We start from the raw sequence: 57,671 nt of genomic DNA, 5'->3' as shown, positions 1-57,671 counted from the left end.
GTTTTGCTCCAGGAATTGGCGAGATACACGCTCAATAGACAAACCATCTACGTCTACCAAGGCATTCAGGGTAGACATGGTTTCGTCGTTCATTAGCGCAGACAGCTTGTTCAGCTGATCAGCCAGCTCCGGGTTGGCATCCAATGCGTCGGTACGCACGACCGGCGTCAGGGCATAGTTCGGGAAGTGCTGGCGGTCATCTTTCAGTACGTAGAAATCAAACGCCTTAACACGGCCATCGGTAGCAAACACCATGGTGACGTCAACCACTTCCTGAGCCAAAGCCTGGTAAACCAGACCCGAGTTCATTTTACGCAGGTTACGGCGTGGCATTTCGAACTCATAAGCTTCAAGCAGCGACTTCAAGCCATCCGGGCGCGCCGAGAACTCAACGTTACTTGCCATCTGAGCATCTTTACCGTCTTCTGACTGCAACCAGTCCATCATATCGGTGATGGACTCGATGCCCTTCTCTTTGGCAAAGTCTTTACGCATCGCCAGCGCATAAGTGTTGTTTGCCTGCGATGGATCAAGCCAGATCAGGCCGACTTTTTCATCCAGTGCTTTTACGCGCTGGTAAGTCTGCTCTGGATTCAGCTTTTCAACGACCTTGTTGAAGGTCACCAAACCGGTACCTGTGTACTCCCAGTAAAGGTCGATCTGACCGTTTAGCTGAGCGGTACGCAGCACGGTTGAACCCATACCGTCACGCTGGTCGACATCATAGCCAAGACCAGCAAGGTACTGTGCCGTCATCGAAGACATGATCAGCTGCTCGGTGTAGCCTTTGCCGCCAACCACCAGCTTCCCCGAAGCCTGTGCCGATACCGATAACGTCATTACCGAGAACACAGTGGCTACGGCAGCCATTAAAGAGATTACGCGTTTCATCTTTGTTTCACTCCGTGCCATTACTTACGGTTAGGGTTTACACCCTTGCTCACGATCAGGAAAGTCACCATACCCAGTATCACATCCATGATCAGCGCCAAGACTGCCGTTGGGATCGCCCCCGCCAGCATCATCGGCGTATCATAAAGGTCGATACCCGCGAAGATCAGCTCACCCAAGCCGGTACCACCGATCTGGAACGCCAGCGGCACAGTACCAATGTTGATGGCGAATGCAGTGCGGATACCCGCCATGATGACGTACATCGCGTTTGGCAACTCAACCTTCACCAACTGCTGCGCCGGCGTCAGGCCAATGCCCGTAGCCGCCTCTTTCAGATGCGCAGGCACCGAAAGCAAGCCGGTATAGGTATTGCGCAATATCGGCAACACCGAGGCAAAGGCCAAGGCAAAGATTGCCGGTTTGTCACCGATACCCAAGAAGCTCATCGACAATGCCAGTACCGCCAGCGTCGGAACCGTAGTACCGATGTTGAAGATCTGCATCACCACATCAGCCGCTTTACGGCAAGACGGGCGGCTTAGGATAACCCCTACCGGCACACCAATTAAGATCGCAATCGAGCCCGAGATCAGGGTCAACTTAATATGGTGGCCTGACAGATAAACAATCTCATCCCAGTAATGGATGAACTGCTCGACAAAACCCGATGACTGGGCCCAGATCCCCAGCAGGAAAACGGTCACCAGCAGTAGCGTATTAAAATAAGGGCTTAAGTTAATCGACTTCATCCCTTACCCCTTTTTACGGAAACTGGCTCCCAGGTGGTGTGTAATACCACGCTGTGAAATTTCACCACACAATTGGCCTTGCTCGTCGACTACCGCCAACCAGCTAATGTCATGGGCAAACATCTTGGATACTACCGCACGCAAGTCCTGCTCCTGGTTCATCAGGATAGGCAAGCCATCGTAATGGTCGCTACACAGGCCGCGCTGGCTCATGGCAACCGACTTGGTGATCATCCCGATTGGTTGGTTCTGGTTGTTCACCATCACAATCATGCCGTGGCCGTAATCGTTCATGCGCTGCAGGGCAATTTCCAGCGAATCATTTGGTGATACGGTCGGTACCTGACGTTCCATCACTTCGCCAGCCGTTGATAGCTGCAGGCGCTTCAGGGTACGGTCAGTACCGACGAAATCTGCCACAAAGTCAGTCGCAGGGTGAGCCAGAAGCTGGTCAGGGCTTGAGTATTGCTCAAGCTGGCCATCACGGAAGATCGCCACTTTGTTAGCCATCTTCACCGCTTCATCAATATCGTGGGACACGAACATGATGGTTTTCTTCAGCTCTTTGTTCATCTTCAGGAACTCTTCCTGAATCACTTCACGGTTGATCGGGTCGATTGCACCAAAAGGTTCATCCATCAAAAGTACCGGTGCATCGGCCGCCAATGCGCGGATCACGCCAACACGCTGCTGCTGGCCGCCTGAAAGCTCATTCGGAAAGCGCTTCATGAAAGCGTTCGGATCCAGTGCCACCATATCCAGCAGGTCTTTGGCACGTTGGGTACAACGCTTGGCATCCCAGCCCATCAGTTTCGGGATCAGGCTGATGTTCTCTTCGATGGTCATGTTTGGGAACAGACCGATCTGCTGGATGACGTAACCGATGTTACGGCGCAAGGTGACCGTATCGATACCCGTGGTATCTTCACCGTTGATCAGAACACGGCCAGAGGTTGGTGTTACCAGGCGGTTGATCATTTTCAGCGTGGTCGTTTTACCACAGCCAGACGGGCCCAGCAGGACACAGATTTCGCCGGTCGGTACTTCCATGTTGATATGATCGGCTGCTGTCACCACACCCTGTGGTGTTTCAAAAACTTTTGTCAGGTTCTCAAGTTGGATCATGAAAACGCCCTCTTAAATTCGTAAAACTTAGCCGTGAACGACGACACCTTTCGGTGTGAATTTCTTTTGGATTTTCGCCAATACCGTATCGGCAAAGATTGCCAACAGGCTCACAGCTACAGCACCAACAATCAGCTGGCGCGGGTCAGACTGGCTGATCCCTCGTGCAATAAACGTCCCCAAGCCACCGGCACCGATGTAGGTGGCGATCGCCATAACGCCGATATTCATCACCACGGCGGTACGCACACCAGCCATGATCACCGGGATTGCCAGTGGAATTTCCACCAGGCGCAGGCGCTGCATGTTGGTCAGGCCGATACCCCTTGCCGCTTCGCGCAGGGCCGGGTCAACGTTGTTAATTGCGGTGTAGGTATTACGAATAATTGGCAACTGCGAATACAGCAAAACCGCAATCACTGCAGGCAGATAACCAATACCCTGGCCGATAATCGACAGAACAGGGATCATGATCCCGAACAAGGCAATAGAAGGGATCGTAATGATAATGGACGCAACGTATAACACCACATTGGCGACACGCTGATTCTGGGTAATTGCGATACCAATAGGTACCCCTGTCATCATGGCTAGGCCAACGGCCAGGCTCACCAACGACAGATGCTCTACAGTGCGAGAGACAATCACATCCCAGTTGTCCAGAACGAAATTGAAAATTTCCAATTTGCACTCCTGGATTTACGAGTTGAACACAGATTGTTTAATGAGTGCTTCCGCTTAGGCGCCGGAAACATTGATACAACCACAAGGTTGTCAAAACAGGGGCTCCGCCCTGATAGACATGGTTTACACCATTAGCATCGCTTGTCAGACCACTAGTCATACAAGCGAAAAAGGAAGGGGGATTCTAGAGAGTAAGCCTGACCAGCTCAAGTTTTTTCAGAAATTATTTTGATCTCACCACTTAGATGCGTTCAAAAAAAGCACATAAACTCGCTAACCGCATGATTAAAAACACATCAGCCAATAATAAAATTACAACGAACTCTTTCTATTTTGTTTTGATTTCTTTGCCTCACTTGTAACAGAAACAACTACAATTATACCCAAGTTACCTCAAGTTGCTTGGGTATATATCCAAGCCGCTTCAGTGTTCTCTGCCGCAAGAAACGTATTGCTATTGCGCTGGAGAGTTCAGGACGAAAATTTAGGGGAGTTACGATGCAGCAGGCAAACCCGAGGTTGGCAATACTGTGCCTTTTTTACTGTTTTGCCCTTTTCACCACATTCTCGACATGGAGCCAAGGAATCCCACTGGCATTAACCGGTAAAGACCGTTCAGGCAAGCAGCTCTCTATTACCCTTGAACGCAATCAACTTGAAGGGCTTCCCCAATCGTCAATTTCAACTCACCTCCCCTGGCTAGAGCAGAGCGCAACGTTTGAAGGCGTCCGCCTGCTGACACTGCTCGAGCATTTTGACTTATCGGTTGCCAAGCTGAAGCTGCTCGCCCTCAATGATTACTCCGTCGAGGTCAGCCATGACTACATCAAGCAATACAACCCATTGCTCGCCATCAAGCAAGATGGCCAATATTTGAAAGTGAGAGACTACGGCCCCTATTGGGTTATCATTTCCCTCAATGAACATCCCGAAGCTGCTGAAACCAAGCACCTTGCCAACATGGTCTGGCAGCTCACCGTTATCGAAGCCATGTAGTCGAGCTGCATATGGGAATTAGCCGCCGCATCACCTCCCTGCTCATTTATATCACGCCATTGCTGATTATCAGTATCCTGGTGGCAGTCACTGCCCTGAAGCGCAATTCAGATATCATTGCCAATAGCCAAAACGAGGCCGCGTGGTATGTTCTCCAGCTGCACAAGGAATATGCTGAGTTCCACCTCCAGCTTCACCGCTATGCAGTGGGTACCAGTGACCATAACGATATGATGCTGCAATACGAGATCCTATGGAGCCGGTTCAAAACTATTCTCAATAACACCCATATCAGCCACCTATATCACTTTGATGGTGCCTACCATCAAATCAGCAAGCAATTTGCCTATATCCGCTCCATAGAACCACAGCTCATCGCCTTCGAGCCGGGCGATTCCGAGGCAAGGCTGATCACGGACGTCAAAGACCGCTACGAGAATTTGGTGATTTTCCTCAGCCACAAATTCCGCCTCTCGAGTGGCGATCTCCTCAAGCGGGTTGAGGCCACCCAGACCATGAAAGTGCTGGTTTACTTCCTGCTTTGTGCCATTGTCTTGCTCGGTGGTATTTTATTGTGGGCGCTATGGCGCGAGTCATCCGCCATGCGCAAGCTGGCAATGAGCGATACCTTAACCGGGATCCACAGCCGCTTGTGGCTCAACCACTACCTCAGCGAGCTGGTCTCGACCGGACAACCTTTTCGCTTTTACCTCATTGATTTAGATGGGTTCAAGGAAATCAATGACACACTGGGGCACCATGCCGGCGACAAACTTTTAATCACCGTGGCCAGCCGCTTGGCAGCAATGAGCGGGGAACACTACCACGTTGCACGCATGGGCGGGGATGAGTTCGCCGTGATTGAGTCGCTGGCGTGGGAGCACGAAATCAATATCAGTCAAAAGCTGCTCAACAGTTTCAAGCACCCCGTCATCCTGAACGGCAAAAGCTACCCAGTTTCCGCCAGCATCGGCAGCAGCGAATACCCGGGCAACGCCTCCAGTGTCAGTGAAGTCCTACAACAGGCCGACTTTGCCATGTATGAAGTTAAGCAGCAGGGGAAAAACGGTGTTATGCATTACAAAAGGCCATCAGCACCGAATGAGGCTATACCGGAAGAGACTATACCAGAAGGGGCTGCAGCAAAAGAGACGGCACCATCTTCGGAGCGCTTCAGCAACAGCCTATAAATTCTTTGCGTTAAGCATGCTAGCAATCGAAAACAAAAAAGCGCCCACCTAATGGTGGGCGCAAACAATCAATCGTGCAGTGGTGTTGGCTCAGTTACATTGCCGCAGCAAAGATAGCTGAAATTTCTTCGTGGCTGGCTTGTTTCGGGTTAGTAAAGCCACACGCATCTTTCAGTGCGTTGTCAGCCAATACCGCGATATCTTCTGCCTTCGCGCCTAGCTCCTGAAGGCCAGCAGGAATACCCACATCCTGAGACAGTTCCTGAATGGCTTCCAGTGCTGCTTCCGCGCCCTGCTCTGCCGTCATGCCTTCAACATTCACGCCCATCGCTTTTGCGACATCTTTCAGGCGCTCAGGACAAACCTGTGCGTTGTAGCGCTGGACGTGCGGCAGCAATACCGCATTACATACACCGTGTGGCAGATCGTAGAAGCCACCTAGCTGGTGCGCCATGGCGTGAACATAGCCCAGAGAAGCATTGTTAAATGCCATACCTGCCATGAACTGCGCATAAGCCATTTGCTCACGGGCTTCGATGTTCTGGCCGTCTTTCACTGCCGTGCGCAGGTGCGCTTGGACAAGCTCAATCGCCTTGATAGCCACCGCATCGGTAATTGGCGTTGCAGCGATAGAAACATAAGCTTCAATCGCGTGAGTCAATGCATCCATACCTGTCGCAGCAGTCAGGGAGGCAGGCTTGGCCAGCATTAGCTCAGGATCGTTTACCGACATCAGCGGTGTGGTGTTCTTGTCAACGATAGCCATTTTGATATGGCGCGCTTCATCGGTAATGATACAGAAGCGCGTCATTTCGCTTGCAGTACCTGCAGTGGTATTAATCGACACCAATGGCAACTGAGGTTTTGCAGACTGATCGACACCTTCGTAATCAGCAATTTTACCGCCGTTAGAAGCAACCAGCGCAATCCCCTTGGCACAGTCGTGCGGTGAACCGCCACCCAGCGAAATGACAAAATCACATTCACCGTCTTTCAACAACGCCAAACCTGCTTCAACATTACCAATCGTTGGGTTTGGTTGTGTACCATCAAAAACAACAGAATCAATATCACGCTGTGCCAGCAGATCTGCAACCTGCTTAACCATACCGATTTGGCTTAGCACTTTATCAGTCACAATCAGGGCTTTTTTAAAGCCGTGGGCCTTCACTGCATCAGCAGCTTCTGCCAGGCAGCCGGCACCCATCAAGTTGACTGTTGGGATAAAAAATGCGCTACTCATGATAAATTCTCCATAATTATCAAAAACTAATTACCATAAACCGCTTCTGCTTCTGTCTCTCGCTTATGCGTAAACGGGCTATACGTAATCAGTCTTGCTCTCTGCAAATAAAACCTACCACCAGAAATGTGTGCAACAAATTGATCTGGAGCAAATTATAAATCCTCACAAAGCATTCATGTCATGTAGTTTGAGCCAGATCATCAAATCAACAAGTTACATATAAACATTGTCTACCCAGGGAAACACTGCTTTTCGATTTATCACTACGAGCGGGGCTATTTTGTGATCTGAAACGCATAAAAAAACGCTGGCTTGTGCCAGCGTTTTGACGCCATATTAAATGGCTACTTATTGCTTTGGTGGTTATTGCTTGATCCAGGCATCCTGCCACGCTGAACCAAATCCAGGTTCGTAATGGTGCGGTGAGTCAATGTTACACCAGCCACCTTCTGGGAATGGTCGGCACTGGTAGGTGTTACCGTCGCGGCCAAGCACGACTGTCTCACCCGGTACATAACTACCGATACCATCAGGATAGGCATAGTCGTAATCACCGCCACCTGAGCTATCCTTGATGGTAATCGGCTTGGTTTCAACAACCTTGTGTTCGCTGCTGTCTTGCTCAGCTGCGGTTACCACAACACTGAATGAGCCTGTTTCGGTCGTGAATACCGATAGGTCAATGTTACCGTTATCGACAATATCACTCGCCAGCGCTAACTGGTGACCTGTGCTATCCAGCAACTTCATGTTGATCAGGTACCGGCCTTCAGAGCTGACTGTTGCATCAATGTAGGTTTTACTATCGCTGCCCTGGGTGTATTCGCTTTTCAGGCCTTGAACTGTTACCGGAGCGGGTTCAATCACATCCCCATCACGCACATCCAGCGCGTAATTGTAATCAGGGTTGGTGACAAAGACTTGGTTGGTATACAGATCCGATGGCTGATAAACGATATCACCCGATGCTTCTTCCACACCCACCTGAGTAACGGTTGGGTATTTCTCGTTGATCAGTTGAGCAAGATCATAAGACCAAGTATTGATGTTCTCGTTAGCCGCTGTAATTGGCAGCTTCTCGAATACAATTTCAGAGCCTTGTTTGTTGAAAATACGGAACCAGACGCTATCGCCATCTTGCGCCTCGACACCCGGCTTGACGTACTGGCCCTTAGTCGTCCACTCAGGCGGTAACACTTCACCGTCAAAACGGATATCACTACAGTTGTAGAAACCTTCACCGGCCGGATCATTGCGCTGCCAGCGTGACACCAGCGTTGCCTCACCAGAACGGCCGCTTGGCAGGGTCACATCAATCAGGTAGTACTGGCCATTGCCTTCCTGCGTCACTGCGACATTGCCCGTAGTATCAATCAGCTCCAGATCATCCCAGCCAATACGGCTATGCGCAGCATTGTAACCCGGCTTGGTCAGGTAGAATTGCCAAAAACTCGGGTTATGCGGTGCCGTTGCACGGTAGCGCAAAGTGAAAGTTTCACCGGCTTTCATGTCGGTACGCTGCCAATGCCCCGAGGCAACACTCATGCCGCTCTTACGCGGATCACCACCGGAACAGATAGTACCGTCCGGCACTGCTGCCTTAACCGCATCCATGTTGTGATAATCCTTAACCAATGCGGCAAACTCATTTTTCTGCACTAGCGGATAGGTTCCCGACTCCATAAATGCGGCACGGCACGCTTCATTCGGGATCTGGGAACCATCTGATGGCCCCCAGTGACCACCGTCAGACTCACATATCACCTGGCGAGCAGCAGGGAAGTCGGCCCAACCATGGGCACTTGCGTGTAATGGAGAGAGGGCGGCCATGACTGACATAGCGCCCAAAGAAAAGTTAATCACCTTTTTCATGTTTAGCTTCCATTATGATTATTTTGGGAAGCCAGCTAATGGGAAGAAGCCACTGCGTTGATCTTATCGTTTGATCTTGCTTATTCCTATCAGGTAACCCCGCTACCCTAGAGGCTATTTTTTAAGAGGCAGTGTTTTAAGAGACAGTGCTTTAAAAAATATTTCTCCGTAGGCCGGAAGTTTTGCGCCCTACCCTTTCGGATAATTAGCCTTTAGCTGACGATATAAAAATAAGCCACTTCAAGGTTTAGACTGAAGGAGCTCGGTATATTTATAGTGTTTTTTTTAATATCAGCAAAAATCAGCCATTAGCAATGGAAGGATGATCTCATTTAATTTTAAGTTATTAAGATTAATAAATTAAATTGACAGAAATGAAATAATTAAAACCATGAAGCCATTTGCACCACCAATAACTCCAACATAGTAATTCACACCCGTAATATCAACTTACCATGACGGCAATTTGAGCAATCACAATAAAAAACAAGCAAAGTGATATAATTTTCCAAAATTGCACTGGATTCTTGCTTTTCAAAGACCGTTTGCCTGCCTGCCTCAGCACTTGTGAAGACGGATGGAACAGGTCATTCTTCAGCTCAGAAAGGGCTTCATAACGTTGGTTAGCCCGGGCAAAACACCCTTTACGAATAACTATATCCAGCCACGCAGGCAGGTCATCACGATAATTCTCTAGGGGTATATATTCCGGCCATTGGCTATTTGCCTGTGCCGGTTTAAATGTGTTGGGAAATGGGTAAGGGAAATGGCCTGTCAGCATCTCGTAAATAATGATAGATATTGAATACATGTCAGACCTCATGGAGACTTTACCGCCTAACAAACACTCCGGAGATAAATATTTAATATCACCAACGGGTACCGTTTCGGCAATAGGTGTTTGCACTTCATCAAAATGCTCAGAATAAACGGAACCAAAATCAATAATGACGATTTGGTCAAATTGGTCAACAATTAAATTTTCTGGCTTAATATCACGATGAATAAGCCGATGGCGCTGCATCACACGAATTGACTTAATTATCTCCTCAGCCATTACCCGTACTTTTTCAATATCCGGTTTAGGGTTATCGTCCATCCATTGTCGCAATGATTTTCCTTCTACCCATTGGCAAACATGATACAGAAAAGGAGAGTGACGAGAAAAAGGATGGATTTTCATTATTCTCTGGTGGGATACCTGCTCCCCGACCCAGCCTTCACGCACAAAGCCCTGCAGGTACTGGTAATCCTCGGCAAAGTTCAATGATGGCATCTTCAACACATAACGTTGATTATCAAATTCGCTCACTGCCAGGTAAATATGGCTACGTGGACCGCTATGCAACACGCGTAGTATTCGGTATTGGTCAATTCGGTTCCCTTCTTCCATCACCGGCGGGATCACCCGCTTTGTCAGCTCACCTATGTACTCATCCATGGTCAATACCGGCAAGGCATTCACATCAATCAGTAAGCTCGACACATTATCTTGGCTTCCTGCCGCTAGCGCTTCCTCAACCAACTGTTCGGACAGCGGCTCAACGGGGCTTGCTGAAGACAGCGCCTGCAGCAGCTTTGAGTCATCCACCCATTCGTGGACACCATCGGTTGCCAGCAGCAAGCGGTCTCCTTTTTCCAGCCGCAGTTGCTGGAAATCCACCTCGATATGGCTGTCCATCCCTAATGAACGGGTGAGGAAATATTGCTGGCCGTATTGATGGCGGCGGTGATCCTGGGTGAGCTGGATTAACGCCTGGTTGCGGTAGAGGTAGGCACGGGTATCACCGACATGCATGACATAGGCTGTATTGGATTTGATGATCACCGCACAGAACGTCGTCACCATACCATTGTGCTGAAGCTCACTCTGGCTGCCCTGATGGAAAAGCCATTGGTTCAGGGCATGCAATACCTTGCCAGCTGATTGTTTCACCCCCCCAAGTCTTCGGCGTTGCGTAGTATTCTTCGATAAATTGGGTGACACAAATTTGGCTCGCCAGCTGGGCTTGGGCACTGCAACTCACCCCGTCAGCCAGGCAAGCAACCACGCCTTTGTGCAGCAGTTCTTCACGCCGCACGGGCTGGTAAACCGCAAAAGCATCTTGGTTACTTGGTTTACATCCCGCCACCGAGTAGCCCCCGATATTCAGTTCGAGGGTATCCGTTTGCCTGAGGCATTTTCGGTTCGCTGGCATTTGGCTATGGGCTGTTCCAGGCTGCATTGTTTCGCTCATCCACGTTCCACCCTATTTTTCTGACAGTAATTATTCCTGAAAGTAATTGTTTCTGAGAGTAATTGCTGCAGTTACGATTATTTTCCCGGCCTGCTAGGCTAGCTGCCCGCGCTCGGTGACATAGGCCAGTTGGCTATCTTGCTGCTCGCTGTTGATAAAATGCCTAAAGCGCTGAAGTTTCTCAGGTGACTCGAGGGTTGTTTTCCACTCACATTGATATTGACCCAAGGTGCGTGCCATCTCCTGCTCTAACTCTTCACCAAGGCCTAAATGATCATCAATCACCACTTTCTTCAGGTACTCCAAACCGCCTTCGAGGTTCTCCATCCACACCGAAGTGCGCTGCAACCTGTCAGCCGTGCGGATATAGAACATCAGAAAACGGTCGACATAGCGGACTAATGTTTCTGCATCCAGATCGCTGGCCAGCAAATCTGCATGGCGCGGGCGCATGCCACCGTTACCACACACATAGAGGTTCCAGCCGTTTTCCGTTGCAATAACACCGATATCTTTGGACTGGGCCTCGGCACACTCACGGGTACAGCCCGAGACAGCAAACTTGAGTTTGTGCGGTGCCCGCAAGCCTTTGTAGCGGTGCTCGAGATCTATGGCAAAACCAACACTGTCATCGACCCCATACCGGCACCAGGTGCTCCCGACACAAGACTTCACCGTCCGCACCGACTTACCATAGGCATGGCCAGTTTCAAACCCGGCATCAACCAGGATTGAACTGACCCCCAATAGTTGGACAACCAATTATTGGGGGTCTTTTTATGTCCAAATACAGTCGCGATTTCAAGTGTGCTATTGCCAAGAAATGCTTAAGTAGCGAGTCATCTCACAGCCTAGCTAAACAACATTCCATCTCTTCGAGCCAAATTAGGTACTGGGCACAAGTCTTTTCTATACATGGCAATCGTTCATTTTTACGCGCAACTCAGGCGCCGACAAGCCAATCCAAGTTAGCAGCATTGAAACTAATGTGGACGAATAACTGGTCTATCGCGCACACTAGTGCTGTCTTAAATCTTTCGTCCCCTGGAATACTCTCTGTTTGGCTCAAGCGGTATAACCAGCAAGGTATTAAAGGGCTCGAATCGCACCCTAAAGGAAGGCCTCCTATGAAACAGCAACCTCAGCCTGCATCCAAGCCAGATAGTGAAATGACTCTTGAGGAATTAAGAGAAGAACTCGCCTACTTACGGGCTGAGAATGCTGTTCTAAAAAAGCTGGAAGAGTTGGAGCAGGAGAAGAACCGTCGAACAAAGAAAAAACGGTAATCGCTCTAACTCTCAAAAACAAGTACCCACTGAAGCACTTACTTCGTGCTCTCAATCTTGCAAGAAGCGTATTTTATTATCAGGTGAAAGCGAGTAAGTGTCCTGATAGCTATGAGAATGAAAGGCAACTGGTACAGTCAATTTATCACGAGCATAAGGGCAGATATGGTTATCGACGAATTTACCTAGAACTAAGGAAGCGTAATATCATGCTGAATCATAAGACAGTTCAAAAGCTTATGGCCCAGCTAAGCCTCAAGTCGACGGTAAGGCCCAAGAAGTATCGCTCATATCGTGGTGAGTGTGGAAATATTGCCCCTAATGTTCTTGAAAGAGATTTTAGTGCGACCAAGCCAGATGAAAAGTGGGTTACAGATGTGACAGAGTTTAAAGTCAAAGGACAGAAAGTGTATCTATCACCAGTGGTGGACTTGTTTACTCGAGAGGGTATTACCTATAAAGTCGCGAAAAATGCTAGCTTACCGTTGGTTACTGATATGCTTGCGGAAGCGATTTCAAAACTAAAACCAGAGTCAAAGCCAATCATACATAGTGATCAGGGGTGGCAGTATCGCCATCGAGCTTATCAGAAGCAAATGCGTGATAATGGGTTAGTACAAAGTATGTCGAGAAAGGGCAATTGCTTAGATAATGCTGTCGCTGAAAACTTCTTTGCCCTGCTTAAGACAGAGATGTATCACAATCGAAATTTTGAAGATGCGAATGACTTGATAGAGCAGATTAAAGAATACATCAAGTACTACAATACAAAGCGTATCAAAGCGAAACTAAAAGGCCTGACTCCGATAGAGTATCGAAATCAGGCCTTGAAAGCCGCTTAACAGAAATGTCCAACTTTACGGGGTCACTTCAATTTAAGCTGGCTTTTTTGAATGTGGCGGAGAGATAGGGATTTACTTCGCCCTACGGGCCGTTGCTTTACTACGCCTTCGGCTAGCAACGTTGTCTCGCTACGCTCGGCTGAACCCTGTCTAGGTTCTTCACCCTATCACTTTCTTTGCCAAGCTATAGATGTAAAAAAGCCAGCAGTTAAGCTGGCTTTTTTGAATGTGGCGGAGAGATAGGGATTTGAACCCTAGATACGCTACAAACGTATGCCGGTTTTCAAGACCGGTGCTTTCAACCACTCAGCCATCTCTCCGAATTGTATCACCGCAAAGGATGATGGCGGTGAGGGAGGGATTCGAACCCTCGATTCTATAGCCTCTAGCTCGTACATACTCGCTCGGTCTATAGGAGTCACTCTACCTTCATAAAACAATGATTTAGCTCTAGTCGCTTATCATGCTTAATGTAAGTTCTCACTTAAGAACGGGACGGATTGTACCTAGGTTTGTACCTCATTACTAGAGCTGTTTTCACTCATTTGAATCAACTGATTAGAAAGTAGTTATGATGCACTAAACTTACCCACATTTAGCAGAAGGGAGTTTAAAAGGTTTAGGAGTCCCGTTTCCTTTTGAGTAACTTCAATCTGCCTCACAGTGTATCTAGGGACTCCAAACAACTTCACTTCCTACTACATGAACTAGAGCTAAGAGTTTGCCTACTTGATTGTATCCAAGTTTTCTAAGTTCATCAGCTCATCAAAATCAGGGGCATGAAAGAACGTTCTAGAGTAAGACTGTTGCATTCCTTCAAGCATAGTCTTCACTTTATCTCTTAACTCATCTCCTGTTGAGATACCAGTAACAGTTGCCAATTTCTTAAAGTTCTTATGTTGTGCAGCCCTAACAAAGAACGGGAACTTTTCATAATGCACGGCGTAATGAAGAGTTGCTGGATACCATCTTACCTGCCTTACTAATGACATCATGAAGGTTAATGTCTCTGCTTGAGTAACATCTTTAAAAGTAATATCTGCTCTATCTGCTTGCATCTTTATCAACTCAGCAGCAGGAGAGTATAAGTTCTCATTAGGTCTCAATACCTCTTGTAGTGCTTCTGAGTGGCCATAGAAACAGCTAAAGCTCTCAAAATCAGTCCCTCGCTGCACTCTTTCAGGAGGAGCCATATAACTTGAAATGTAAAGTTCATTTAGGGTCTCGTAGCATCGAGCCTTGATTAAAGCTGCAACCACATAGAGGAATGTTTCGTATAAGAAAACGGATGGAGCTTCACTCCACCTATCACTCCACACGTTCATTTCTGTTGGTTTAGTCTTTAGCTCCCTTAACCTTTCAAGCAACCCAATTATCTCTTCAGATAACTCATTTTCAGGTAGAGTCCCTGCTTCTAACAGTACCCAGTCACATATCTGGTTCCTAACTACTTTTAGTTTCCCGCAGTCTTCTAGCACTTTCTGCCCAAAGTTATTCGTGTCAGGTCTTTCTTTGACTCTCATCTCATCAGCATAATCAACACATGCATTGAAAAAATCATCTCGATACATCCTAAGACCTTTCTTGTCTTGAAGGACTGCTTGCTTTAGAGATTCAAACTTAGCTCTTGCTTCATTAGCTGGAAGAGGAACATCACTAGTTATGTATGAAGGTACAGAGCCCTTCTTAGGCTTCACATGAAGAGGTTTACTATAGAGCAGTCTTATTAGCTGCTCCCAATTTTCATTGGCTGCTTCTGGAGTCGAGAAGTTGATACCTATTCGAGCATTCATAAAGACAGGAGCTACAGGCTCACCATCATCACCAAACTCACATAAGATTGGTATGAACTTACTTTGCTTAACTTTCGAGTAGACCTCACTTGAGATGATAGTTGACTCAGTACCAACACCTTTTGCTCTAGCATTAGCCTTCTCAGTGTACTTGGCATCACAGACAACAAGTACATGAGTTACTTCTTCATCAGTAACCATACTCTCCATGAAAGCATACTTATCATCACCTTCATTCAAGTCATAGATATCAAGTATTACATCTACACCATCCTGAATAAGCCTGTCAGCCCAATACTTCACCATCTCCTGATGATGAGTACTAGACCAACTGTATGATATGAAGACCTTTGGTTGTGCTAGTTCTTGAGTCATCACTTCAATTCCTAAATCAATTACATGTGACCCAACATCTTACAATGAATCTAATAGCATAAGTATGATGGTTGTCTACAAGAGTGAAATTTGACTCATAGCTCTTTCCTCAAAGTAGCTCCATCGTCACAGTTCAAGCAAAAATATTGATATAGATTATTAAGTTAACTCTAGTTTTGACTCGTATGCATAAGGAAAGGTAAATGCCAATAACTGAGGTTAGCCAGATAATTTCCAACATATCTAATGCAATAAACATCAGTAACGCTCTAGTACAAACAAAGAGTGACTATGACAATGCTCATCTTAAGCAAGAGCTACTAAAACTAACTGATGCATTACATGAAGCCAAGATACAGATACGTAACTTGGATGATGAATTATATGAGAAAGATAAACTCATTAAAGAGCTTCAAGATAAGTTAGGTGCTTCTGATGAAGTAGTAAGCTACTTGGGAGCTATATACAGGTTAGACGAGAATGGAAAGCCAGTAGGTACTCCCTTCTGCCCTACCTGTTGGGCTACAGACACTAAGCTAATCCCTCTTAGTGACTCCGGCTTAAGAAATATGCCTCTACATATATGTGGTAAATGTAAGTCAACTGTAGACAAGAGAAAGTCCCCTACACTGTAAAATGCATTAAGAAGGAACAGAGAGGCTGCACTGAAGAATAAGCGAGAGTTATCCTAGACCTCCACAAGTACAAGTAATTGATGTAACCATTCATAGGAGCCTATAGCCCAGGCTGTAAGCTCCTCCCTTCTACGGCTTTGCTATCAAAGGTTCATCATGTTTAGCTCCTACAGCAGAATAGAAGCCAGCTGCTGAATAGTCTCCTTTCTTTATCACCTTGTACACAGTGCTATAGATAGTAATGAATGAGTTGATAGGCATCTCTGTAATACTCTTGAATGACATAGTAGCAGGAGTCCTCTCACCCCTTCTTAGGGCTTGTAGTTCCTCCCCATCTCTAGGCAATGGAGTTACATTGATTGGCATTGGCTCACTCAAGCCTCCATCTACCCATAGGTTGTTATCATCATAATACCCATCTACTACATGCTGGATAGTAGCTTGTGTCGTTGTATGCCTTGTAAAGGCTCTTCTCATATTAATCATTGGTATGCCCTCAAAGACCAGTTCTTGCTACACCATCTTGTTGCAACATAACTTCAACTTCTGCATCAGAGCTTTTGTTAATAGTTACAGTTGCTGCGCTAGGTGTTGGCCACATCTGTTGTGCAGGGAAGTAACTCTTCATTTCACTAACAGTGTTCTTGTATCCGGTTGACTTGACTTGTTCAAGTGTTGTACGAGCTTGGTTCTTCTTACGTTCGTAGTCATCATGGTCACGGACTAAGTCCATGTATGATGCACCTTCTGGAAGCATCTCTACTTGAGAGGAAGGAATTTTAGATATAGAGCCATCGGCATTCCTACCTTTCTCTGTCCAGACCTTCTTGCCGCCTCCTGTCCTGCCTTTAGCAGTTCTTTCAACAGACAAGGCATTAGGCTTATCTTTAGACCATCCATAATTGATACCTAAGTAACCTTCTCTTTGGCTTATTAGACTAGAAGGGGTGTTTGACTCATCAGTGGAACTAGATGCACTAGATGCACTAGATGCTGGAATGACTTTAGATGAAGTTGAGCCTAGCGGTAATGTAGGTAAGCCAGCAGCCTCTAAGTCTTCATTGATAGGGATAATGAGGTTTTCTCGTAGCCAGATATTGCTTGATTCATAGTCTTTCTTTAATGAAGATAAAAACCCTTCTTCCTCTGACTCAGGATTAGGGGTTGGCTCAGGATTGGATTCAGGGTTTAGCTCTTTCAGCAAGTCCCTGACAGCTCCTTCAAACTTAGCTATCTCCTCCCCTAAATCATCAAGGTTCTTAGCAACAGTATCATTGCTCTTTATAGACTCATTGATAGGCTCTAGAAGCTCAGAGCTTCTAGCTGCTACGTCTAGCATTGCATCTTTAGCAATCCTTACAGCATCAGTGTTCTCTACAAATGCAGATGCTAAGCTACCTGCTCTTTCAGCTTCTTCATCCCTCCCTTCAGCTTGCTCAATCTTTTGCTGTATCTGTTCACGAGTTCCCTCTGTCCATCCCTCAGCCATTGAAGGAAGACTTTCAAAACCCATGAGTTGAGCCGAGCCTACAATTTGGTCTTCTGTGTATCCTTGAGACTTCATCCTCTCAACAGTGACAGATAGTAGCTCTGCTGGATTATCCCCATACTGCTCAATGTCACTGTAATCAATGGCACCTCTTGAACCACTAACCATCTGGGTAGCTAATGAGAAGTTACCTACAGACATTCCAGCTTTAGCTGACCTAATACTCTCAAAATCAGATTGAGCATCATTTGCTAATGCTCCAGCCTCCCTCATTGCTGATGTATTAGCTCTCATCTCATAGAAGTTTGAACCAAACTTCTCAGCATAGCCTTGCTCTTGAGCTAGCTCACTGTATCCCTCTCTTACAGCTAAAGATGCAGCTCCGGCAAATAAGCCTCCTTGAACACCACCTCTTACAAATCCAGCCATAGCAGCAGGTACAGCTGTTGATGCAACAGATAGCAATCTTGCTACACCTCCTGTAACCATATTACCTAGAACAGCCGTTCCATTCCCTCTCAGTAAGTTTCTAGTGAGAGCTTCAATGTTTGTATTAGGAGAGCCAGATGAAGGAGTCCCAGATGTGCTAGGAGAGCCTGTAGCTCCTTGGTCTTCTACAGAGCTAGCTACTTTCTCAAATCCCTCTTCAATGGCTTCTACAATAGATTCCTTGAGAGATGAGGATGAAGAAGAGCCTTCAAGTAATTCCTGAGCATGAGACTCACCTAAGCTCTCTCTTAAGCTGCTCTCTCTTTCATGTAGTAAAGATGCAGGCTCGTTAATGTTGCTTAGAGCTGGTGGAGCATCATTAGTTATGTCTGTAGTATTAAATGAAGTAGGTGATACGGGTGATACAGATGATGCATTTGATACAGATGCTACCTCTACATTCCTAGCTGTATTATCAGTTGAGTGATTATAACTGCTCAGGTTATTAGGGTTACTCAGGTTACTTGGGTTACTAGGATGGCTCAATACAGCATAAGCAGATGAATGATGTGAAGGGCTAGCTTCTTGTACATTGTCTGAGCTAATAGCTTCATTTACTGCATAAGCCAAAGGAGACTTAGTAAAGGGGAGAGGCTCTGTACTTCCTACATCAGCCTCATGAGTTACACCCTGAGCCTTGTAGAAAGCTTCTGGTAGGATTTTGGATACATCCTCTAGTCTCTCTGTACTGCTTAGAAGCTTAACTAATACTTCTTGTAACTTATCTTCAATATTACTTATATCCTCATCCCTAGATGGATTAGTAAGAGGACTAATATAAGATTGAAGGGCTACTTGAGAGCTGTATGTATATAGCTCTTTATTCAGCTCCTTAATATCCCTTCCCTTTACCTGATGAATAATATCTCTCAAGCCGTTATTCTCGTTTGTTTCTTCCATAGTCTTTCCTTTGCTTTATTTAGATGAGATTAATCCATAGATAACCTGTGAATTAAGCCTGAAATCAATTCTCAGGGCATAAAACAGAAAACTCACCCAATCATATTAATGGATAATAAAATGAGCTGAGATTGCCGGAGAATCGCCAGAATAGGCATTATTTGCCACGGTTAATCCTGACCTTAAATATACAGGCCAGAGGTCTTTATATGAATAAATAGATTGATATACATAAGCATTAAAAATGAATGCCATGCTTGTTATTACATTCTTGATAATAGGCTCTAATCTTACTCCTAGCTGAGTGTAGTCTTCGTTTACTAGCCTCTTTACTAATATGAGAGATAATATGTGGCTTATCTGACACATCTCTTTCCTCTAGCTCATCTAGTACAGAGAAGCTATCTAATGTACGGTCAAACTTATATCTTTCAGTTATTTCTTTAACGAGGCTCCATACATTATGTATCTCATATGTATTAGAGTATGAGTGAGATTTTTGTATTTTATTACATGCTTCTCTCAACAAGTTAGCCTCTAAGTATTCTAGCTGCTCCTTCTGCTTGTAGCTTAAAGCTCTATTGTTCCTGACAGCATGATGTAATGAGTTGTATGAGCCTTCTTTTAACTTTTCATCTAGAAGCTCTTTAGCTAATGCATATGAATAAGATTTGAAGAACTTAATGAGTGAGGAATGAAGCTTCTTATCTTCATTTAACCTAGACTCTCCTTTCAAATTAAAGAGAGATGATGAGATTGAGTGCTGCTTATTTTTAGTTAGATAAAAAATATAGAAGGAACATACTTGACTAGAGTTATCTGGATTACTATCTAGATTTAATAGTATATCTACAGCTGGCTGACTATTCTTACTTATCAGCTTCTTTGTTAATGCTGGTGGTAGAACATCTAGATTGATATGTTTTATCTTGTATCTGCTTTTATATTTAGTATTAGTTACGTTATTAGCTTGCTTCTTCATTCAGGTATTTCTCCAGAATAGTTACAATATGATAAGTGTTTGAGAGAGTGTTTGAGAGAGTGTTTGAGAGAGTGTTTGAGAGAGTGTTATGAGAGAGAGCCTATTAATAAGCAATAAGGCTCTCTACAGTGCTAGGGTTTACTAAGGGTTTACTAAGGGTTTAGGGTATGTGCTGGAATGAGTTATTCAGTGTGTTTGTAGTAGTAGGTGTAATTGTAGATTTATGAGGATGTACAAGGGATAAATAAAGAATAGGTACAGAATACATGATATTAAATAACCTCAAATAAATGCTATATTGGTATGGCGTTCTATTTAATGTGGATTTCTTACAACGCATAAATTATCCAATTAATTCATTACCTTGCAGTATTATTAGCTCCTTATTTTCTCCTCGCCCAATCCCCTATTCGCCTTCTATTCCCTCCCCCATTCTAAATAACAGTGAGCTTCTTCACTCCTAAAGCACATTTCAGAGTACACCTGTTAGCTTAACTATAGGCATACTCTTTCCACGTACATCTGTTAGCTGAATACAAAGGGAGCTTAAAGCTATGCAGCTAGGAAAGCATCTTTAAGGCTTGATGTCCCTACAAGGGTAGAAGCCTCTTCTTGTACCTTACGCTTCTTACTAGGCTTGATGAGCTTATGCTCTAGGAGGTAAGCATAAAACTCTTTCTTCCACTGTGTGGCTGTTTGAGCAGTAATACCATGCTTCTCATACAACTCACTCATAGGTACGCCTTTAGGCTTGTTAGCTTTATCAATGAAGAAAGCTACAGCCTTATCTAGCTTGTTGCTCTTACTGTTGTAATGAGATTCATTGTTAGCCACAAATGAGTGAGATACATCCACTTCAATGAGGTCAGCATCAAACTTACCTTCTAGATACTTCACATACTCCATATCAGGGACAATGAATGTAATAGGCTCTAGCTCATCTACTTCATCCTTGAGCCTTCTCTCAATAGAATGCTCCATCGTTTTAAGTTGCTCAATCTCCCCATTAACAACCTCAAACTTATGATTTTCTGTAGCTACAGGTACATCTACATACTCTTCATTCATCCTGATAGCAGTCCTAGCTAAGCACTGATAACAAGGCTCATACATCCTTTCTGAGTAAAGAGCTTTAACAATGGCATTAGGGTTTAGAGCTGTATCCTCTGCATAAAACTTAACTACTGTTTCCTCATGTCTTGTTGGCCTCAATGTAGCTACAAATGCAGCCTTTCTATACTCAGTGAATGAGTTAAGCCCATGTACAGCAGTAGATAGCAAATGAACATTCTTACCTCTCACATCAATGAAAGGACTACTCATATTCTCTTTGTTTACAAACATTAAGTAATCTTGTTGTAAGTGCTTCTCTACAAACTTATGAAGCAACTCATCCACTGTTAGATTCTGCATTGAGCTGATGCCATATGATGAAGGAGCACAAGATGAGGATAAGCAAGGATTAGCTTCTGCTTCTAGGCTTTTGTAGCTGGTGGTATTTGTCTTTAGCCCTTTAGTTACTAGAGACTTTCTCAATGTAGAAGATAGCTGCCCACCATTTAGGAATGGGATAACCTTGATAGGCTTCTTATGTACTTGAGGCAATACACCTGCAAGCCTTGTATCCTTGATAACCTCATACTCTGGATAGCTAGATAACAAGTAGCCTACAACACTGCTATGAAATGATGCTGTTAGGAGGTATAGCTTCTTACAGCTATCTAGGATGGAGAAGAACTTTCTGTAATCAAGAGCCTGAAACATATGAAGTAAGCCTACCTCTTCCCTATGTACAGTCTTATACATAACATCTGCATAAGGATGATGAACAAGGTAATTAAGCACATCTATCCCATCTTGTGACAGCATCCCTCCACCTGTCTTTTCATGAACAAGAAGCATATGCTCTACTTCATCTTTCTTATCATCCTTCAATCTTACTGATGAATAAGCAGAGCCAGCGATAGCCTCTACATGAAGATAGTCCATGAGTGAAATGAAACCTGCTTCTACAGCCACTTCTGGCAATGAGCAGTTAATGACCTTACCTAAGTCACTAGAAGGAAGTTCATCCATAATGATGGTAACTCCCTGTAGGAGCTTAGGGTCAATGCGTGATAAAGCTGAATGAGTACAGAAGATAACTCCCTTATACCTCGTGTTAGCTTCTTCTCTTGTATGAAGTAGATTACTTAAAGCCATAACAGGGCTTTCTTCAATGAGGTTATAGCTTCTAGCAATGCTGCTATCTGATGTAAGAAGCCTACAAGCTACAGAGTGCATCTTGTTATGAGATGATAAGTTCTTATGGAAGTTAACGTAGCTTTGCTCTGATAGCCTGTTAGTAAGAGATGCAAACACAATAGTAGGCATCTTAGCTGGTGGAGTATTGGTGAGTGTAGAAGCTAGCTTATCTAGAGTAGACTTTGTTTTGCCTCCTCCACATCTGCTACTTACTAGGTGAATAGGCTTACGTGTATTTTGATTGGGATTGATTACTGGTTTGATTGCTGTCATAGAGTTATTGCTCATAGATAAATGCTAAACAACTCCTATGCATCATGCTTATATGTAGATGATGAGCCATAGGAATATAAATTATTTACTAGAACAATGATTGAACTCTACTAGATGCGGCATAATACCTAGCAATGAATAATTAAGAACTAGATGTGAATAACCGAGTTACCCGTCATTGAGAAACCATTATATCTTAATATTGACGAAATCATAATATTTAGACGAAAAATTAGATTATTTTTCTGGATGTGAAAATTTTAAAGACGTCCTAAAAGACTATTAGTACCACTTTAATATTTTGAAATTCACCTCATTCACCCTCACTCATCCTCATCCACAGAATTAAGCCTAAAATCAATTCTCAGGGCTATTTCACATTATCCATATGATTAATCGAATTAGCCATAAAACCCTTTCAGAATGGCTATTTAGCCGCTAATTTTGGCCATCTCAGCCACAATTTACAGGCTTAAGCTGGTGGCTAAATTTGAGGAGAATGAGGCTTGAGTCTATCCATCTGTAGGAGAGAATAAGGCTGTAGGAGTTACAGCCTGGGCTCTTAAATGAAAGCGTCCAACGTCTAGCCATGACCTCTCAAAGAGAGGACAGCCGCTAGAGGGATGGATGCAGGAATAAGCAAGAATAAACACATAGAATAATTAATCTCACTCATTCCTTACAATGAATAACAAATGAATTGTTACGCATCACTCCTCTTTGGGATTAATAACCCTACTAAATACCAACCTGCAATAAAGAGTAATACAGGAGGAAAGTAGAAAGCTATAACAACAGCCAATATAGTTAGGATGAATGAAAGAGCAAAGAAGAACATCCCTTTAATATAATGAAGCGGCTTCTTTATTATTCCCATCACTCCCTCCATTGATACCTGTTAGAAGAAGTGTTGTATTCAAAAGTAATAACTTTATAGTGCTCTACCTCATATACATCCTTATGTATGTAGTCAGCTAAACATAACACCATATCTCCATACATAGGCTGCCAATGTCTTAAGCCTTTATACTGAACAGGGTAGTCCTGAGCAAAGTCCTTGGCTACATGCTCACATTGACCTTTCACAGCAGCTTGCTTCTTCTCTTGTTCAGCAGCCTTTCTTTCTTGCTCTTTAGCATGAGCTACACCCTCTGGAGACTTAAGCCACTCTTCATGCTCCTTAGCCTTTCTAGCCTTTTCCTGCTCAAGAAGCTCCTGCTCTCTGGCTCTTATCTTTGCCTCATAATCCCTATCAGCCCTAGCCTCCATCAGTGCAATGCAGCTCATTACCTTCTGATTGTTTTTACACTCAGGGTATCTTTCCAGCCTCGCTTTATCTTCATCTGACCAGAACATAGTAGAGCTAAACGATGCACCTTCAGTGGCCTCATGAACTACAGAGCACCCACTCATTACAGCAATACTCATCAAAGCCACAAGCGTAGCTTTAAGAGGGATAGCCTTATTACTTGCTTTATTGTTTGCCTTGCCGTTATTACTACTCTCACTGCCTTTCATTTACTCATCTACCTGTAATCTTGATAAGAGCTTCTTATATGATTGAAGCTTCTTGGTTTCTGTTAGCCTGTACAGACTCAAAGCTACTTCTCATAAGCTGAGCTACGTTAGCTTCATCCATATTCTTTAAAGCCCCATCTAATGATGTAAGCTCTTTCACATACATATGGTCTATGTACATAGCTAGGTCTTTAGCGAATGCTGGAGCTACTAACAGGTATAAGGTGTTAGCATCCTCTCCATATGGGTTCATTGGCTTAATGCTGCTCCAGTCTTCCCTCCCATCAATGGAAACAATTGGAGCTAGTTCAATGACAGATACATCCTTCCCATTAGAGTCATTAGCCTCATGTACACCTAACACTCGTAACTGAGCATCCTTAGCATTAGCTGTGATAGCTAGAAGGTCTGCTACCGCCTTACATAGAGCTTCTTTCATCAGAACATCTTTAAGACTTAGTGTGTTGCCCATTGCTTATTCCTCACATGTATTTATCCATTCATGCATCTAACCTATGTCGTGCTGGCACATTGAGGAGATGCTTTCCCCCTACAACTAAGGGCTCTACGTTCAAGGAAGTTAGCCTCATTAGAGGCTTGCTTCCCTGCATCTCCTCAGCCAGCACACATAGCATTCTCATGAACATGAAAGAGCCAAAGAGATAAGAACAAAGAGCTATGAACAAAGAGCTAGGGACGTTAAAGGTCTAGGAGTCCCGTTTCCTTTGCTCACCTCCTTTTCAGGCACACACTCCATCTATCGCATCTGTCGCATCTACTGTATCTGTTGATAATTTACTTACCGCCTCAAGCTTGTTCCGATAAGTAAAGCCACTCATATACACCTTCCCTGTTGTTAGCTTACCTATGCTATGCCCCATCAATGAGCCTATAAGCTCTTCACTAATTGCCTCATTGAATAGCTTTGTAATTGCATAATGTCTAAATGAGTGAAAGCTAACACCTTGAAGCTTGAGCTTCTCTCTACACAAGACACTAAACCACTTACTAGGCTTACTGTTGTATCCGTTGTCTTTGGAGTATGTTAATGAAGGAAAGAGCCTTTCATCTTTAGCTCTTTGATGGATAAGAGGCTCAAGCAAAACTTTAAGCTCATCAGAAACAGGTACAGTCCTTTTGCTTGAATCATTCTTAAGTGTTTTATCTTCACCATCATCATTAATATCAAGATGAGGCTGAGCAGATACAAGGTCTACATCACCCACCCTCATTTGAGCTAGCTCATTAAGACGACAGCCTGTAAGAATAGCCATTCTGGGCAAGTAATATCTCCAGCCATTACCTACATACCCATCAGCTTTAAACTCATCTGTACACTTCAATAGCTCTTTAAGCTCTCTCTCAGAGAAAGCCCTCTTAGCCTTTGTAGATGATGCTTTAGATGTAGCTCTAGCCTCATTCTTAGATAATTGAAACCATTCAGCCTCACAAGGAATTGAAGCCCTGTTAAAGCAGCCAGATAGCAGCCTTAGCTTCTTCTTGAGTGTTGTAGGGCTAACTGTCTTACCCTTACTCTTTGCAGAGATAGACTGGGAGAGCTTCCACTGCTCAATATGAGCAGCCTTAATCTCATGAGTACAAATGGATGGATATAGCTTTAAGAAGCTCTCCCAACAAGCCATATACTCCCTTCTGCTCTTGAAAGCTAGGTCTTCTAAGGCTTTATCAATATCTACAGATAAAAGGAAAACAGCCTCTTTCTTTGCAAAGACTGAGCTAACAAAGCTATTGAATGTAGCTTTAATCTGTTCAATGGATGGATTGTGGAATGAAGATATTTCTCTGTAGAGATACAGAGCATAGGAAGCAGCATGCAAACGCTGCCTTGTTCTGAGGCTAACTTTTAACTGTTTATACTTGTATGGTTTACTAGATGTAGTTAGAGGATTATACGATGGGTTATCAACACGCGTATTCCACCTAAAAGAATAGATACCACTCTTTGAGCGTACTAGGTATGTACTTACATTACACTCAGTATTAACACGAGATGACAAAGAAGCTAACTGAGTTAACTGAGACAGGGAAATTTCAGGTAGAGAATTTCCAGCAACAGCTCTTGCTGGTGGAACATCTGATGAAGATGTTGGACATGAAGGTTTTGAACCCTCAGATAGCAAAAAATTCAATGACACTGCTTGTACCTTTGTTTGTACCTTTAGGTAACAAACGACAAGAGTAAATCATTGAATTTGAAGATGGCGGTGAGGGAGGGATTCGAACCCTCGATACGTTGCCGTATACACACTTTCCAGGCGTGCTCCTTCAGCCACTCGGACACCTCACCACATTGTTGTTTTGACGCCTTGCGTCTCAACGGCGGCTAATGTAATCACTTAGCGTACCAGGGTCAAGTGTTTTACCGAATTCTTTTTTCGACTGGTTAGGATTGGTTCAAATTGTTCCAATGTCCAGCAAAACACTCATCGAGATATCTATCAAGTATGTTATACACTACAATTTAACACGTATTATCAGTCTATTATCTCTCTGGCCAATTTAACCCAACGAGCTCATTCAATCTTGGGTGCCGTGTATTTTGGAGTGTTATGATCTTCCGGCTATTTTCCGCTTTCACCTTTCTGGTGCATAGCCTTATCTCTATCTCAGGCTATGCCCTCGAAGGGCACTATGATGTCTGGAACCAGGCCCTCGATGAACAGATCGAGCAGCTCGGGGCGAAAGAAAATACGCCTGAAATCGTCAAGGAGCTTGATACCCTGCAAAATGCCAAGGGAATGATCGAAAAAGCGGTTGGGTTAGATGAAAAGACCCAAAGCTACCGCCAGCTGATCGAAGACTTCCCCGAGCTGACAGAAAAGCTCAGGCAGCAAGTCGCTAGCTTTTCCACCACCAAATTCCCTGACTTCAGCGATATGTCACAGCAAGAGCTGGCCGACACCATCAAACAGCAAGATGCAAAAATAAAACAGCTGGAGCAAAGCAGGAATAACAGCAAGGACGAACTGGGCAACATTGAAAAAGGGATTGATGAATTCTCGTACCGCTCGACCCAACTGCGTGACTCAATCAAACAAGAAGAACAAGCACTGCGGCAAATCGAGAACCAACCCGATGCCAAAAACCAGCAGCTCGTCCATCAGATTTCACACCAATACTACGTCAGCGAGCTATACATGCTCGAAGCTGAACAGCTCAGTGCCGGTAACCGCCGTACACTGGTCAAGCAACGTATCCAGCTGCAAAACCTGCAAATAGACGCAAGGCAGGCATACCGCAATAACTTGCAACGGGAATTAACACGACAGCAGCGCCTTGATACGGATTTATCCTCCGAGCAGAGTGACCAGTTCGATTTGGATCTTGATGGCCAACCTGACAGCCTCCGCCAACTAACCATCAACAACAAACGCTACATTGCTGCCCTGAAGGCCATTACTTCCCAGAGCGAGGAGGTACAACAGAGCCTGACGACAACTCGCAAGCAAATTCGCGAAGTCGACAGCGCTGCCGATGATTTGGAAACCATGGCCGAATGGCTCAAGCTCAGCCCGGCATTCAGTGAAAACCTCCGTACCCGCATCAGCCGCTTGCCAGCCAATCCGCCTATCGAGCAGCTAGACAAAGACATTGCCCAAAACCAAATCAAAAAGTATGAATACCAGCAACTGGCCGATTCACTGCGAGACAGGGCCTCAGCCCCCGGCACTGACGGCCTGAACGAAGATCAGCTGCTGCAAGAGACGGCGCTCATTGAAGCCAACCAGATCCTGCTTGAAAAGCTTATCGACCAAACCGATACCCTGATCTACCAGCAAGCGACACTCAAGGTGTCCTACGAGCAACTCAACAGCAACCTCACCGATTTGAAAACCTCGGCGAACAAGCAGCTGTTCTGGGCGCCGGATACCAACCCTGTGAGCTTGCGGTCGATTGCTGCCACCTGGGAAAAGCTCAAATGGTTCTTCTCGCCTTACCAATGGATAGGCTTTGTGAAATTCCCTGCGGTTGCCGATAAAGTCAAACTGGCATTCGCCCTGACCATCATTGCCGTGATCATCCTTGGCCTGAGCTGGTGCCGCAAATACTGGAAGCGCTTCCTTAGCGATACCAGTAAAAAAATCGGCAAGGTAACCCAAGATAAATTTCGCTATAGCTATAGCAATGTCTTCTTCTCGTTTTTACTGGCATGGCCTATCCCAATTATTGTCGGGTTAGTGGGGCTGATCTTCTCCAGTGGCTGGCAGTACCCGTTTGTCCACCACCTCGGACAAGCACTGACAGTGCCGATGGCGCTGGTCATGTTCTGCTTCATCCGTGAAATAGTCCGCCCTAACGGCTTGCTCGTCAGCCATTTCGAGTGGGAAGAGGGGCTCATCGGCCGGTGCTTTACCCACTATAAGCGTCTGCTATGGGTATACCTGCCAATGATGGTGATCCAGCAGTTTGCCCACCTCTACAGCGATATTGATGTCAATGCGACCTTGGGCCGCCTCGCCTTTATCATCAGCAATATCTCCATCAGTTATTTCTTGTGGCGGATGTGCCAAGAAAAGCTGCCGATGACTTATGGCGATCTCCCCGAGGGCAAAGCGCATATCGGCCACCACCTGTTCTGGTGGACACTGATATTGATCCCGCAAGGGCTCAACTATACGGCAATTAGCGGGTACCTCTCCTCTTCGCAAGATGTGATGCACAAGCTGGAATACTCTGCCGTACTGGGCGTAGTGACCATTTTGATCTATTACCTCGTCAAGCGCTTGATGCTAATCCAGAAACGCCGCTTGGCATTCGAGCGTGCCAAAGCCAAACGCCAGGAAATCATTGCCCAGCGTATCGCCGAGTTGGAAGATGACAAAGAGGAGCTGCACGGCAGCAATGAGATGCAGATTGAAATCGAAGAGCCGGAAGTCGATCTGGATAAAATCAGTGCCCAGTCGCTTCGCTTACTGCGCACCTTACTGCTGCTTATTTATCTGGCTTTCCTTTCGACAGTATGGGCAGATTTCTATCAGGCAATTTCCTACCTGGGCGATCTCACCTTGTGGGATGTCACCAGCACCATCGATGGCATCGACGAGCTCAGTTCAATCTCTGTAAGCAGTGTATTGCTCAGCATTTTGGCCTTCTGGCTGACAGGGATAGTGGCTCGCGATTTGCCCGGCGCGATGGAACTGTTGATCCTCCAGCACCTCGACCTGTCACCGGGGACAGGCTACGCCATTACTTCGCTGACCCGCTATGTGGCCATTACCATGGGGATCTTGATTGGCTCGAGCCTCGTTGGTTTCGACTGGTCGAAAATGCAATGGCTGGTTGCTGCCCTCGGTGTCGGTTTGGGTTTTGGCCTGCAGGAAATCTTTGCCAACTTTATCTCAGGCCTGATTATTTTGTTCGAGAAGCCGATAAGGATCGGGGATACGGTCACCATCCGCAACCTGACTGGGATTGTTGCCAAGATCAATACCCGTGCGACGACCATCGTCGACTTCGATCGCAAAGAGGTGATCGTACCAAACAAGGCGTTTGTCACCGAGCAGTTCGTCAACTGGTCACTCTCCGACCCTATCACCCGGGTTACCTTATCGATCAGCGTCAACTACTCGGCCAATACGGATCTGGTCACCAAGTTACTGTTCGAATCTGCTGACGAGTGCGAACTGGTTCTGGATAACCCGGCTCCTGAGGTCTTCTTCCTGACGCTGACCGCCGACAGCCAAAACTTCGAAGTCAGGGCCTATGCGGCAGAAACCGCCCACCGCCTGAGCCTGACCCACGACCTGCACAGCCGGATCAAGCAGAAGTTCAACCACCACGGTATCCAGATCGCCAACCCGCAGTTGGAAATCCAGATGAAGCGCCGAAGGCCAGCGAAAATTTAAGCCGAAGACATTTATGTAGAAACTGCGACCTAAAAAACAAAAAGCCCACGCTGGAGTATACAGTTCGAAACTCATATCGCTTTATACAATTTCAAAATCGCATAAATACATCCATGTCGCTCTGATCCGCAGTTAGTTATGTAAAAAAGCCCCTTTCGGGGCTTTTTTTAATTCTTTCTTGCTGCTCGCTCATTTTGCATTTGGATATAGCTTCCTAAATGCATCGAGGCAGGCTTGCCTCGGAGGATGTATGGCAGCTCAGTTGGCTGCATTGTTGCTTTGCTGGTTGGGCGCATTCTTACGTAAAGAACGCGGAACATGTTTTTGGCGACACCTTGGCAACAGCGGTCGACCCAAGAGAAGAAGCGACCGAAAAGACCAATTTTCACCCACAGGACAAACTGACTAACGCCTAACATTGCTGCTAGCGACCAATGTACCTCAATCATATTACTTCCCCATTAATTATGTTTTGCTTGCAGAACTGACTGAGGTAACTATGCCAATAAAATCATGAACAATATCCCTATGGCTGTAACTGAATTTAACCTGAACTTGCTATTCCCACCTGTAAAAAACCATTTTTGAAATCAAAGATCTCACCCCTGAAAACAAAACAATATATTAACATAGTATAATAATACAAATTTAAGAGGTTGATTTTGTGGAATAAAAAACAAGACCAACAAAAAACAAAGAAACAAAAACTTAACAAACCAAACGAGAGGCGATCGCTTCCTTGATGTAAATCAATTTTTCAACCTTTCACACTCATCACAATCAGAGATAGGTTTTTACAAATAGAAATAGCTTGTTCAAAGCTTATCCAAGCATTTTCGTGCATTTTGAAAGCAGATAAACGCAAATAAATACGTATACTTTGATTAGAGAAGCATTAGGAAAAGCCGCAGTCTGGCAAAAATGAAGCGCTACTGGGTATAAATAGAGAAAACCCCAAAGGTATAAACCTTCGGGGCTATAGAATTAGATATTAATTCGGCAGCTAGGCCTGGTGTCTTTACGCTTGCTGGTAGTATCCCGGCACTCGGAACATACGTCGGCACATTTCTAGGAACTGGCCATAAACCACACCCAATGCACCGGATACAAAGGCATTACTTGTTACAGCTGTAATGATCTGATCGAAGTCAGCCCCGACAACCAGCAAGATGCACGCATATACCGGCGACTGGAATAGCACGTAAGCTAGCATATCTGATACGCCTTTCATCCAACCGGTCGCTGACAACTTCATGCCTTGGCGGATCATCATGTCGCGGAACACGCCATACGGCCAGGCTATCGCAATATTAACCGGAATAGACAGTGTTCTTGATGCAAGTGACTGTTCAAATGTCATACCTGATATGAACACTTCTATCATCATGCCTGTAATAAAACTAAAAATTACCATTGCAAATGTATCAGCAGCAGCACTTCTTACGTTAAATGGCCCTTTAACAGACATAACCAAACCTCAAAATACAGTAAATAAGACCAAGGATTAAAATCAATGCAGTTAGATAAACTGGATAAAACCCAACAACCCAGTTGATGCGCGTATTAAAACAGAGAATTAGCAGAATTACTTACCAAAGATCGAGTTTGTTTGTAAGTTTACAACTAGTTTCAACTCAGTATTTGGCATGATCAGCTACACTGGCACCAGTCACGTGCCACAACAGCAAAACCACCAAACTCTAACCGCCAAAACCATCACTTTACTAAGCTAACAGACAGCCCGTGAGTTAAGTTTAATGTTGGTTTTAACAGCTATCATTGAGTTTCATTGATAAAATTATTCAGGTGCAATATTCGGCTTAACATAACCCAAGAAAATGAAGCGTGATAAATAAAAGATTAAACCACTGTTTTTAAACAAATTAAAATCAAACATCAGCGAATACCTGTAGCGCATCTTCTACACCTTGCAAAGGCATGAATTTAAGTCAGCACTGAAAGGCATAAATTTCAAAAAAGATAGAAGGTTATTCATCAAATGGTATGTAAACACTATAAAGCCGCAATAAAAACCATTTATTGCGCCCTTTTTAAGCTATGACGCAGAGATAAATATAGCTATGGCGCAGGGATAAGGATTCACATAAAAAAACCCCAGCAAGTGCCAGGGTTGATGACTGTAGATAGGACACGATGTTTTATGCGGATGTTTGTTGCAGATGCTTGTTGCGGGTGCTTGCTACAAATGCTTGCTTGCAGACGTTACTTACAGAGAAAGCGCCCCAGTTCATTAACGATGGGATAATCTGCAGGGCAAAGGGAATAGCTATCGATTTCACCTAACACCACCCACTTGGCATCTTGATGGCTGTGGAGCACTAGCTCACCCGAGAGCCAATGGGTCAGGTAGCCTTTTAGGTGGATAACCTTATCACCATAGTCAAACACACTGTCTGCCAGGAACTGCCCAGTCGTTGTTTCAATGGCCAACTCTTCTCGCAGCTCACGCTCCAAGGCTTGTGCATCGGTTTCACCAGGTTCTACCTTGCCGCCGGGAAATTCCCACAAGCCGCCTTGGCTGGCATGATCGAAACGCTGGGCAAGCAGGTACCGTCCCTGTTTTTCAATCACACCCGCAACCACCAGGATCACCGTTTTTTCTTTGTTGGGCTCAGTAGTTGTCACTTTACTGACCACAGCACTGCTTGAATTTCTTGCCGCTACCGCAAGGGCAAAGATCGTTTCGCCCTGTTTCCTTGAATGGGTTTACAGCCTGTGCCGCATTACCCTGCTGCAGATCATCAGCCGCCATTACCACTTCAGTTAGCATCAGTGACACCTGAGGGTATAGCTCGGCAGGAGCAGGCATACCGGTAACACCCGCCTCTTGCATCTGTGCCAGGGTATTTTCCTCGTCAAGCATCAGCATCAGGGTAGTAATCAATGCCGACAGCATACGCACCGTACCGTCTGTCAGTGGCTGCTCTGCCCAGTTAGGCTCAATATGCGGCCATACTGCCAAAAAGCCCTCAGCAAACTGCTGCATTGCCTCTGTTAGCTCACCAGCTTTCACGAAGCTCAGTTCTTCAGGTAGCTTGTACTCCCCGGCCTTGATATGGCGGTACTGCAACTCAAAGTGGTTCAACACCGCCATTTTGTCATCTTGCTCTAGCGCGACCGTCTCATCTTCATCGACACCACCGGTGAGCAGCACAGGTAGCCAGACTTCTGGTGCCAACGGCTTTGGGTTTGCATTAGCTGCCAGCAGTGCACCTTCAATAAAGGTGGCAGGCATACCATCCCAAGCCTGAGGTAACGTCATTAATTGTGTCATGGTCGGTTCTCAATATCTGTTTCGTCGGCTGATTATATACCCTACGAACAGCAAGTGGCAGGGTTGAGTGTTGGCAGTGCCAAAACCATTTTTGCGCCAGAGCATGAAAATGGTGACAAAAGGACAAACCTGTTGAACTTTGTAGAAAATGGTGGCAAAAAGATGGAGATATCATCAGGATGGTGGAAATTAATGACAGGTAGCAGTGCAATTATCGCCGGTGGAAGTGGATTGGTCGGGGACGAGCTCTTACATCTTCTGCTAAAACAACCAGAGATAAATACCGTCTATGCCCTCTCGCGCCGGGAGCTGCCGCTGCACGGCAACAAGTTGCAGCAGATCATCCACCCAGAGCTGCGTGTCACCGAATGGGAGGACACATCGCCTACACCTACCGTCGGATTTATCTGCCTAGGTACAACCAAGAAACAAGCCGGCGGAAAAAAAGCCCTAGAGGCGGTGGACTACCAATTGGTCAAAGACGTGGCCAAAACCATGAAAATGCTGGGTGTCAGGCACCTTGTTGTGATATCCAGCCTGTTTGCCAGCCCTTGGTCTCCCTCCCATTACCTGCGCTGTAAAGGGAAGATGGAACAAGCATTGGTGAAAATGGGCTTTGAGCACTGTATCTTTGTCCGTCCCGGGCCGCTCAAGGGCGAGCGTAGCAAACCCAGAAAAGACGAACTGATGGTTCAAGGGATCTTCGATGTCTTCCATCCGCTGGTCATCGGCCCGCTTGCCAACCTTGACCCTATCCCAGCCGAGCAGGTGGCCAAAAAGATGCTATCCCTTGCCCAAGAAGCGCAGCGGCATGAGCTTCCAAAGGTATTTACCCTCTCGGGCCGGATGCTATTAGACAAGCCCGCCATTACCCACTAAAATCTCGCACCCAAGTGGCATAGTGCAGATCAAGCTGATCTGCCCTCGCCTATACTTTTGCACATTGGCACAAAGAGAAATCACATGCGAGTAATTCTAGGCCCGATGGAAGGTGTCCTTGACCACCTGATGCGGGAAATGCTGACAGATATCAATGATTATGATCTGTGTGTCACGGAGTTTGTCCGTGTGGTTGACCAGCTCTTGCCAAGCAGTGTGTTCTACCGCCTTTGCCCGGAGCTTCGCCAAGGCGGCAAAACGACTTCCGGCACCCCTGTCCGCGTCCAGTTGCTAGGCCAAGACCCGGACTGGCTGGCGGAAAATGCCCACCGCGCTATTGCACTTGGCTCGCCGGGTATTGATATCAACTTCGGCTGCCCGGCCAAGTCGGTAAACAAAAGCCGTGGTGGTGCGGTATTGCTGCAAGACCCTGGCTTGATGTATAACATCGTCAAGGCAGTCCGCGGTGCGACCGATCCCCGTTTTCCAGTCACTGCCAAAGTCCGCCTTGGCTGGGATGAGCCAAGCCATTGCTACGAAATAGCCGATGCCGTTGCCCAAGCCGGTGCAGATGAAATCGTGGTGCATGCCCGTACTAAAGTCGACGGCTACAAGGCAGATACCATCAAGTGGGACTATATCCGCAAGCTCAAGGCAAAGGTCAAAACACCGATCATTGCCAACGGTGAGATCTGGAATTACCAAGATGGCCAGCGCTGTATGGAAGTCACCGGCAGCGACGCGCTGATGGTATGCCGCGGCGCCATCAACCTGCCAAACCTCGGCAATGTGGTTAAGCACAATGAAACGCACATGCCCTGGGAAGATGTATTGCAGCTTCTGCTGAAGTACTCGACCTATGAAATCAAAGGCGACAAGGGCCTGTATTACCCGAACCGCATCAAACAGTGGTTTGCCTACCTGCGCCATGAATACCCGCAGGCCAAAGAGCTGTTTGCCGATATCCGCAAACACAACAAAGCAGCGCCTATCGTCGAGATCCTACAGCGCAGCTATGCAGATCTAGCGGCCTAAAAGCCCCTCAAATTGCTCAAACGTAAAAAAAGCCAGCATACATATGCTGGCTTTTTGATTTTCAGAATTAGCTTATGGCTCAGTGCTAGCCTTGGCTAATGGCTTATTTACCAGCCACTTTACAAGTTCACTCAAACCCAGTTTACGCCCTACGCTCACGCCGGATCTGATCCAATGCATCCTGCACTGTATCCAGCTCTTCATCGGTTAGCTCGCTGAACGCAGCAAGATAAGCCAGTCGGGTCATTTCATTTTTGCGCCGACGCTCTTCATGCTCATGGACTTTATAAGCCCGGTTGGCCTGGAAGTGCTGGAAGAAGCGTTCGATATCTTCCACGGCTAGGCTCAATTCCGGCTTGAGGTAATCAAGCATTATTTCAACGAAGTTGTCCGGCAAATGGATATTGAACTTTGGATCCATCGAATAGATGAACGACAACTCCATCGCCTGCCGGTTCTCTTCCCGGCAACGCCAAAACTGTACCGTGCAGCCATGGGTGATCTGCACATCACCCACCTTATGGAGAGATTGCAGAGCTTGACCAACATCCTCCGCACTACCGACCAACAGACATTCAAACCCCCGGGATATAGCATAAACACCACACTCCCGCGGCAATGTCTCGCGGTTGACCATTGAGCACTGGTGGCTTGGCATTGGGATTCTTGGCTTATACGCCCGCCTTAGAGCACTCATGACCTTACCCTATATAATCATTTTGAGTAAGTATCCATATGCAGGCATTTTTTTCAAGATCTATAAGAAAAAACGTATAAGACCAATGGCCTATGAAGTATTTGGGATGAAATGAGGCAGGTTATAGGCGGGTAACTTCAAGAATTAATTTTTGGTTTTATGAATCATGAGAGAGACCAGCAATACCAATGGGTTCATGGCTTTCTCAACAAAAAGCCCTTTCTATAACCAAAACCTGAGAAAATCACCCCGAAATTCTCAACTTCCCAGCAACTCAATCAAAGGAAATCTCGATATTTTGGTGCTTGTCTGCACTCTGCTATAGAAGAAAGTCCCATTCCTCATGGCTACTCCTTTGCATCGTACAACCATAACCCATACAACCATAACCCTGTGTCATTACTGAGGGAACATGACGGGATAAATACCAACCGATTCTGTCATGCTCCTATATTCTAGTTCCCATGTTGCTCACTCGCCTTACACGTCGATATTCATCGATTGTGATTTTTTAATCCTAAGCTCCCTAGTATTGAGTTTTTCTTCCTTCCAGATGTTTTTAATCGTGCCGATACTCACGGTGATGTCATGTTGTTTTAACTCCATCATTAATTGCATTAATGTCGCATGAGGGTTCAGCAGCGTCAGCTCGATAATCTTGTCTTCTGCGTGCTCTGGTATGCGATTCTTACTGCGCTTGAGGGGTTTATTGATGCGCTTTAACCCCATAGGCCCTTCCTCGGCCATTATTTTCTGATAGGTGTAAAGGGATTGGCGGGAGCAGCCAAGGATACGGGCGGCTTTAGAGATACTTCCAAGTTGTTCAACGAGCTCTAATGCTTCTATTTTCCGCTGAACCTCTTTGCCATATTCACTGCATTTTCGGGGCTCAACGAGTTCCGTTATATCGAGCCGACGGTGGCCAAAATAGGCAGAGAAGGTGCCGTCGAACTGACAGCGGATTTCCACCTGTTGGTTGACTATCGAATAACGGATAGGCGAGTCGATAACGTACATCTTGTTATCGAAGCTGAACGTGTGATCTCGCCGTATCTTGCGGTACTCTTTTTGCACACAGATAGTGTTGAGGTCTAAATCATCTGGTAAACGCTTAAAGGCCGAGCGTACGCTTTTCGGCTGAACCATGACGTGTTTTGCCCAGTAGTTTGGGATGAACTCTTCTTGTAGATACCGATTAGCACTTGCCATATCCGTGACTTTGTTTAATCGAAGTTCAGGCACAAGCCGATCTTGGAAGGTATCGAAGGATCGCTCTATACGCCCTTTGCCCTGTGGTGAGTTGGCGAAAATAATCTCGATACCGAGCTCCTCACAGGCACGCTGCATTTGCGAGAAGTTGCTGCGCTTAGGGCCGCCAAAAATACCGGCTCTATCCACGTAAAGGGTTTTGAATATGCCTCGTTTTTCGATATAAGCCCGCATCACTTTCATGCACCCTTCCGTGGTTTCAGACGGGAAAAACTCAGCATGGATATCACTGGTGGCATCATCAATGATGGCAATCAGGCAAGACCGTTCATCACCGAACCAGCGATGGGGGCTACCATCCATTTGCAACATGAGCCCAGGCGATTCCATACGCTCACGATACTTTCGGACTCGGCTTCTGCGTCGCTTGGCACGCTTCACGTGATGGATATCATGGGCCCACGACCGCAGGGTTTCACGTTTGATTGAGAGTCCTTCATTCTTCGCCAGGAGCTCTGATAGGTGTTGCAGGTTGAAGTCGTAATACTTGGTCTGGATGAGGTTTTGCACCTCTTTCTTGAGCGACTCTGGGATTTTATTAACAGGAGCACGGCCTTTGTTGCCATGAATAACGAATTGAATGCCTTCTTTCCGATAACGGTTCAAGTAACGTTCGATTGTTCTGCGTGACTTGCTGAGCAAGGTTGCGGCGCTATTGATACTCATTCTGCCGTCGATAACTTTGGCAATAATATCGACAGTGAACTGGGATTTGGAATCCATGTAGAACATCCTTAGCACCTTTTAAAGCTCCATTAATTACTTTAAAAGGTACGCTAAATGAGTTCCGTCAAATTCCCTCGGTAGTTAACGTAATGACAAAGTCGCTTGGTAGTTAACATACGACAGAATCGCTTGGTGATCACATACAACCATAACCCTGCATAACAAACTTTTGGACAAAACCTTGTCAGTGACTTTGCTAATTTAGCAAATGATGAATTATCTCAGATATAGCAAAACCACCTTATTAATCAATATTGTTTGGTTTAGAAAGCGGGGAACAGGTCACGACTAACCTACAAGCGCAACAAACTCCTTACCAAAACTGCCGAGTGTAACAAGTCACCTTGATGCCTTGTCAGACTTCATTTTCATCTTCAACAACAAAATACCTATTTGTACTAATTACTATATCAGCATTTCTCCCAATATGTCCTACAGCAGTTAACGCTCGAATTTGCTCTTCATTAGGTCGTACATAAAATCGGATATGATATAGGCCGGGCCCTGGAACAGGCACCCAAAATGGTAGTGTTTCTTTGCTATTAGGTAGGAGTGTATTGTAATCAACTTTATGTCCATCTCCTCGCATCAATACTCGTTTAATAGAATCACCAAAATCACGACTGCCATCAGAGTTAATAATAACAGGTGTGACTGTTAAATGGTCATCTTCACCGTAGTATAGGAAGTTTGTAATATTTCCCGCATTTTCAGCTTCAACACAAATTGACAAATAATACTCTGTGTTTCCAGGAATTCTTTCTTGTTTTATTACCAATCGAAGCCTAATAAGCGGTTGTTTTCTAATAAGAATCTCATACCTTTGAGCTAAAAATGTAAAAACAGCCCAAATGCCACCCACAATTACGCTAAGAGATATGATTATAGCCTGAACACCTTGGGCTATATCTTTGAATTGAGATGTTGATAATTGCTCAAACATGATTAATCTAGTTCTGCATATTGGTATTCAAAATTATACTCCCATTACACCGATATGAAACCTAACAACTTTATCCAAAGGATTTCTGCGTTTTGACCTGAATACACAGGATGTTTTGTGTTGGTTCTATGTGATATGTTGAAACATTCAACATATCACCATTTCCTATATCGATGAAGCATAAGCCGGTATGTGGCAGAGTTATCGATTTTACTTAACCATTAACTTAGTTAAGTATAAATCAAGATAGAAGCACTCTCATTGAAAGCCTGCTTGCAAGATTTGGTGCAGATCTGAGCTAACTGGGGTATCCGAGTCAGCCGCGCAGCCAGCATGCCTCTGGACAATTAGTGTGCCAGTGATTTTGCTAAATTAGCTTCTAGCGGATTATCTGAAGTATTGCAAAGCCTCTATTCACTCACCCACTACATTATGTATGAAGCCCCTTTGCAGGGGCTTTTTTGTATCTGTACAATCTTACTCAGGTTTCCAGAAAAACAATTGTTCTACTATTTCACCGTTAGATGTTGAGTAATAGATCTTGTCCAAAGCCTCACAAACATCAATAGTTAGAATGCTTGCCACCTTCAACTGCGAACCTATGTATGCTTCTCGATATGGTGATTTATCAACAGATCTTAACCCCGCTAATAGTGGAGGAATAGATACCCATAGAGGCATAGCTCTAGAGTTTGTACCTGATATCAGAGATAAACGGTCTCGAGTAGATGGCAAAAGTAATGATGTAGAATCATGGCCTCGAACAGCACGAATTAGAACATCTTTCACCTTAGTATCATCATCCACATATTCTTCAAGATATTGTTCTAACTTGTTCAAGGCGTACTCAAGATCTTGCTTATTGAAAGTGATCAAGGACATATCTCGCTGATAAATCTCCTGATTTCGAAGCATCAGTAATGTCATAAGAGCAATGATTGGTGAATAGATACCTGCAAAGACTGTTCCCATTTCAGCCCATTGGGAATGCTTTTCCCAAATACCAATCTTAAACTGAAATGCATAAAGAAGTATTGGGGATATAAATGCTATCCGAAGTAATATTGTTTTCATCTTTTGCTTATTCATTATGAGTTTATGTAAGGGAAACCATCCTCACAATGTATCATAACAAGCCCAACCTATTGAATAGTTAGTAATTCTTCTAAAATATTCAACCTAAGCCCTGTCATATTTGAACAGAAGAATGTCGCTTAACTTGGTGTCCAATCTTGTTGTGGCAGATCAGTGTGAAGTGTGTGTGGTATCTATAAGCATTAGAAAATGTAGGGAAAGGGAAGGATCCGTTACGTGCTCCATTAGATGTTTAAACTCACTTAATGAGATGGTACGTCCCTCCCTACAGCTAAACTTGAACTGGTTTAGTCTTTAAAGGAAAGTGCCACATGAACAACTCCCACATTATCGGAATTGACCTAGGTAAAAACTCTTTTCATTTAGTTGGGCATGACCAACATGGTCACCAATTATTCAAGAAAAAATTTACTCGCCAGAAGCTACTGGAGTTCTTGTCTTTCCATGAACCTGTAATTTAGCTATGGAATCGTGTGGAGGGGCTCATTGGCTTGCTAGAAAGTGCGTTGAGCTCGGTCATACTCCTAAGCTAATTCCTCCCCAATACGTAAAGCCATACGTTAAAACAAATAAAAATGACTTCATCGATGCCGACGCAATCGCAGAAGCAGCCTCTCGACCAACAATGAGGTTCTCTTCAGCGAAAACCGAATCAGCGCAGGTGGTCTCTACTATTCGGAAAATACGCAGCGGATATATTCGAGAGCGTACTGCTTGTATGAACCGAATCGGTTCAATCCTGCTTGAATTCGGAATTAGTTTTCCCAAAGGTCACGCTGGTATGAAGGGTTTATTTCAGTGGTTAGTGGATAAAAATCAATACCTTCCACCTCTAATCATATTTGAATTGAGTGAACTTCATGAACACTATCTAAACCTCAATGAACGTATAAATTCACAAGCTGACAAAGTCGAAAAAATTCTCGCTGACAATGAGCAGGTTAAGCAATTACAGACTGTTCCAGGTATTGGTCCAGTTATAGCTAGTGCTTGTATATCCACAGTCAGTAATCCAAGTGATTTTAAAAACGGACGAAATTTTGCTGCATGGATCGGGCTTGTTCCTGTTCAATACTCTACGGGTGGCAAATCCACGCTACTTGGGATATCAAAGCGCGGGAATAAGGAGCTGAGAACATTATTTATTCATGCTGCAAGGTCAATTTTATGGAGAGATAAGTCGGTTGAAAGATACTTTGGCTCATGGCTAGTTGAACTTAAGAAACGAAAACCTTTTAACATAGCAGTGGTGGCTTTAGCCAACAAGATAGCTCGCATAGCATGGGCAATATTAGTCAATAAAAAGCCCTTTGAAATCAGAATATAATCGAATTTGCAATGAGAGTAATAGATGACACAACGGTTAGACCACCAGACTGAAGACCTGTTGCCCCAAACAGCAACTTAACATGCTTTACACTTTGCGAGGACAGTCTGGCGCACACCTCATCATAGAGCTGAGACTAATTGACAGTCTCTAACTGACTCTGAATATATTAGCGCAAATCAGCTCGTTATTTTGAACTCTACTTGCAATAACGGGACGTACCATATATTGGGGCAACTCTGAGCTAGCCAAAGTAGCTAGCTCGAAGCTGGAAATTTCCTTGTCAGTAAATCTGCTAATTTATATATTTTCGGATTACTCTAGTTATGGGAGAATCGTACCAAAGTCGTTTGTTATGTCTATTTCAATCGTAGTTCTTTTAATAAAACTTCTGTCTGAACTGTAAATTTATCAAAGTACTCATCATTTTTGGTGAAGTAATGAAAACTATCATGCTCTCCGGACTTAGAGCGATATTGATCGTAGTTTGCATAGGCTTTTTTAATGCGCTTGAACTTTGACTCGCTCAAACTAGCTTGCAAGCAATTCATGTGTGATTCATTCAAACCAAATTGGTAATGACCTTGTTTGAGTGTGTTCAACTGTTCTATAAGAATTTCGCGTATCGGAGTAATAAGTTGGTTGTATTCCTTACGTTTATCTCTCCCCAGAGCAAACCTATGGCCAAGTATTGCCCCCACCAGAACACCTAACAATCCTACAAGAATATGTGACATGTACTACTCCATTAACATAACGCCATATAGACAGATTTTAATCGTTATAGCAATTCGTCTATCTTGCTGATATTAATTGTAAACCTCAAGGCATATCGACTTTTGTTTAAAATGAGAGGGAATTACGGGGCGTAAAATGCTGAAAATTTCCTTGAAATTCTCTGCGACACGGATTAAGTGAATTTGGTCTAGTAAGTTGCACTAAAGGTAACAAGTACGTCAGGGCTGAGAAGCATTGGGGCAAAGGTGTGTTTGCCGCGATCGGCTTCAGCACACCTCAGGACTGAAATACGTTAGTGTATTCACCCTAACCACGGTTGATTAACGCTTTGTTGTAATGTTTCCAGTTGGTCGTTTTGTAACAAGGTTTCGGCATGAGACTACGATCATTAGTAAGTGTAGCCGATCAAATCATAACTTCCTGTACTGTTCCATCGAATTACGCAACAAAGCCTATCTACTCTTCCATCTCTAAATGAATGAGTAAATATAACGATATAAGTTCAACAGGTTGCGGTGGCCGATCAAATATATAATGCGTAAAGGTCAAACTTGACAACCAATATATGCATGCCTAAACATTATATATTTATGTAGAAATGTGGTTGATAATCATGAAAATAAGGTCAAGGCTAGCCTTCTTGCTACTGGTGACATACTTATCAGTAGCCCATTCATTTTCCCACGATAGAATAACAGTGTTTTCAGAGTGTTATCCTCGGGGGGCACAATCACATTCCGTGGACATGTTGGCAGTTATTCATGAGCCTTCAATCGCATGCATTGACCTCTTACATTTATCATATGAACCTCTCTTAACAGTTGATAACTCGAACAAAACTTCCATAAACTTTGTTATTGCTAGTTCGATGGAGATGATAGATTCATTTACTTGGAGAATTTCACTAAGAAAGGACAAATCATTTCTTCGCGGCCATCCACTAACCGCACATGATGTTTATGATGCGTACAGCGGCTACTATGAATTCCTTGACCAGAACTCTTTCGTTGACTCTACGACTATTGAGATTGATGTGCATGATGATTACACGCTTGATATCACTACAAATAGGGATACTACTTATGAGCAATTATTAAAGCATATGAGTGAGGTATTTATCATTAAGGAGTTTAAGCAAGAAGGAGAGAAGACTAATAAATATCTTGGTACGGGAAACTATCTCATTGCGATAGATGGTATTCAATTGACATTCGAACTGCGAGCAGATGTTAACAATCAAATGGCTTTGCCACAGGTTATTGAAGTTACAAATAATATACATTTCCTTCGTTATATTAAACCTGATTTGTTAATTATCTCATACACTTATCAGCAAGAGGAAATATTCAAATTATCAAATGAACAATCAATAGATTTCATGTTCTATCCTTTCGATGAATACATTCTTCTTCGCGATACTCCCAATGAGCTTGATGAAAGACGTAAATTTATTGACGATAATTTTATATTAAAAAAAGAAACAGGTATTCAAAATAACTTTGTCGGTTCTTTAACAGTTTACGAAAATGTTTTTGTGAAATCGAGTGCCACCACTAATCTCTATGGTCTACCCATCACTGATGAAGCAATACCGTCAGACTCCATTCCGTTCAATATGAACAGACATTCAATAAAAGCACTGCAAGAAAAAATTGACAAAGATGCTAGAAGGAATAAACAGAATAATAATACGTATAAAGAAGTTGATATTGATATCATTGAACTTGGTCAAATGATACATGTCCGAGATGGTCATGAGGTTACAGAATATGCCAACAATATATTGAAACTAATGAAAAAGAAGCCCAAATGCAATAAACCTCCCAGATGTAAAGGTGGTTCGAGCTCCAAATGCCCTAAGTCGCATAAGACTGATAGCTCAACAGCCAAATGCGCAAACAACTAGCACCCACAATTACTTGTCAAAGAAGAGGTTTAGACGGAGTGAATGAAAAAAGTCACGCAGCAAATAGGCGATAGTATAGGAGAGTTCAAGCATGACGCCATCTCAAACATTATAGCTGGGATAGCCCTTTTGATCGGAGTGATTAATGGGGCGTTTAGTCTTTATAACTATTATATAGAAGCTGAAGTCACACAAGGTGATCTTCGTTATGCGCAGTTTGAATGTTACCCAGCAGTTTGGAGCGAAATATCCAAAGAATATGACAATTGTCACCAAGATGCTTTGTTGCATATTAGAGCAGGAATATTTTCTTTCATTAATAATGGACAGCCAGGATACAATGGTATCGTAGAGGATATAAGTCTTAAAATTGCCTTCTTTGACGATGATAATAAATTAATCAGAGAAAGTGACTATTATTGGTTGTACATTGCAGATCAAACTTCTGCTGGATATAACGAAACAAATGCGAAAGTTCTACTTGTCCCTGGAAAGGGCGTAATTGGTAAAGAAATAACGTTTGAATATGTGCCTATATACTTGAATAATGGCGCTTCCCGAAAAATATTAAGTAAGAAAAACAAGATATTGTGGCAGGAGTTTATCAGTCTATTAAAAAACACCTATGAGATTGAACTAAAATTCAAAACAAACTTGGTTGATGAAAAAGACCCTTTAGAAAAGCAATGCCGAATCTTCATTGATGAAGCCATAATATCGAATCTTCAAACCGCGAAAGAGCGCATTTTACACTTCGTGAGAGATTGTAACGCCGAGCCAATCAATAGTGATGATGTAAAATAGTGGATATCACAAAAGTGTGGCAGTTCTTCGGGATGGAAAACCCTTGTCATTGAAAGTTTATGACGCTTACAGGGTGTTTTTTGTTGAAGAAAGGGTGTGAGTCGTTAGCCAGTCTATAAAGCAAAAAGTGTCCATCCAGCCAAACTTTCGGAAAGCTTTTGATATGGCAAAGTGACATAAACAGGATGTTAATGACCTTTTACTCTAAACGATAATGGGGCAAAGGTGTGTTTGCCGCGATCGGCTTACGGTGATCTACCCCGTCAGCACGGAGCTGGACAGTAACATGCACTTGGATAGAAAGAATAAACCATTCGTTAGCTGACTCGAAAGCGGCGCTACTGAATTATTACCTTTACGTACTCGACTGCCATCAGACAGACCTGTACTTAGATTTAAAACGACATATCTACGCTTCTAAGCTTTTCAATAATAGCTTTGTCTTGTGGCATTGGGAATTGTGAGACTTTTACCACCGCCGCTTTTAGTGCTCTACAATAACTGTTGTCTCCATAACCACTTGCATCTAGCACAAGCCCGTTAGTTGACAGCCTCATCGATATTTCACATTCTTTTGAAGAGTACGAAGGAGACACTAATAGGCTTTGTTTGATCATTTGCATGTAAATTTCTTTATATCTCAACATTTCTGATGAAACAAACCTATCTCGAACACTTGTTTCGGAGTTGATATTCTCTGTGTTTTTTGCCGAAAGTGTGTTTGAGGCTGTTGATTTATAGATAGGTTTTACATCGTCTGTAAGTGGAGTGCTACACTTTGAAGATATGCGTTCAATGGCCTTGGCTGAACCATTCAGACTCAACTTTTCTTTAGTTTTCAACTCATTGTGGTTATAAACTTCTAGGTTGATGCTGCTCCCTAATTTCATTTCAGCCCATAATTTTTCAGGAATATTACGGTTTACAAGACCGCCTCTATAGGAATTGCTATACATATATCCTTCAAGGTTATATACAGCGTTTTTATCAACTCGGACTCTTAATCTAACACTTGAGTTTGGGGTGGCAATTGCACCGCTATCATAGAATGATAAGCCAACCTTACCTTTGCTTTCTCCCTCATGAATTCTGCACTCAATACCGAAATTCACATAATCGCCATATCCATATGACTTCGATGTGTATGAATGATAGATATGTATATCCTCCATACCATCTGACCAATCTTTATTTTTGAAGGAGGCATTCGCTTGTAGTGAGCCAACCAATGCTGAAAACAAGATAAAGTATTTCATTATATTCCTTTGCCATTAGCTTCTTGCCCTCACAGTACAAGCATGAGGAAAATTAAGTCAAATGGCGATTAGGCAAACTGAGCAGTCGATCGGCCGTAACAAGTTTTGGGGCAAAGGCGTGTTTGCCGTGATCGACTCTCTACTTTCTTGGAACTTCTTTCATTAATAATCGCCCCGTGGAATAATGGGACCCTTACCTAAAACAAAATGCCTTGCTAAGGGGCGGCTAACCGTCACTAATATGTAACTTGTTAACCATCGAGCTTTGCCTTACGCAACTCTTCGAAAGTAACATACAATTCTTTTACGCGACGAGACAAATTAAACAAAGAAATACTGTTAAATGGTACTACGCCTGATTGCAACTGACCTCCAGCGCTTCCTGGATAGAATGAAAGGAGGATGCGATTTTTGGCAACAGAGAGCTTAAAGTTTTTCAATTTTTGTTCATCGATTTGTGAGAGAAAAGTTGTAACTGGATCAGGATCATCAGGATATGCTCGTGGAATACTGAACCATGTTTTAGAAGCCACCTCATCTAAGGCTTTTGCCGCAACATCAAAGTTAGACTGAATCCAAGGCATCGAATGAAATAAAGTTGCGTATTTTCCAGTAAATTGATGAACCTGAATCGACAACGCAACTAGCCGCTTACGTTTTAAGTCAATTTCATGACCTCTTCCATTTTGGTAAGAAACCAGAAACAATTTTTCTTGTTTGTTTTTAGACTTTCTAACTTTTTCGGAGGTATCTAGAACTTCAGATGTATAAATCTCACAGTCAGTAACAAGTGAATTTACTTCAGTAAAAAAAGCATTTAACTCACCAGATGCCTGTAATTTTATGTTTGCTAACAACTGGGATTTCCAATTGGAGGTCGCACTTGCATAGGCCACGAGAAATCCTACGACCGTTACCAAAGAACTCACAATAGCGACTTTCATTTCATCAGTAAGCGCATAAAGCCATGCCATTAGTTCATCAAAAGAGTATGCTGGATATCCGAAAAGGAACTCACTGTAGTGCCTAACCACGAACATCGTGACCAACACTCCATACAGGTTACCCAAGAAAAACCTTGTACAAACACCAAGACTAACAAAAATGTAAAAGAAAGCCGTCTTAAACAATGATGCGTATTTCTGACTCAAACATAATCTCCTTGATGGTTAACAGCTTTACTCAAAGCGCAGCTACATAGTTAACTGAATATACTAAATCTTTCATATATTCATTGTGCAATGTGTTGAAAATATTAAAAATATCACCTTCTCTTACATCAAAGGCGATATGGAGCCATAAGCGGGTATGTATCAGGGTTCGCGATATCACTGAAATTAACATAGCTAGGGATAAATCCAGGCAGAACTACTCTCAGTGAACCTGCTAGCAAGCTTTGGGGGAAACTGTGTTATCTACGGGAATGAGTTTAAGGAGGATAACTTTCTAGCTGAAGTCTCCGTATTTGAGTTTGTATAGTAGTTGTCTTACTTGTTCATGCCCATTTACATCTTCGAGCAAGTCGCTTGGTTTACGCCCTGACAGTGCTGGAATGGGCGTCTGAAACCATTCTTCAACCAAGGAATCACTACCAAACACTTCAAGCGCTAGTGTTCGAATGTCACTATGCTCGGACAAAAATGCTTCTTCCATACGGGCTAACCTTACAAATACCTGTGATTCAAAAGTATACCTGAGAGATGAGTTTCTGGCACACTTCGGGGCAGATGTACGTTACGATGATCTACCCTTGTCATTACTGAGGGAACATGACGGGATAAATACCAACCGATTCTGTCATGCTCCTATATTCTAGTTCCCATGTTGCTCACTCGCCTTACACGTCGATATTCATCGATTGTGATTTTTTAATCCTAAGCTCCCTAGTATTGAGTTTTTCTTCCTTCCAGATGTTTTTAATCGTGCCGATACTCACGGTGATGTCATGTTGTTTTAACTCCATCATTAATTGCATTAATGTCGCATGAGGGTTCAGCAGCGTCAGCTCGATAATCTTGTCTTCTGCGTGCTCTGGTATGCGATTCTTACTGCGCTTGAGGGGTTTATTGATGCGCTTTAACCCCATAGGCCCTTCCTCGGCCATTATTTTCTGATAGGTGTAAAGGGATTGGCGGGAGCAGCCAAGGATACGGGCGGCTTTAGAGATACTTCCAAGTTGTTCAACGAGCTCTAATGCTTCTATTTTCCGCTGAACCTCTTTGCCATATTCACTGCATTTTCGGGGCTCAACGAGTTCCGTTATATCGAGCCGACGGTGGCCAAAATAGGCAGAGAAGGTGCCGTCGAACTGACAGCGGATTTCCACCTGTTGGTTGACTATCGAATAACGGATAGGCGAGTCGATAACGTACATCTTGTTATCGAAGCTGAACGTGTGATCTCGCCGTATCTTGCGGTACTCTTTTTGCACACAGATAGTGTTGAGGTCTAAATCATCTGGTAAACGCTTAAAGGCCGAGCGTACGCTTTTCGGCTGAACCATGACGTGTTTTGCCCAGTAGTTTGGGATGAACTCTTCTTGTAGATACCGATTAGCACTTGCCATATCCGTGACTTTGTTTAATCGAAGTTCAGGCACAAGCCGATCTTGGAAGGTATCGAAGGATCGCTCTATACGCCCTTTGCCCTGTGGTGAGTTGGCGAAGATAATCTCGATACCGAGCTCCTCACAGGCACGCTGCATTTGCGAGAAGTTGCTGCGCTTAGGGCCGCCAAAAATACCGGCTCTATCCACGTAAAGGGTTTTGAATATGCCTCGTTTTTCGATATAAGCCCGCATCACTTTCATGCACCCTTCCGTGGTTTCAGACGGGAAAAACTCAGCATGGATATCACTGGTGGCATCATCAATGATGGCAATCAGGCAAGACCGTTCATCACCGAACCAGCGATGGGGGCTACCATCCATTTGCAACATGAGCCCAGGCGATTCCATACGCTCACGATACTTTCGGACTCGGCTTCTGCGTCGCTTGGCACGCTTCACGTGATGGATATCATGGGCCCACGACCGCAGGGTTTCACGTTTGATTGAGAGTCCTTCATTCTTCGCCAGGAGCTCTGATAGGTGTTGCAGGTTGAAGTCGTAATACTTGGTCTGGATGAGGTTTTGCACCTCTTTCTTGAGCGACTCTGGGATTTTATTAACAGGAGCACGGCCTTTGTTGCCATGAATAACGAATTGAATGCCTTCTTTCCGATAACGGTTCAAGTAACGTTCGATTGTTCTGCGTGACTTGCTGAGCAAGGTTGCGGCGCTATTGATACTCATTCTGCCGTCGATAACTTTGGCAATAATATCGACAGTGAACTGGGATTTGGAATCCATGTAGAACATCCTTAGCACCTTTTAAAGCTCCATTAATTACTTTAAAAGGTACGCTAAATGAGTTCCGTCAAATTCCCTCGGTAGTTAACGTAATGACAAAGTCGCTTGGTAGTTAACATACGACAGAATCGCTTGGTGATCACATACGATGATCTACCCTGTCAGCACGCAGTTGGACAAAAGTGAGTTATATAGATTGCTAAATTAGCATTTAATGGATTACTTAAAGTATCGCAAAACTCTAATGTAGTGACCAGTTTCACTTATCCACTAAATGCTTACTTAATGCTAAGTTGATAGGAGACTTTTGAGATGTTTCTTGACCTCCCAGTACTTTAGTTTCGCGTTCGTGGCTTTTCCTGCTCCATCTGCGCTTGGATATATAGTCGCCCCATTCATTTTAGCTTTCTCACAAAGTTCATACAGCTTAACAGCCTCTCTAACAGGAAGTGTTAATTTTTTTAAAGGGCAGTTTTGAACGGGTTCAATAACATCCTCTAACGCAAAATTGGTAAATTTACCTCCACGCATACCTGAGTGTATATGAACAGTAAATAAGCCTGATTGAGCTGAGACGTGTGGAGAAATACTACCAGCAACATTTAGTAGCCTGAATTTATTCTTATATTGACTAATTTGCTTTGTATTCATGACCCAAATCGCCAATTCAGAATCATCTGTCCAAGTTTGATAACTTTCAAGTGCAGCAACAACAGCAAAATAGACAGCTATATATGGTTGTCGTGTCCAATCCAAAAGCCTCGTTGGTACTGCATGATGTTGTGCCAAAGCCATTAGTTCAAAAAGTATGTCGTTTGGCCAGAGATCTGGTCGAACAAGATAAGTGTCCTGATGGTCAATATCTAGATACATTTCTCGAAATTCTGGGGAGTCATTAGGGATACTAACACCAATATCGTCACAATACTGAGCAAATTGATTTAAAACTTGAAGCTCATTGAATATTAGTTGGTCGGATGTGGCTTGACTCCCCATAAACGTCATTAGCTCTTGATGACGAAATAAAGATGGAGTTAAGGACCAGCTAGCATCGCCTTGTCCTCTATAAATTGCTGTATATGGGTGTGAAAATAGGTCACGAGTCGGGCTCAAAGATTCCCAAAGATCATTCGCATTTTTGAACTGTATCACTTCAAACTTATGGCTCGTGGTGTTCATCGTGTCCCTTGCTTATTTAATATATCAATAAATACTTAATATAATTAATTGCTTATGATGTGGTGTGTATAATTTTGTATAGTAATTTGATTAGATAGATTAAGTCAAAGAAGTACTTGTCGATCTGCTGCCATGATCAGATCTAACTCATAAAGGGGCAGAAACGTGTTACGTCCCTTTACCCCATTACACTTTGAGCGTGGGAAAGTGTTACTTTATGAGAGTCACAACTGAGTTTTCATCCAATAACTCTTGTTGGAGGTCAAACACCCTAAAGCGGAGCCTGGCATTCTCAGCCTCTAACTGCTTCCGGGCCTCAACTGCATTGTTTCGTTGCACCCTGTATTTATCTTTAAGCTCATTAGCTTTCTTCAACTGATGTTTCAGCCCATCAAGCTCAGACAAAGGGACATCTAGCTCAATATCTAAACCTGTTGTCATTGCCTTATCACGATTGAGGTTGTATTCGTCGATAACAGGTTTGGCGTAGGCCACGAATTCTTTGAACTTATGGACATAGCTATTGCCAAGTTGGGCTTCATTATTGATTCGGTTCAACGTCAGCTTGCCCGTCGCCTTAACATGAAGCGGCTTGCCATCTAATAAGCGCTGAAATGCATTGACCAGTAACCCTTCTGCCTTGCAGGTTGCCTTATACTCTACTTTCATGACCACACCGCCTTAATATCATCAATGAAGCTATCAAATGGGATGCGGTGTTTGACCAATGTGGGTTCAATAGACTGAATCTTCTTTTTTCTGGCATCCAGAATCAATTCATTGGCATAATCACCCATATCATTGATTGCCCGAAATGAAGCGATTAGGTTGTCCCGCTCCCTCGAAAGCCTTTTGGCCGCCTTATCAGTGACAACCTTATGCTCACAGGGGGCTTCAACAATATCCATTAGGGAGCAAAGGCGCTCACAGTTACGGTTGGTGCAGTACCCCCCTGTAGGAAGCAACACAATGGATTTGTCACCAGACCTTACCAAAGCGAGCAACTCACTTCGGGACATCACTATTTCTTCACCCTGTGCTAGCCGCTCTGCTTTATTCTGGGCTATGCGCTCACCTTCTGCACCGCTTAAGGTATCGGATACGTTGTAAATATCATCCCATGCGTCGACCGCTGAACTTTCAATGGCTTCATCAAATTCACTCATTAACTGAGTATCCATCAACAGTTGGTTGGTACGCGCCAGCTCGGAATAATTCGCGTACCAATTGGACATGTTTATATTGCGGTGCTTAAGCTGGTATTTGACTGTAAGCGCGTTGCCCAGTCGGTTCTTCACCATAAAGACCACAAAGCTCCTTCGTAAGTCATGTGGACTAAGCCTTGGTAAACCACTTCCGACCTTTAAGCTCCCTGCGCGGTCTGGATTTAGCAGGTCGAATTCCTCAACGTCTTCAGCGGTCGCAATAATGTTGAATTCTTTCAGATTAAATGCATCACCAGCACCGTCAACCTTATATTTTAACGACGATTTAATTATGAGAGCTTCACTGTCATAAGGGATATCAGAAGAAATAAAGGCACTCTCAAGGTCTTGTTTCTTTGCATTGTATTGGTCTTTGGTTAACAGACCATTTTGATAACCGTCATCTAACCGTTCTAACGAATACCTTCTCGCGGCTTGCGTAGCGTCATAAGCTAGCTCCAGTGCCAGCTTTGCGATAGGAGCAGTATTCCACGTCGTATAAATCTTTTCGCCCTTATTTCCTTTTGTAGAAAACCCTGAAACCTTGGGCACAGCAGCCAGTGAATCGTCATAGCTCCCTTTATTCATGGAGAGCAGCTCTTCCTTTCGGGCTGCGGAGAATAAACCGACACAGATAAAGCACATCCTGAGCAGCGTACCTAACCAGTTTCCTCGCCTGTGAAACGAAAAATTAGGAATGGCTTTTCGTTCAGGCCACTTGCTTGTTCTGTCAGACATCCTTTTTCTGAATGTCATCATTTGCCTCTCGTTAAGGGTACTTACATCAAGTGCTTTTAACTCAGCACTCAGCATATCATCCTGATAGGTGTATAGCTTTTCCATCGCCTCTGAAATCTGATGGCGATAAGGGTGATAGTTTTCTACAAATTCAACAACTGTCTTTAAAACACTGACATGAATTGCTTCAGGAAATGCGATGGCCTGACCATTACCAGCATCAGGGCTAACCCACTTGATATACTCTCGTTTATGGACGTAACGCGTTACAAGATCCGCTTTATTCAGTGAGTTAATCGTAGAGGCAATACCTTGGCACGTATCTTTAGCAAAAAGCCCATACAATGTTTTACTGCACCTCTTCCACTCTCGTTCGCTCGAAAGCAAGCTGAAGTCACTTTTTCCCCAGCGTGTTGCGATGGTGTTTAATTTGTCCCTTGTGCTTCTGAGCGTGCTAACAGCCGCATGGGAGTTAGAGTTTGAATTTTCCTTTTGCCATTGCATCAGCGCATAGAGGTAAGACTTAATATCGCGGCGGTACTTCTCATCAATACGCCCAAAAGAGATTGTTTTTTCATTCTGGTTCAGGGCGTGAAAATCCCAGTCTATATCAAAGATACGTGACACACCTTTCCCGTCAGAGTCAAAAGTCACATACGGATTTTCAGCAACTTCTTGGCGAAGCTGTATAAGCTTTTCAGACATAAGTTACCCCTTAAAGAATTGGCTTGCGCTGGCTCGGTCTTGGTAAAGCGGGTGGAAATCGCCGTCATCCACTTTCTGTTTTGCTTGAGCGTAGTTTTTAGGTGCTTTTTGTTTCAGCCTGAGAAGGACTTTTTTCAATAAGCCTTCCACCACGAAAAACTCATCTTTAGGTGCGGAATTACTCGCCACCATCTCCTTGAGGTCTTCAATTTGCTCTAAAAATGACAGCATCAGCCAAATGTCATTTTCTGACGCCACCAATTTATGACTGTCGCAATCAAAGCAAGAAATAAAGTCCGTGCAACGACCAGTATCTTTCGAAAAATCAACGCCTAGCTGCTTCATCCGCCTAGCTTCCGCAATAAGCTTATCTGGTGTTGCCCCTGCGCATTTGATGCCACAGGGTGTTGTCATTAATAGCCGTTCTTTGCCTTCACGGCTGCGCAAATTCTTATAATCATAATCTGACAAAATATCGCTGCGCATCGCCTTTGCGCCCTCGATGGCTTTACCAATCTTCTCGCCCTTGGCAATTGCGTATTGTGCGTCCATCGTGACATTAAGGTTATTATCATGGTCTGCCTGAACACCACTAGAGTAGCGTTGGGCGACAACATTTATGTCATTATTCAGCCCCTGTGACACAAGGAAGATATCTTCAGTGACTCGCATCAGTACATCAGATTTTGTTGCCCTGAATCGGCTTGTAGTAACCGTTAAGCCAGTTATCTTCTCAAGCTGAGTATTGATGTAGCCAATATTTGAGCCTTTGATATTAAATGTCTGAACCTCACCGCTGGTATTGAAGAAAGGGCATAGCGGCAGCTCATTTGACAGTGGTATACCCAGTGATTGATACATCACCTTAGATGTTTTTAGCCATCGGGTGATTAGTTCTTTGCTTCGCAGGCTAAAGCCCGCGCTATTATCCAAGTCCTTATAACCCGCCCTGAACTTCTCACCGTCAAAAACAAACCGCCCACTGCCAATGCTTTTAAATGAAACGTCCTTATGCTGTAAATTAGCGAGCACCGATGTATTCATGCCTGTCAGCATTGAGAACACGAAAAACCAGTTGCGTGATGCATGATTATAAAATACCTGCTGATGAAGTTGCTCAAGTGGAAGCGGGCTACTCTGTATAGCTCCCACCACGGGCTTCATGCACTGCATGAAGCCATTTTTCTTTTTTGCACTTTGCCTTAATGTCCAGCCATAGCGCCTTACTTGCTCATCAAACCGCTCTTCATCAAAGAACGGATGAATATCTAGCAACTCATTTTTCTCAATCGCTTCCTGAAAGCCCACAGCGCCTTTAACCAATACCTTAGATAACGGCTTCAGCTCTGTTTCCACATGGTACGCTTTATTTGCAGCAGGAGTTCTCGCGGAAACTTCTGGCAGTACCTTAAGGTCAGACTCTCGACTCCACATTCTTAATAGGAAAGATAAGCTGCTTTTAATTTGCTCAGCTAATGATACCTGCTCACCTTTTTCACGTAATTTATTGAAGTGCTTAATGCAATCAATCATGGCTGCATTACTGAAAATGTCACCGTGATACCCAATGCCGTCAAGATATTGGAAGTAGCTTACAAGCCCTGTAAAATAACTATTCTTTGATTGGTTTGCAGGTAAGGGGGTTAGCATTTGGAGAATGTCCCTGACGATATCATCCCGATTCGCCAACACGCCACTCCCTGATTCAATCTGTTTCACTGTCGGGACATTACGGTAGCGTAGGCGGTGAGTATAGGCTTTTATTCCATTGCCACAATCTAGAACCATATCTTCAAAGCGAAGAGGGGTAACAGGTGCGCTCGGTTTATTAAGCGCTATTTTGGTACGTTTACGTCCTTGCGTCATAGTGCCCCTTCCAAGTCCTCAAAAGCGCCAATATAGTCCAGTACATCCTCGTAGATTTCGTCGGCAGAGGGCATGTCCTGTGCTATTTTCAGGTACTCCATGGTCGTCGCCCTATCTTCATGGCCTAGCAAAGCCGATACCCTATCCAATGCCTCATCGGGTGTGATTAACGGGTTGCCATACTCATCCTTTTTATTTAAAAGGTGGCGGAAGATATTCACAGCAAACGTTGAGCGTAAATTATGGAGGGAACCCACAATAGGGTGGTCGAGACCTTGGGTTAGGTTTGCAGTGTTACGAATTTCCACCCAACGCCCAGTAAAGTCTTGTAGTCGGGTATACATGGGCTTCCCGGACTGAGTAATAAACAGGTATTCCAGTTCGGGGTTAATGGCATCATCACCCTCAAAGAGATGCGTATTACCTGCCTTAACCTGCTCCTTGCACCATGCTTTGAATTTATCTAGACGCTTTTGATACCTGTCAGACTGCGAGTAATCGTAAAGCACCTTCATTAATGCGGCAGGGATAATGGTGACGCGGCTTTTATTCTTCTCTGCGAAGCCCTCAGCCGTCTTTGTGAGTGATTGATATTTATCACCGACACCCAAATCCATCACAGGCTTTTTAAACACCTCTTTGCCGTCTTGAATCATTGTTTCGGGGTTAACAATCTGTCCCAAATGAAGGCTCGCTGCTTCCTCACGGCGTAACCCCGTATTACGGCAAATAATTGGGTGCAGACAAAACTCAATCGGCAGAGAATGCAGTTTATTATTGTCACCATGACGAACCACCCTGCGGGACTTCATTAATATGGTTTGCAGGATGTTCCATTCACTATTGGTAAACGGTTTTAAGTCACGGCGAAGGTTGCTGAGGTTTGTGCCGCCACTGCGAGATGACTTAGCAAACTTAATCCGCATATCCGTCGTGTGCACCTGCTTACGTTGGTAAGCTTTCATGCTGGATGCAGACGCCTCGAAATGGATATTCACGGTCTCAAACTGGAAGGGAGGGTTATTAAAGCGAATGCCTTGGCGAATGCCTTGGCGAAGGCAGTGTTTATAGAAACCAACGACACTGCTCATATATTGCCTAGCCGTTGTTTTAGCCAATACACCATCAATCGCGAACTGCTTGATTCCATCACGATATTGGTAGGTTAACCGCTCTTGTTTGTTACGAGGAAAGGCACTCCATTCTGGACGGGGGTCATCATAGAGAGGGTCAAAGTCCCCTTCATCGTATTCAGCATCCCACTCAGCCTGTTTGTCCAATACAAAGCTGAAGTAATGGGCAAGCCCCTGTGCATCTGTACCAAGCTCAAGCACGCCATCATCAATTGCTTTCGACAACAAGAACTCATTGGCCATGTTTATCGGCTGGTAGCTAATTAGGTTATCTTTGTTGTCGTACCCGACGATATTGAGTAAGGGAAGTTTCTTAATGGGGAGCTTGTTGCCATTGGCACGGTAGGTAACCTGAGGTTCGCCATTCTCATCAATGGATACCAATGGTTTCTCGTAAACGAAGTTAGGGATAGATGAAATCTCTACCTCTTTTCGTATGACCTTTTTCTGATTTCCATCGCTTTCTGGCATACACACCCCACATGACAACTGTATATAAAAACAGTATACATCTAGTTTTAAACTTTAAAAGTTATGTATGTGGGTTTTCATTGTCGCGATCAAAAAAATGCCGCCACTGTTGCACAATATGGCATCAGTGGCGGCACTCTTGATTTGTATTGAACCATCATGAATCAAACGTAAAGTATGACTCACTAAAATCCATTCTCAACTTTAAAAGTTAATTAACTCTTTTTAGCCCATTCAGGTAAGTTTTGTATGTGGTCTTCCCAGTCGATCACATCAATTTCGTATACCACGCTATCGCGCACCGATTCGCCGGCAGCATGCATGGCGTCTTTCGAGCCAGTTAGCAGTGGGTGCCACTCTGGCAGCTCCTTGCCCTCGGCCAACAGGCGGTAGGCACAGGTGTCCGGCAGCCAGACGAACTCATCAATACGGTCACGTGTTAGCTTGAGGCACTCTTCGCCTGATTCGAAGCGGTTCGGGTAGTCTTTGCAAGAGCAAGTCTTGTTGTCCAACAGACTGCAGGCAACATTGGTGTAGTAGATTTCATCGGTATCATCATCGATCAGTTTGTGCAGGCAGCATTTTCCGCAGCCGTCACACAGCGCTTCCCACTCCTGATCGGTCATATCCCTCAAATCTTTCTCTTGCCAATAGTGCGTCATTACGTTGCCTTCTGTTGCTCTGTACCTTGCGACTTGCCAAGGCATATCATAGAGGCGGTTTTATAGCTTCCACTCCCGCAAAGTGCAAGCACTTCCGGCCCTTTGCCCTCAATATCGCCATGTAATAAGAATCACTCTTATCCATGGCTATCAAAGCCACATTTTTTTGATCCGTAGCGGTGAGAGTGGTAACGTTCGCAACCGTTTTAATAAGTGTAGAAGAGTAGTAAGTGATGGAGTGTCGACTAGGTTGTGGCGCATGCTGTATTGCGCCGAGTATATCTTCACCGATCCCCGGCATGCCAAAGGGCAAACCGGCCGGTGTTCGCTGCATCCAGCTCAATGATGACAACTTGTGCAAAATTTTCGGCAAGCCAGAACGCCCTGCCGTGTGTCATAAATTTAAGGCCTGCCCGTCGCTATGCGGAACGAGCAACAAGCAGGCATTGGATAACATTACCGAATTGGAAGCAATGACCTAAACCGCCACTTTGCCTGTTAGGATGCGGAGTACAGACTTGGCGTGCTCAACCGCCTGATGACCTGAATAGGTCAGGTAGCCGCCGTCTTCCTGGGTCACCAACCCTTTTGCATACAAACGCTGAGCTGCAGATACCAACTCTGGCGCGGCATCGCTATGTACTTTGATCCCCTCCAAGTCGCTGTGCATTGGGAATTTTACTAGTAGGTTCATCTCGTGAACCAAA

Annotated in this window: 47 protein-coding genes, 2 tRNA genes, 1 other RNA gene, 3 pseudogenes and 1 riboswitch (2 of these 54 only partly in view); of the genes and pseudogenes, 13 read left to right on the top strand and 40 right to left on the bottom strand. The window is 44.3% G+C overall.

Going from position 1 to position 57,671, the window contains the following annotated elements; translation table 11 throughout:
- The 4 genes in view from ACXAGQ_RS11870 to ACXAGQ_RS11855 are tightly spaced (at most 27 nt apart) and all read right to left on the bottom strand, a layout consistent with a single transcriptional unit that may run on beyond the window.
- A protein-coding gene (locus ACXAGQ_RS11870; protein ID WP_475254051.1) for a glycine betaine ABC transporter substrate-binding protein crosses the window boundary here: on the bottom strand, positions 1–891 show its 5' portion. Its footprint begins 12 nt before the window's first position; only the first 891 of its 903 coding nucleotides appear in the window; it begins with the start codon at positions 889–891; its stop codon lies off the left edge, out of view.
- Positions 892–911: 20 nt separating this feature from the next.
- Positions 912–1,643 carry an ABC transporter permease gene (locus ACXAGQ_RS11865; RefSeq protein ID WP_475254050.1) on the bottom strand — a complete coding sequence of 244 codons (732 nt, stop codon included), beginning with the start codon at positions 1,641–1,643 and terminating at the stop codon, positions 912–914.
- A 3-nt stretch (positions 1,644–1,646) separates the two neighbouring features.
- The gene (locus ACXAGQ_RS11860) at positions 1,647–2,768 is read right to left on the bottom strand and encodes an ABC transporter ATP-binding protein (protein ID WP_475254049.1); all 1,122 of its coding nucleotides are present in this window, start codon (positions 2,766–2,768) and stop codon (positions 1,647–1,649) included.
- A 27-nt stretch (positions 2,769–2,795) separates the two neighbouring features.
- A complete protein-coding gene (locus tag ACXAGQ_RS11855; RefSeq protein WP_039458410.1) occupies positions 2,796–3,452 on the bottom strand; it encodes an ABC transporter permease in 657 nt (218 codons plus the stop codon).
- Between the two features lie 498 nt (positions 3,453–3,950).
- Between ACXAGQ_RS11855 and ACXAGQ_RS11850 the strand changes: the two genes are divergently transcribed.
- Both ACXAGQ_RS11850 and ACXAGQ_RS11845 read left to right on the top strand, forming a co-directional pair.
- Complete coding sequence (locus tag ACXAGQ_RS11850; protein WP_475254048.1) at positions 3,951–4,448, top strand: putative pterin-binding protein; 498 nt, start codon at positions 3,951–3,953, stop codon at positions 4,446–4,448.
- An 11-nt stretch (positions 4,449–4,459) separates the two neighbouring features.
- On the top strand, positions 4,460–5,638 hold the full coding sequence (locus ACXAGQ_RS11845; protein WP_475254047.1) for a GGDEF domain-containing protein: 1,179 nt from the start codon (positions 4,460–4,462) through the stop codon (positions 5,636–5,638).
- A gap of 94 nt (positions 5,639–5,732) precedes the next feature.
- Here ACXAGQ_RS11845 and yiaY read toward each other — a convergent pair whose 3' ends face one another.
- The 5 genes and pseudogenes from yiaY to ACXAGQ_RS11820 all read right to left on the bottom strand — a co-directional run.
- Positions 5,733–6,881, bottom strand: coding sequence for an L-threonine dehydrogenase (gene yiaY / locus ACXAGQ_RS11840; protein WP_475254046.1), 1,149 nt, complete (start codon positions 6,879–6,881; stop codon positions 5,733–5,735).
- Positions 6,882–7,247: 366 nt separating this feature from the next.
- A complete protein-coding gene (locus ACXAGQ_RS11835) occupies positions 7,248–8,756 on the bottom strand; it encodes a lytic polysaccharide monooxygenase (RefSeq protein WP_475254045.1) in 1,509 nt (502 codons plus the stop codon).
- Positions 8,757–8,845: 89 nt separating this feature from the next.
- A riboswitch (cyclic di-GMP riboswitch) is annotated at positions 8,846–8,977 on the bottom strand.
- Positions 8,978–9,201: 224 nt separating this feature from the next.
- Positions 9,202–10,692 (bottom strand): bifunctional protein-serine/threonine kinase/phosphatase, encoded by a 1,491-nt coding sequence (locus ACXAGQ_RS11830; RefSeq protein WP_475254044.1) that lies wholly within the window; start codon positions 10,690–10,692, stop codon positions 9,202–9,204.
- Positions 10,622–10,993: a hypothetical protein gene (locus tag ACXAGQ_RS11825; RefSeq protein WP_475254043.1), complete on the bottom strand. Its 372-nt coding sequence runs from the start codon at positions 10,991–10,993 to the stop codon at positions 10,622–10,624. Before ACXAGQ_RS11825 ends, ACXAGQ_RS11830 begins: the two co-directional genes overlap by 71 nt.
- Before the next feature lie 93 nt (positions 10,994–11,086).
- Positions 11,087–11,722 (bottom strand): annotated as a pseudogene (locus tag ACXAGQ_RS11820) (nitrite reductase (NAD(P)H)); the annotation flags it as partial.
- 50 nt (positions 11,723–11,772) lie between these two features.
- Here ACXAGQ_RS11820 and ACXAGQ_RS11815 point away from each other — a divergent pair.
- From ACXAGQ_RS11815 to ACXAGQ_RS11805, 3 genes and pseudogenes are all read left to right on the top strand, one after another.
- A pseudogene (locus ACXAGQ_RS11815) lies at positions 11,773–12,057 on the top strand (transposase); the annotation flags it as partial.
- Between the two features lie 63 nt (positions 12,058–12,120).
- Entirely contained in the window at positions 12,121–12,279 is a 159-nt protein-coding gene (locus ACXAGQ_RS11810) for a hypothetical protein (RefSeq protein WP_317524941.1), read from the top strand.
- Positions 12,279–13,121, top strand: a complete 843-nt coding sequence (locus ACXAGQ_RS11805; protein WP_475254734.1) for an IS3 family transposase — start codon at positions 12,279–12,281, stop codon at positions 13,119–13,121. The genes ACXAGQ_RS11810 and ACXAGQ_RS11805 overlap by 1 nt, the downstream gene beginning before the upstream one ends.
- Positions 13,122–13,175: 54 nt before the next feature.
- Here ACXAGQ_RS11805 and ACXAGQ_RS11800 read toward each other — a convergent pair.
- From ACXAGQ_RS11800 to ACXAGQ_RS11790, 3 genes are all read right to left on the bottom strand, one after another.
- Positions 13,176–13,304, bottom strand: a non-coding RNA gene (locus ACXAGQ_RS11800) — RtT sRNA.
- 46 nt (positions 13,305–13,350) lie between these two features.
- Positions 13,351–13,441 (bottom strand) — tRNA-Ser (locus ACXAGQ_RS11795).
- 405 nt (positions 13,442–13,846) lie between these two features.
- On the bottom strand, positions 13,847–15,289 hold the full coding sequence (locus ACXAGQ_RS11790) for an SEFIR domain-containing protein (protein ID WP_475254042.1): 1,443 nt from the start codon (positions 15,287–15,289) through the stop codon (positions 13,847–13,849).
- A gap of 203 nt (positions 15,290–15,492) precedes the next feature.
- On the opposite strand from ACXAGQ_RS11790, the gene ACXAGQ_RS11785 reads away from it, so the two are divergent.
- The gene (locus tag ACXAGQ_RS11785; protein ID WP_475254041.1) at positions 15,493–15,924 is read left to right on the top strand and encodes a hypothetical protein; all 432 of its coding nucleotides are present in this window, start codon (positions 15,493–15,495) and stop codon (positions 15,922–15,924) included.
- Between the two features lie 129 nt (positions 15,925–16,053).
- On the opposite strand, the gene ACXAGQ_RS11780 is transcribed toward ACXAGQ_RS11785, so the two are convergent.
- The 8 genes from ACXAGQ_RS11780 to ACXAGQ_RS11745 all read right to left on the bottom strand — a co-directional run bounded on the left by ACXAGQ_RS11780 (position 16,054) and on the right by ACXAGQ_RS11745 (position 26,127).
- Positions 16,054–16,410: a hypothetical protein gene (locus tag ACXAGQ_RS11780; RefSeq protein WP_475254040.1), complete on the bottom strand. Its 357-nt coding sequence runs from the start codon at positions 16,408–16,410 to the stop codon at positions 16,054–16,056.
- A 10-nt stretch (positions 16,411–16,420) separates the two neighbouring features.
- The gene (locus tag ACXAGQ_RS11775; protein ID WP_475254039.1) at positions 16,421–18,802 is read right to left on the bottom strand and encodes a hypothetical protein; all 2,382 of its coding nucleotides are present in this window, start codon (positions 18,800–18,802) and stop codon (positions 16,421–16,423) included.
- A 238-nt stretch (positions 18,803–19,040) separates the two neighbouring features.
- A complete protein-coding gene (locus tag ACXAGQ_RS11770; RefSeq protein WP_475254038.1) occupies positions 19,041–19,784 on the bottom strand; it encodes a hypothetical protein in 744 nt (247 codons plus the stop codon).
- 552 nt (positions 19,785–20,336) lie between these two features.
- Complete coding sequence (locus tag ACXAGQ_RS11765) at positions 20,337–22,301, bottom strand: hypothetical protein (protein WP_475254037.1); 1,965 nt, start codon at positions 22,299–22,301, stop codon at positions 20,337–20,339.
- Positions 22,302–23,177: 876 nt separating this feature from the next.
- Complete coding sequence (locus tag ACXAGQ_RS11760; protein ID WP_475254036.1) at positions 23,178–23,819, bottom strand: hypothetical protein; 642 nt, start codon at positions 23,817–23,819, stop codon at positions 23,178–23,180.
- A 34-nt stretch (positions 23,820–23,853) separates the two neighbouring features.
- Complete coding sequence (locus ACXAGQ_RS11755; protein ID WP_475254035.1) at positions 23,854–24,291, bottom strand: hypothetical protein; 438 nt, start codon at positions 24,289–24,291, stop codon at positions 23,854–23,856.
- A 268-nt stretch (positions 24,292–24,559) separates the two neighbouring features.
- Positions 24,560–25,975, bottom strand: a complete 1,416-nt coding sequence (locus ACXAGQ_RS11750; protein ID WP_475254034.1) for a site-specific integrase — start codon at positions 25,973–25,975, stop codon at positions 24,560–24,562.
- A 64-nt stretch (positions 25,976–26,039) separates the two neighbouring features.
- A tRNA-Ser gene (locus ACXAGQ_RS11745) sits at positions 26,040–26,127 on the bottom strand.
- A gap of 262 nt (positions 26,128–26,389) precedes the next feature.
- Between ACXAGQ_RS11745 and mscM the strand changes: the two genes are divergently transcribed.
- Positions 26,390–29,686, top strand: coding sequence for a miniconductance mechanosensitive channel MscM (gene mscM, locus ACXAGQ_RS11740; protein ID WP_475254033.1), 3,297 nt, complete (start codon positions 26,390–26,392; stop codon positions 29,684–29,686).
- Between the two features lie 167 nt (positions 29,687–29,853).
- On the opposite strand, the gene ACXAGQ_RS11735 is transcribed toward mscM, so the two are convergent.
- From ACXAGQ_RS11735 to ACXAGQ_RS11720, 4 genes are all read right to left on the bottom strand, one after another.
- Positions 29,854–30,135, bottom strand: a complete 282-nt coding sequence (locus tag ACXAGQ_RS11735; protein WP_107299152.1) for a hypothetical protein — start codon at positions 30,133–30,135, stop codon at positions 29,854–29,856.
- Positions 30,136–30,704: 569 nt separating this feature from the next.
- Positions 30,705–31,154, bottom strand: a complete 450-nt coding sequence (locus ACXAGQ_RS11730; protein WP_107299151.1) for an L-alanine exporter AlaE — start codon at positions 31,152–31,154, stop codon at positions 30,705–30,707.
- Between the two features lie 755 nt (positions 31,155–31,909).
- On the bottom strand, positions 31,910–32,332 hold the full coding sequence (locus ACXAGQ_RS11725) for a (deoxy)nucleoside triphosphate pyrophosphohydrolase (RefSeq protein ID WP_475254032.1): 423 nt from the start codon (positions 32,330–32,332) through the stop codon (positions 31,910–31,912).
- 1 nt (position 32,333) lies between these two features.
- Complete coding sequence (locus tag ACXAGQ_RS11720) at positions 32,334–32,981, bottom strand: YecA/YgfB family protein (protein WP_475254031.1); 648 nt, start codon at positions 32,979–32,981, stop codon at positions 32,334–32,336.
- Between the two features lie 192 nt (positions 32,982–33,173).
- Here ACXAGQ_RS11720 and ACXAGQ_RS11715 point away from each other — a divergent pair, with 192 nt between their 5' ends.
- Complete coding sequence (locus ACXAGQ_RS11715) at positions 33,174–33,860, top strand: NAD(P)H-binding protein (RefSeq protein WP_475254732.1); 687 nt, start codon at positions 33,174–33,176, stop codon at positions 33,858–33,860.
- Positions 33,861–33,944: 84 nt separating this feature from the next.
- Positions 33,945–34,895: a tRNA dihydrouridine(16) synthase DusC gene (gene dusC, locus ACXAGQ_RS11710; RefSeq protein WP_475254030.1), complete on the top strand. Its 951-nt coding sequence runs from the start codon at positions 33,945–33,947 to the stop codon at positions 34,893–34,895.
- A 142-nt stretch (positions 34,896–35,037) separates the two neighbouring features.
- On the opposite strand, the gene ACXAGQ_RS11705 is transcribed toward dusC, so the two are convergent.
- The 4 genes from ACXAGQ_RS11705 to ACXAGQ_RS11690 all read right to left on the bottom strand — a co-directional run bounded on the left by ACXAGQ_RS11705 (position 35,038) and on the right by ACXAGQ_RS11690 (position 39,619).
- Positions 35,038–35,592: a hypothetical protein gene (locus tag ACXAGQ_RS11705; RefSeq protein ID WP_475254029.1), complete on the bottom strand. Its 555-nt coding sequence runs from the start codon at positions 35,590–35,592 to the stop codon at positions 35,038–35,040.
- Between the two features lie 480 nt (positions 35,593–36,072).
- Positions 36,073–37,593 (bottom strand): ISNCY family transposase, encoded by a 1,521-nt coding sequence (locus ACXAGQ_RS11700; RefSeq protein ID WP_475250885.1) that lies wholly within the window; start codon positions 37,591–37,593, stop codon positions 36,073–36,075.
- 349 nt (positions 37,594–37,942) lie between these two features.
- Positions 37,943–38,530, bottom strand: coding sequence for a hypothetical protein (locus ACXAGQ_RS11695; RefSeq protein ID WP_475254028.1), 588 nt, complete (start codon positions 38,528–38,530; stop codon positions 37,943–37,945).
- Between the two features lie 477 nt (positions 38,531–39,007).
- A complete protein-coding gene (locus ACXAGQ_RS11690; RefSeq protein WP_475254027.1) occupies positions 39,008–39,619 on the bottom strand; it encodes a hypothetical protein in 612 nt (203 codons plus the stop codon).
- A 317-nt stretch (positions 39,620–39,936) separates the two neighbouring features.
- Between ACXAGQ_RS11690 and ACXAGQ_RS11685 the strand changes: the two are divergent.
- Positions 39,937–40,952, top strand: a pseudogene (locus ACXAGQ_RS11685) (IS110 family RNA-guided transposase).
- Positions 40,953–41,311: 359 nt separating this feature from the next.
- Here ACXAGQ_RS11685 and ACXAGQ_RS11680 read toward each other — a convergent pair.
- Positions 41,312–41,689 carry a hypothetical protein gene (locus ACXAGQ_RS11680; protein WP_475254026.1) on the bottom strand — a complete coding sequence of 126 codons (378 nt, stop codon included), beginning with the start codon at positions 41,687–41,689 and terminating at the stop codon, positions 41,312–41,314.
- A gap of 869 nt (positions 41,690–42,558) precedes the next feature.
- Between ACXAGQ_RS11680 and ACXAGQ_RS11675 the strand changes: the two genes are divergently transcribed.
- Positions 42,559–43,596, top strand: coding sequence for an ABC transporter substrate-binding protein (locus ACXAGQ_RS11675; protein ID WP_475254025.1), 1,038 nt, complete (start codon positions 42,559–42,561; stop codon positions 43,594–43,596).
- Between the two features lie 42 nt (positions 43,597–43,638).
- Positions 43,639–44,400 (top strand): hypothetical protein, encoded by a 762-nt coding sequence (locus tag ACXAGQ_RS11670; RefSeq protein ID WP_475254024.1) that lies wholly within the window; start codon positions 43,639–43,641, stop codon positions 44,398–44,400.
- A gap of 395 nt (positions 44,401–44,795) precedes the next feature.
- Here ACXAGQ_RS11670 and tolA read toward each other — a convergent pair whose 3' ends face one another.
- The 10 genes from tolA to ACXAGQ_RS11620 form a co-directional block, all read right to left on the bottom strand.
- Entirely contained in the window at positions 44,796–45,656 is an 861-nt protein-coding gene (tolA, locus tag ACXAGQ_RS11665) for a cell envelope integrity protein TolA (protein WP_475254023.1), read from the bottom strand.
- Positions 45,657–45,907: 251 nt separating this feature from the next.
- Positions 45,908–46,807 (bottom strand): hypothetical protein, encoded by a 900-nt coding sequence (locus tag ACXAGQ_RS11660; RefSeq protein ID WP_475254022.1) that lies wholly within the window; start codon positions 46,805–46,807, stop codon positions 45,908–45,910.
- A gap of 295 nt (positions 46,808–47,102) precedes the next feature.
- Positions 47,103–47,309 (bottom strand): antitoxin Xre/MbcA/ParS toxin-binding domain-containing protein, encoded by a 207-nt coding sequence (locus ACXAGQ_RS11655; protein ID WP_446505842.1) that lies wholly within the window; start codon positions 47,307–47,309, stop codon positions 47,103–47,105.
- A 184-nt stretch (positions 47,310–47,493) separates the two neighbouring features.
- Complete coding sequence (locus ACXAGQ_RS11650; protein WP_475250885.1) at positions 47,494–49,014, bottom strand: ISNCY family transposase; 1,521 nt, start codon at positions 49,012–49,014, stop codon at positions 47,494–47,496.
- A gap of 279 nt (positions 49,015–49,293) precedes the next feature.
- A complete protein-coding gene (locus ACXAGQ_RS11645) occupies positions 49,294–50,184 on the bottom strand; it encodes an FRG domain-containing protein (RefSeq protein ID WP_475254021.1) in 891 nt (296 codons plus the stop codon).
- A gap of 210 nt (positions 50,185–50,394) precedes the next feature.
- Positions 50,395–50,853: a hypothetical protein gene (locus ACXAGQ_RS11640; RefSeq protein WP_475254020.1), complete on the bottom strand. Its 459-nt coding sequence runs from the start codon at positions 50,851–50,853 to the stop codon at positions 50,395–50,397.
- On the bottom strand, positions 50,850–52,832 hold the full coding sequence (locus ACXAGQ_RS11635; protein WP_475254019.1) for a hypothetical protein: 1,983 nt from the start codon (positions 52,830–52,832) through the stop codon (positions 50,850–50,852). The genes ACXAGQ_RS11640 and ACXAGQ_RS11635 overlap by 4 nt, the downstream gene beginning before the upstream one ends.
- Before the next feature lie 3 nt (positions 52,833–52,835).
- Positions 52,836–54,698, bottom strand: coding sequence for a hypothetical protein (locus ACXAGQ_RS11630; RefSeq protein WP_475254018.1), 1,863 nt, complete (start codon positions 54,696–54,698; stop codon positions 52,836–52,838).
- Complete coding sequence (locus ACXAGQ_RS11625) at positions 54,695–56,302, bottom strand: site-specific integrase (RefSeq protein WP_475254017.1); 1,608 nt, start codon at positions 56,300–56,302, stop codon at positions 54,695–54,697. Before ACXAGQ_RS11625 ends, ACXAGQ_RS11630 begins: the two co-directional genes overlap by 4 nt.
- Before the next feature lie 215 nt (positions 56,303–56,517).
- Positions 56,518–56,964 (bottom strand): YcgN family cysteine cluster protein, encoded by a 447-nt coding sequence (locus ACXAGQ_RS11620; protein ID WP_475254016.1) that lies wholly within the window; start codon positions 56,962–56,964, stop codon positions 56,518–56,520.
- A gap of 233 nt (positions 56,965–57,197) precedes the next feature.
- On the opposite strand from ACXAGQ_RS11620, the gene ACXAGQ_RS11615 reads away from it, so the two are divergent.
- Positions 57,198–57,446 (top strand): YkgJ family cysteine cluster protein, encoded by a 249-nt coding sequence (locus ACXAGQ_RS11615; RefSeq protein ID WP_475254015.1) that lies wholly within the window; start codon positions 57,198–57,200, stop codon positions 57,444–57,446.
- On the opposite strand, the gene ACXAGQ_RS11610 is transcribed toward ACXAGQ_RS11615, so the two are convergent.
- Positions 57,443–57,671, bottom strand: the 3' portion of a protein-coding gene (locus ACXAGQ_RS11610) for a TIGR02647 family protein (protein ID WP_475254014.1). 17 nt of this gene lie beyond the right edge of the window; only the last 229 of its 246 coding nucleotides appear in the window; its start codon lies off the right edge, out of view; it ends in the stop codon at positions 57,443–57,445. The genes ACXAGQ_RS11615 and ACXAGQ_RS11610 overlap by 4 nt on opposite strands.

This window comes from Photobacterium sp. ABD4_091 (assembly GCF_056160145.1).
The sequence above is the reverse complement of the archived record's forward strand: the minus strand, read 5'-3'. Positions and strand labels throughout refer to the sequence as shown.

Excerpts from the sequence above, each read along its gene's own strand:
- ACXAGQ_RS11865 (WP_475254050.1), bottom strand. The coding sequence starts at position 1,643 with ATGAAGTCGATTAACTTAAGCCCTTATTTTAATACGCTACTGCTGGTG.
- ACXAGQ_RS11860 (WP_475254049.1), bottom strand. The coding sequence starts at position 2,768 with ATGATCCAACTTGAGAACCTGACAAAAGTTTTTGAAACACCACAGGGT.
- ACXAGQ_RS11850 (WP_475254048.1), top strand. The coding sequence starts at position 3,951 with ATGCAGCAGGCAAACCCGAGGTTGGCAATACTGTGCCTTTTTTACTGT.
- ACXAGQ_RS11845 (WP_475254047.1), top strand. The coding sequence starts at position 4,460 with ATGGGAATTAGCCGCCGCATCACCTCCCTGCTCATTTATATCACGCCA.
- yiaY (WP_475254046.1), bottom strand. The coding sequence starts at position 6,881 with ATGAGTAGCGCATTTTTTATCCCAACAGTCAACTTGATGGGTGCCGGC.
- ACXAGQ_RS11835 (WP_475254045.1), bottom strand. The coding sequence starts at position 8,756 with ATGAAAAAGGTGATTAACTTTTCTTTGGGCGCTATGTCAGTCATGGCC.
- ACXAGQ_RS11825 (WP_475254043.1), bottom strand. The coding sequence starts at position 10,993 with ATGAGCGAAACAATGCAGCCTGGAACAGCCCATAGCCAAATGCCAGCG.
- ACXAGQ_RS11810 (WP_317524941.1), top strand. The coding sequence starts at position 12,121 with ATGAAACAGCAACCTCAGCCTGCATCCAAGCCAGATAGTGAAATGACT.
- ACXAGQ_RS11790 (WP_475254042.1), bottom strand. The coding sequence starts at position 15,289 with ATGACTCAAGAACTAGCACAACCAAAGGTCTTCATATCATACAGTTGG.
- ACXAGQ_RS11785 (WP_475254041.1), top strand. The coding sequence starts at position 15,493 with ATGCCAATAACTGAGGTTAGCCAGATAATTTCCAACATATCTAATGCA.
- ACXAGQ_RS11780 (WP_475254040.1), bottom strand. The coding sequence starts at position 16,410 with ATGATTAATATGAGAAGAGCCTTTACAAGGCATACAACGACACAAGCT.
- ACXAGQ_RS11775 (WP_475254039.1), bottom strand. The coding sequence starts at position 18,802 with ATGGAAGAAACAAACGAGAATAACGGCTTGAGAGATATTATTCATCAG.
- ACXAGQ_RS11770 (WP_475254038.1), bottom strand. The coding sequence starts at position 19,784 with ATGAAGAAGCAAGCTAATAACGTAACTAATACTAAATATAAAAGCAGA.
- ACXAGQ_RS11765 (WP_475254037.1), bottom strand. The coding sequence starts at position 22,301 with ATGACAGCAATCAAACCAGTAATCAATCCCAATCAAAATACACGTAAG.
- ACXAGQ_RS11760 (WP_475254036.1), bottom strand. The coding sequence starts at position 23,819 with ATGAAAGGCAGTGAGAGTAGTAATAACGGCAAGGCAAACAATAAAGCA.
- ACXAGQ_RS11755 (WP_475254035.1), bottom strand. The coding sequence starts at position 24,291 with ATGGGCAACACACTAAGTCTTAAAGATGTTCTGATGAAAGAAGCTCTA.
- mscM (WP_475254033.1), top strand. The coding sequence starts at position 26,390 with ATGATCTTCCGGCTATTTTCCGCTTTCACCTTTCTGGTGCATAGCCTT.
- ACXAGQ_RS11735 (WP_107299152.1), bottom strand. The coding sequence starts at position 30,135 with ATGATTGAGGTACATTGGTCGCTAGCAGCAATGTTAGGCGTTAGTCAG.
- ACXAGQ_RS11730 (WP_107299151.1), bottom strand. The coding sequence starts at position 31,154 with ATGTCTGTTAAAGGGCCATTTAACGTAAGAAGTGCTGCTGCTGATACA.
- ACXAGQ_RS11720 (WP_475254031.1), bottom strand. The coding sequence starts at position 32,981 with ATGACACAATTAATGACGTTACCTCAGGCTTGGGATGGTATGCCTGCC.
- ACXAGQ_RS11715 (WP_475254732.1), top strand. The coding sequence starts at position 33,174 with ATGACAGGTAGCAGTGCAATTATCGCCGGTGGAAGTGGATTGGTCGGG.
- dusC (WP_475254030.1), top strand. The coding sequence starts at position 33,945 with ATGCGAGTAATTCTAGGCCCGATGGAAGGTGTCCTTGACCACCTGATG.
- ACXAGQ_RS11705 (WP_475254029.1), bottom strand. The coding sequence starts at position 35,592 with ATGAGTGCTCTAAGGCGGGCGTATAAGCCAAGAATCCCAATGCCAAGC.
- ACXAGQ_RS11700 (WP_475250885.1), bottom strand. The coding sequence starts at position 37,593 with ATGTTCTACATGGATTCCAAATCCCAGTTCACTGTCGATATTATTGCC.
- ACXAGQ_RS11695 (WP_475254028.1), bottom strand. The coding sequence starts at position 38,530 with ATGTTTGAGCAATTATCAACATCTCAATTCAAAGATATAGCCCAAGGT.
- ACXAGQ_RS11690 (WP_475254027.1), bottom strand. The coding sequence starts at position 39,619 with ATGAATAAGCAAAAGATGAAAACAATATTACTTCGGATAGCATTTATA.
- ACXAGQ_RS11680 (WP_475254026.1), bottom strand. The coding sequence starts at position 41,689 with ATGTCACATATTCTTGTAGGATTGTTAGGTGTTCTGGTGGGGGCAATA.
- ACXAGQ_RS11675 (WP_475254025.1), top strand. The coding sequence starts at position 42,559 with ATGGAGATGATAGATTCATTTACTTGGAGAATTTCACTAAGAAAGGAC.
- ACXAGQ_RS11670 (WP_475254024.1), top strand. The coding sequence starts at position 43,639 with ATGAAAAAAGTCACGCAGCAAATAGGCGATAGTATAGGAGAGTTCAAG.
- tolA (WP_475254023.1), bottom strand. The coding sequence starts at position 45,656 with ATGAAATACTTTATCTTGTTTTCAGCATTGGTTGGCTCACTACAAGCG.
- ACXAGQ_RS11655 (WP_446505842.1), bottom strand. The coding sequence starts at position 47,309 with ATGGAAGAAGCATTTTTGTCCGAGCATAGTGACATTCGAACACTAGCG.
- ACXAGQ_RS11650 (WP_475250885.1), bottom strand. The coding sequence starts at position 49,014 with ATGTTCTACATGGATTCCAAATCCCAGTTCACTGTCGATATTATTGCC.
- ACXAGQ_RS11645 (WP_475254021.1), bottom strand. The coding sequence starts at position 50,184 with ATGAACACCACGAGCCATAAGTTTGAAGTGATACAGTTCAAAAATGCG.
- ACXAGQ_RS11640 (WP_475254020.1), bottom strand. The coding sequence starts at position 50,853 with ATGAAAGTAGAGTATAAGGCAACCTGCAAGGCAGAAGGGTTACTGGTC.
- ACXAGQ_RS11635 (WP_475254019.1), bottom strand. The coding sequence starts at position 52,832 with ATGTCTGAAAAGCTTATACAGCTTCGCCAAGAAGTTGCTGAAAATCCG.
- ACXAGQ_RS11630 (WP_475254018.1), bottom strand. The coding sequence starts at position 54,698 with ATGACGCAAGGACGTAAACGTACCAAAATAGCGCTTAATAAACCGAGC.
- ACXAGQ_RS11625 (WP_475254017.1), bottom strand. The coding sequence starts at position 56,302 with ATGCCAGAAAGCGATGGAAATCAGAAAAAGGTCATACGAAAAGAGGTA.
- ACXAGQ_RS11620 (WP_475254016.1), bottom strand. The coding sequence starts at position 56,964 with ATGACGCACTATTGGCAAGAGAAAGATTTGAGGGATATGACCGATCAG.
- ACXAGQ_RS11615 (WP_475254015.1), top strand. The coding sequence starts at position 57,198 with ATGGAGTGTCGACTAGGTTGTGGCGCATGCTGTATTGCGCCGAGTATA.